Annotated in this window: 62 protein-coding genes and 2 tRNA genes (2 of these 64 cut by a window edge); 33 read left to right on the top strand and 31 right to left on the bottom strand. The window is 48.5% G+C overall.

Going from position 1 to position 55,100, the window contains the following annotated elements:
• Both pepT and ACLJNW_RS05615 read left to right on the top strand, forming a co-directional pair.
• A protein-coding gene (gene pepT / locus ACLJNW_RS05620) for a peptidase T (RefSeq protein ID WP_000359412.1) crosses the window boundary here: on the top strand, positions 1–260 show its 3' end. It extends 970 nt beyond the left edge of the window; 260 of the gene's 1,230 nt are visible here — the last part of the coding sequence; the start codon falls outside the window, past its left edge; its stop codon occupies positions 258–260.
• A gap of 3 nt (positions 261–263) precedes the next feature.
• Positions 264–1,598 (top strand): hypothetical protein, encoded by a 1,335-nt coding sequence (locus tag ACLJNW_RS05615; RefSeq protein ID WP_023204576.1) that lies wholly within the window; start codon positions 264–266, stop codon positions 1,596–1,598.
• A gap of 39 nt (positions 1,599–1,637) precedes the next feature.
• Here ACLJNW_RS05615 and ACLJNW_RS05610 read toward each other — a convergent pair whose 3' ends face one another.
• The 9 genes from ACLJNW_RS05610 to rluE form a co-directional block, all read right to left on the bottom strand.
• A complete protein-coding gene (locus ACLJNW_RS05610) occupies positions 1,638–2,759 on the bottom strand; it encodes a cupin domain-containing protein (RefSeq protein ID WP_024154809.1) in 1,122 nt (373 codons plus the stop codon).
• Positions 2,760–2,839: 80 nt separating this feature from the next.
• The gene (gene phoQ, locus ACLJNW_RS05605; protein ID WP_001031687.1) at positions 2,840–4,303 is read right to left on the bottom strand and encodes a two-component system sensor histidine kinase PhoQ; all 1,464 of its coding nucleotides are present in this window, start codon (positions 4,301–4,303) and stop codon (positions 2,840–2,842) included.
• On the bottom strand, positions 4,303–4,974 hold the full coding sequence (gene phoP / locus ACLJNW_RS05600) for a two-component system response regulator PhoP (protein ID WP_001537766.1): 672 nt from the start codon (positions 4,972–4,974) through the stop codon (positions 4,303–4,305). Before phoP ends, phoQ begins: the two co-directional genes overlap by 1 nt.
• Positions 4,975–5,100: 126 nt before the next feature.
• Complete coding sequence (gene purB / locus ACLJNW_RS05595) at positions 5,101–6,471, bottom strand: adenylosuccinate lyase (protein ID WP_000423763.1); 1,371 nt, start codon at positions 6,469–6,471, stop codon at positions 5,101–5,103.
• Positions 6,472–6,474: 3 nt separating this feature from the next.
• Positions 6,475–7,116 (bottom strand): high frequency lysogenization protein HflD, encoded by a 642-nt coding sequence (hflD, locus tag ACLJNW_RS05590; protein ID WP_001519653.1) that lies wholly within the window; start codon positions 7,114–7,116, stop codon positions 6,475–6,477.
• An 86-nt stretch (positions 7,117–7,202) separates the two neighbouring features.
• Positions 7,203–8,309, bottom strand: a complete 1,107-nt coding sequence (mnmA, locus tag ACLJNW_RS05585; protein WP_000004541.1) for a tRNA 2-thiouridine(34) synthase MnmA — start codon at positions 8,307–8,309, stop codon at positions 7,203–7,205.
• A 53-nt stretch (positions 8,310–8,362) separates the two neighbouring features.
• Complete coding sequence (locus ACLJNW_RS05580) at positions 8,363–8,824, bottom strand: NUDIX hydrolase (protein WP_000476067.1); 462 nt, start codon at positions 8,822–8,824, stop codon at positions 8,363–8,365.
• Positions 8,825–8,835: 11 nt separating this feature from the next.
• On the bottom strand, positions 8,836–9,165 hold the full coding sequence (locus tag ACLJNW_RS05575; protein ID WP_000825956.1) for a lysozyme inhibitor LprI family protein: 330 nt from the start codon (positions 9,163–9,165) through the stop codon (positions 8,836–8,838).
• Entirely contained in the window at positions 9,162–9,827 is a 666-nt protein-coding gene (rluE, locus tag ACLJNW_RS05570) for a 23S rRNA pseudouridine(2457) synthase RluE (RefSeq protein ID WP_001249411.1), read from the bottom strand. Before rluE ends, ACLJNW_RS05575 begins: the two co-directional genes overlap by 4 nt.
• Before the next feature lie 171 nt (positions 9,828–9,998).
• Here rluE and icd point away from each other — a divergent pair, with 171 nt between their 5' ends.
• The gene (icd, locus tag ACLJNW_RS05565) at positions 9,999–11,249 is read left to right on the top strand and encodes an NADP-dependent isocitrate dehydrogenase (protein ID WP_129950266.1); all 1,251 of its coding nucleotides are present in this window, start codon (positions 9,999–10,001) and stop codon (positions 11,247–11,249) included.
• Positions 11,250–11,696: 447 nt separating this feature from the next.
• Positions 11,697–12,821, top strand: coding sequence for a type III secretion system effector SopF (sopF, locus tag ACLJNW_RS05560; protein WP_023204574.1), 1,125 nt, complete (start codon positions 11,697–11,699; stop codon positions 12,819–12,821).
• Between the two features lie 461 nt (positions 12,822–13,282).
• On the opposite strand, the gene ACLJNW_RS05555 is transcribed toward sopF, so the two are convergent.
• The 6 genes from ACLJNW_RS05555 to pagD all read right to left on the bottom strand — a co-directional run bounded on the left by ACLJNW_RS05555 (position 13,283) and on the right by pagD (position 17,062).
• Complete coding sequence (locus ACLJNW_RS05555) at positions 13,283–13,489, bottom strand: hypothetical protein (RefSeq protein ID WP_000787625.1); 207 nt, start codon at positions 13,487–13,489, stop codon at positions 13,283–13,285.
• A gap of 321 nt (positions 13,490–13,810) precedes the next feature.
• Positions 13,811–14,599, bottom strand: coding sequence for a putative envelope lipoprotein EnvF (envF, locus tag ACLJNW_RS05550; RefSeq protein WP_023204050.1), 789 nt, complete (start codon positions 14,597–14,599; stop codon positions 13,811–13,813).
• A gap of 489 nt (positions 14,600–15,088) precedes the next feature.
• Complete coding sequence (gene msgA / locus ACLJNW_RS05545) at positions 15,089–15,328, bottom strand: virulence protein MsgA (protein WP_000497451.1); 240 nt, start codon at positions 15,326–15,328, stop codon at positions 15,089–15,091.
• A gap of 190 nt (positions 15,329–15,518) precedes the next feature.
• A complete protein-coding gene (locus ACLJNW_RS05540; protein ID WP_001520581.1) occupies positions 15,519–16,040 on the bottom strand; it encodes an RICIN domain-containing protein in 522 nt (173 codons plus the stop codon).
• Between the two features lie 414 nt (positions 16,041–16,454).
• Positions 16,455–16,667 (bottom strand): cold shock-like protein CspF, encoded by a 213-nt coding sequence (gene cspF / locus ACLJNW_RS05535; RefSeq protein WP_001537306.1) that lies wholly within the window; start codon positions 16,665–16,667, stop codon positions 16,455–16,457.
• 131 nt (positions 16,668–16,798) lie between these two features.
• Complete coding sequence (pagD, locus tag ACLJNW_RS05530) at positions 16,799–17,062, bottom strand: virulence protein PagD (RefSeq protein ID WP_012664625.1); 264 nt, start codon at positions 17,060–17,062, stop codon at positions 16,799–16,801.
• Positions 17,063–17,873: 811 nt separating this feature from the next.
• Between pagD and pagC the strand changes: the two genes are divergently transcribed.
• Together pagC and ACLJNW_RS05520 are read left to right on the top strand one after the other, a co-directional pair.
• Positions 17,874–18,431 carry a virulence membrane protein PagC gene (gene pagC / locus ACLJNW_RS05525; protein WP_000789471.1) on the top strand — a complete coding sequence of 186 codons (558 nt, stop codon included), beginning with the start codon at positions 17,874–17,876 and terminating at the stop codon, positions 18,429–18,431.
• 390 nt (positions 18,432–18,821) lie between these two features.
• Positions 18,822–18,898: transfer RNA gene (locus tag ACLJNW_RS05520), tRNA-Arg, on the top strand.
• A gap of 754 nt (positions 18,899–19,652) precedes the next feature.
• On the opposite strand, the gene ACLJNW_RS05515 is transcribed toward ACLJNW_RS05520, so the two are convergent.
• Positions 19,653–19,997: a c-type lysozyme inhibitor gene (locus ACLJNW_RS05515; RefSeq protein ID WP_000977725.1), complete on the bottom strand. Its 345-nt coding sequence runs from the start codon at positions 19,995–19,997 to the stop codon at positions 19,653–19,655.
• A 702-nt stretch (positions 19,998–20,699) separates the two neighbouring features.
• On the opposite strand from ACLJNW_RS05515, the gene ACLJNW_RS05510 reads away from it, so the two are divergent.
• From ACLJNW_RS05510 to ACLJNW_RS05500, 3 genes are all read left to right on the top strand, one after another.
• Entirely contained in the window at positions 20,700–20,972 is a 273-nt protein-coding gene (locus tag ACLJNW_RS05510) for a hypothetical protein (protein ID WP_038803906.1), read from the top strand.
• Positions 20,973–21,123: 151 nt separating this feature from the next.
• Positions 21,124–21,591 (top strand): Hsp20 family protein, encoded by a 468-nt coding sequence (locus ACLJNW_RS05505; protein ID WP_001218120.1) that lies wholly within the window; start codon positions 21,124–21,126, stop codon positions 21,589–21,591.
• Positions 21,592–21,929: 338 nt separating this feature from the next.
• Complete coding sequence (locus ACLJNW_RS05500; RefSeq protein WP_000780158.1) at positions 21,930–22,973, top strand: sialidase family protein; 1,044 nt, start codon at positions 21,930–21,932, stop codon at positions 22,971–22,973.
• A gap of 82 nt (positions 22,974–23,055) precedes the next feature.
• Here ACLJNW_RS05500 and ACLJNW_RS05495 read toward each other — a convergent pair whose 3' ends face one another.
• Both ACLJNW_RS05495 and ACLJNW_RS05490 read right to left on the bottom strand, forming a co-directional pair.
• On the bottom strand, positions 23,056–23,586 hold the full coding sequence (locus ACLJNW_RS05495; RefSeq protein WP_000929974.1) for a cytochrome b: 531 nt from the start codon (positions 23,584–23,586) through the stop codon (positions 23,056–23,058).
• Between the two features lie 148 nt (positions 23,587–23,734).
• Positions 23,735–24,049, bottom strand: coding sequence for a TRL-like family protein (locus ACLJNW_RS05490; RefSeq protein WP_000182479.1), 315 nt, complete (start codon positions 24,047–24,049; stop codon positions 23,735–23,737).
• 681 nt (positions 24,050–24,730) lie between these two features.
• Here ACLJNW_RS05490 and ACLJNW_RS05485 point away from each other — a divergent pair.
• From ACLJNW_RS05485 to ACLJNW_RS05465, 5 genes are read left to right on the top strand one after another with little or no spacing between them, the layout of a single operon-like run.
• Positions 24,731–26,365, top strand: a complete 1,635-nt coding sequence (locus ACLJNW_RS05485; RefSeq protein ID WP_024154531.1) for an ABC transporter substrate-binding protein — start codon at positions 24,731–24,733, stop codon at positions 26,363–26,365.
• Positions 26,365–27,339: an ABC transporter permease gene (locus tag ACLJNW_RS05480; RefSeq protein WP_001520270.1), complete on the top strand. Its 975-nt coding sequence runs from the start codon at positions 26,365–26,367 to the stop codon at positions 27,337–27,339. Before ACLJNW_RS05485 ends, ACLJNW_RS05480 begins: the two co-directional genes overlap by 1 nt.
• Positions 27,329–28,141, top strand: coding sequence for an ABC transporter permease (locus ACLJNW_RS05475; RefSeq protein WP_000966637.1), 813 nt, complete (start codon positions 27,329–27,331; stop codon positions 28,139–28,141). Before ACLJNW_RS05480 ends, ACLJNW_RS05475 begins: the two co-directional genes overlap by 11 nt.
• On the top strand, positions 28,135–28,932 hold the full coding sequence (locus ACLJNW_RS05470; protein ID WP_000950207.1) for an ATP-binding cassette domain-containing protein: 798 nt from the start codon (positions 28,135–28,137) through the stop codon (positions 28,930–28,932). The genes ACLJNW_RS05475 and ACLJNW_RS05470 overlap by 7 nt, the downstream gene beginning before the upstream one ends.
• The gene (locus ACLJNW_RS05465; RefSeq protein WP_001660244.1) at positions 28,926–29,516 is read left to right on the top strand and encodes an ATP-binding cassette domain-containing protein; all 591 of its coding nucleotides are present in this window, start codon (positions 28,926–28,928) and stop codon (positions 29,514–29,516) included. Before ACLJNW_RS05470 ends, ACLJNW_RS05465 begins: the two co-directional genes overlap by 7 nt.
• An 81-nt stretch (positions 29,517–29,597) precedes the next feature.
• On the opposite strand, the gene ACLJNW_RS05460 is transcribed toward ACLJNW_RS05465, so the two are convergent.
• Positions 29,598–30,731 (bottom strand): mechanosensitive ion channel family protein, encoded by a 1,134-nt coding sequence (locus ACLJNW_RS05460; protein ID WP_000456065.1) that lies wholly within the window; start codon positions 30,729–30,731, stop codon positions 29,598–29,600.
• A 193-nt stretch (positions 30,732–30,924) separates the two neighbouring features.
• On the opposite strand from ACLJNW_RS05460, the gene ACLJNW_RS05455 reads away from it, so the two are divergent.
• The 6 genes from ACLJNW_RS05455 (at position 30,925) to ACLJNW_RS05430 (ending at position 34,646) form a co-directional block, all read left to right on the top strand.
• On the top strand, positions 30,925–31,251 hold the full coding sequence (locus ACLJNW_RS05455; RefSeq protein WP_001183699.1) for a four-helix bundle copper-binding protein: 327 nt from the start codon (positions 30,925–30,927) through the stop codon (positions 31,249–31,251).
• 8 nt (positions 31,252–31,259) lie between these two features.
• Positions 31,260–31,336, top strand: a tRNA-Arg gene (locus ACLJNW_RS05450).
• Positions 31,337–31,447: 111 nt separating this feature from the next.
• Entirely contained in the window at positions 31,448–32,095 is a 648-nt protein-coding gene (zinT, locus tag ACLJNW_RS05445) for a metal-binding protein ZinT (protein WP_001537483.1), read from the top strand.
• Between the two features lie 107 nt (positions 32,096–32,202).
• On the top strand, positions 32,203–32,991 hold the full coding sequence (aadA, locus tag ACLJNW_RS05440) for a cryptic aminoglycoside nucleotidyltransferase ANT(3'')/ANT(9) (protein ID WP_023204046.1): 789 nt from the start codon (positions 32,203–32,205) through the stop codon (positions 32,989–32,991).
• A gap of 144 nt (positions 32,992–33,135) precedes the next feature.
• Positions 33,136–33,729 (top strand): helix-turn-helix domain-containing protein, encoded by a 594-nt coding sequence (locus ACLJNW_RS05435; RefSeq protein WP_001562706.1) that lies wholly within the window; start codon positions 33,136–33,138, stop codon positions 33,727–33,729.
• Between the two features lie 68 nt (positions 33,730–33,797).
• Positions 33,798–34,646: a MerR family transcriptional regulator gene (locus ACLJNW_RS05430; protein ID WP_000190263.1), complete on the top strand. Its 849-nt coding sequence runs from the start codon at positions 33,798–33,800 to the stop codon at positions 34,644–34,646.
• A gap of 254 nt (positions 34,647–34,900) precedes the next feature.
• Here the strand turns inward: ACLJNW_RS05430 and ACLJNW_RS05425 are convergent, their stop codons facing one another.
• Entirely contained in the window at positions 34,901–35,149 is a 249-nt protein-coding gene (locus ACLJNW_RS05425) for a biofilm/acid-resistance regulator YmgB/AriR (RefSeq protein WP_000208086.1), read from the bottom strand.
• Positions 35,150–35,227: 78 nt separating this feature from the next.
• The gene (locus tag ACLJNW_RS05420) at positions 35,228–35,383 is read right to left on the bottom strand and encodes a hypothetical protein (protein ID WP_000908466.1); all 156 of its coding nucleotides are present in this window, start codon (positions 35,381–35,383) and stop codon (positions 35,228–35,230) included.
• Positions 35,384–35,465: 82 nt separating this feature from the next.
• Here ACLJNW_RS05420 and ACLJNW_RS05415 point away from each other — a divergent pair, with 82 nt between their 5' ends.
• The 6 genes from ACLJNW_RS05415 to ACLJNW_RS05390 all read left to right on the top strand — a co-directional run bounded on the left by ACLJNW_RS05415 (position 35,466) and on the right by ACLJNW_RS05390 (position 38,998).
• Complete coding sequence (locus ACLJNW_RS05415) at positions 35,466–36,011, top strand: chorismate mutase (protein WP_000617990.1); 546 nt, start codon at positions 35,466–35,468, stop codon at positions 36,009–36,011.
• 195 nt (positions 36,012–36,206) lie between these two features.
• Positions 36,207–36,845, top strand: coding sequence for a leucine efflux protein LeuE (gene leuE / locus ACLJNW_RS05410; protein WP_000457190.1), 639 nt, complete (start codon positions 36,207–36,209; stop codon positions 36,843–36,845).
• 172 nt (positions 36,846–37,017) lie between these two features.
• Positions 37,018–37,380 carry a DUF1971 domain-containing protein YeaR gene (gene yeaR, locus ACLJNW_RS05405; protein ID WP_001248993.1) on the top strand — a complete coding sequence of 121 codons (363 nt, stop codon included), beginning with the start codon at positions 37,018–37,020 and terminating at the stop codon, positions 37,378–37,380.
• A 2-nt stretch (positions 37,381–37,382) separates the two neighbouring features.
• Positions 37,383–37,565, top strand: coding sequence for a DUF1869 domain-containing protein (locus ACLJNW_RS05400; protein ID WP_000513733.1), 183 nt, complete (start codon positions 37,383–37,385; stop codon positions 37,563–37,565).
• A gap of 229 nt (positions 37,566–37,794) precedes the next feature.
• Positions 37,795–38,436 carry a hypothetical protein gene (locus ACLJNW_RS05395; protein ID WP_001576139.1) on the top strand — a complete coding sequence of 214 codons (642 nt, stop codon included), beginning with the start codon at positions 37,795–37,797 and terminating at the stop codon, positions 38,434–38,436.
• Positions 38,437–38,749: 313 nt separating this feature from the next.
• On the top strand, positions 38,750–38,998 hold the full coding sequence (locus tag ACLJNW_RS05390) for a GlsB/YeaQ/YmgE family stress response membrane protein (RefSeq protein ID WP_000512149.1): 249 nt from the start codon (positions 38,750–38,752) through the stop codon (positions 38,996–38,998).
• Positions 38,999–39,136: 138 nt separating this feature from the next.
• Here the strand turns inward: ACLJNW_RS05390 and ACLJNW_RS05385 are convergent, their stop codons facing one another.
• Complete coding sequence (locus ACLJNW_RS05385; protein ID WP_001589065.1) at positions 39,137–39,235, bottom strand: YoaK family small membrane protein; 99 nt, start codon at positions 39,233–39,235, stop codon at positions 39,137–39,139.
• Between the two features lie 195 nt (positions 39,236–39,430).
• Here ACLJNW_RS05385 and ACLJNW_RS05380 point away from each other — a divergent pair, with 195 nt between their 5' ends.
• Both ACLJNW_RS05380 and ACLJNW_RS05375 read left to right on the top strand, forming a co-directional pair.
• Positions 39,431–39,682 (top strand): DUF333 domain-containing protein, encoded by a 252-nt coding sequence (locus tag ACLJNW_RS05380; RefSeq protein ID WP_000673492.1) that lies wholly within the window; start codon positions 39,431–39,433, stop codon positions 39,680–39,682.
• A gap of 68 nt (positions 39,683–39,750) precedes the next feature.
• Complete coding sequence (locus ACLJNW_RS05375; RefSeq protein ID WP_000487135.1) at positions 39,751–40,062, top strand: hypothetical protein; 312 nt, start codon at positions 39,751–39,753, stop codon at positions 40,060–40,062.
• On the opposite strand, the gene ACLJNW_RS05370 is transcribed toward ACLJNW_RS05375, so the two are convergent.
• Positions 40,048–40,395, bottom strand: coding sequence for a DUF488 domain-containing protein (locus tag ACLJNW_RS05370; RefSeq protein WP_001222530.1), 348 nt, complete (start codon positions 40,393–40,395; stop codon positions 40,048–40,050). The genes ACLJNW_RS05375 and ACLJNW_RS05370 overlap by 15 nt on opposite strands.
• Positions 40,396–40,513: 118 nt before the next feature.
• A complete protein-coding gene (locus tag ACLJNW_RS05365; RefSeq protein ID WP_000205343.1) occupies positions 40,514–41,698 on the bottom strand; it encodes a CynX/NimT family MFS transporter in 1,185 nt (394 codons plus the stop codon).
• Between the two features lie 100 nt (positions 41,699–41,798).
• Here ACLJNW_RS05365 and ACLJNW_RS05360 point away from each other — a divergent pair, with 100 nt between their 5' ends.
• Positions 41,799–42,593 carry an AraC family transcriptional regulator gene (locus tag ACLJNW_RS05360; RefSeq protein WP_000579798.1) on the top strand — a complete coding sequence of 265 codons (795 nt, stop codon included), beginning with the start codon at positions 41,799–41,801 and terminating at the stop codon, positions 42,591–42,593.
• Here the strand turns inward: ACLJNW_RS05360 and ACLJNW_RS05355 are convergent.
• Positions 42,573–43,019 carry a DUF441 domain-containing protein gene (locus ACLJNW_RS05355; RefSeq protein WP_000460698.1) on the bottom strand — a complete coding sequence of 149 codons (447 nt, stop codon included), beginning with the start codon at positions 43,017–43,019 and terminating at the stop codon, positions 42,573–42,575. The genes ACLJNW_RS05360 and ACLJNW_RS05355 overlap by 21 nt on opposite strands.
• Positions 43,020–43,224: 205 nt before the next feature.
• Here ACLJNW_RS05355 and yoaI point away from each other — a divergent pair, with 205 nt between their 5' ends.
• On the top strand, positions 43,225–43,332 hold the full coding sequence (gene yoaI / locus ACLJNW_RS05350) for a small membrane protein YoaI (RefSeq protein WP_000272239.1): 108 nt from the start codon (positions 43,225–43,227) through the stop codon (positions 43,330–43,332).
• Here the strand turns inward: yoaI and ACLJNW_RS05345 are convergent.
• The 4 genes from ACLJNW_RS05345 to yeaG all read right to left on the bottom strand — a co-directional run bounded on the left by ACLJNW_RS05345 (position 43,329) and on the right by yeaG (position 49,189).
• On the bottom strand, positions 43,329–43,847 hold the full coding sequence (locus ACLJNW_RS05345; RefSeq protein ID WP_010989016.1) for a YbaK/prolyl-tRNA synthetase associated domain-containing protein: 519 nt from the start codon (positions 43,845–43,847) through the stop codon (positions 43,329–43,331). The genes yoaI and ACLJNW_RS05345 overlap by 4 nt on opposite strands.
• A gap of 49 nt (positions 43,848–43,896) precedes the next feature.
• A complete protein-coding gene (gene dgcJ, locus ACLJNW_RS05340) occupies positions 43,897–45,390 on the bottom strand; it encodes a diguanylate cyclase DgcJ (RefSeq protein ID WP_017440988.1) in 1,494 nt (497 codons plus the stop codon).
• A 455-nt stretch (positions 45,391–45,845) separates the two neighbouring features.
• A complete protein-coding gene (locus ACLJNW_RS05335; protein WP_000219714.1) occupies positions 45,846–47,132 on the bottom strand; it encodes a YeaH/YhbH family protein in 1,287 nt (428 codons plus the stop codon).
• Positions 47,133–47,254: 122 nt separating this feature from the next.
• Entirely contained in the window at positions 47,255–49,189 is a 1,935-nt protein-coding gene (gene yeaG, locus ACLJNW_RS05330) for a protein kinase YeaG (protein WP_001518010.1), read from the bottom strand.
• Positions 49,190–49,615: 426 nt separating this feature from the next.
• On the opposite strand from yeaG, the gene ACLJNW_RS05325 reads away from it, so the two are divergent.
• From ACLJNW_RS05325 to ACLJNW_RS05315, 3 genes are all read left to right on the top strand, one after another.
• Positions 49,616–50,362, top strand: coding sequence for a MipA/OmpV family protein (locus ACLJNW_RS05325; RefSeq protein WP_023204095.1), 747 nt, complete (start codon positions 49,616–49,618; stop codon positions 50,360–50,362).
• A gap of 289 nt (positions 50,363–50,651) precedes the next feature.
• Entirely contained in the window at positions 50,652–51,848 is a 1,197-nt protein-coding gene (locus ACLJNW_RS05320) for an anaerobic sulfatase maturase (RefSeq protein WP_001624394.1), read from the top strand.
• A 96-nt stretch (positions 51,849–51,944) separates the two neighbouring features.
• Positions 51,945–52,802, top strand: coding sequence for an aldo/keto reductase (locus ACLJNW_RS05315; protein ID WP_021294184.1), 858 nt, complete (start codon positions 51,945–51,947; stop codon positions 52,800–52,802).
• Between the two features lie 98 nt (positions 52,803–52,900).
• Here ACLJNW_RS05315 and ACLJNW_RS05310 read toward each other — a convergent pair whose 3' ends face one another.
• Both ACLJNW_RS05310 and gapA read right to left on the bottom strand, forming a co-directional pair.
• Positions 52,901–53,785, bottom strand: coding sequence for a D-hexose-6-phosphate mutarotase (locus tag ACLJNW_RS05310; RefSeq protein WP_023204094.1), 885 nt, complete (start codon positions 53,783–53,785; stop codon positions 52,901–52,903).
• Between the two features lie 333 nt (positions 53,786–54,118).
• Positions 54,119–55,100: the 3' portion of a glyceraldehyde-3-phosphate dehydrogenase gene (gapA, locus tag ACLJNW_RS05305; protein ID WP_000153505.1), read on the bottom strand. It continues 14 nt past the right edge of the window; only the last 982 of its 996 coding nucleotides appear in the window; its start codon lies beyond the right edge, outside the window; it ends in the stop codon at positions 54,119–54,121.

Here is a 55,100-nt window from a genome sequence, read left to right as displayed (position 1 = left end):
AAAAAGTAGTTGAACATCCGCATATTCTCGATATCGCCCAGCAGGCCATGCGCGACTGTCATATTACGCCGGAGATGAAACCGATTCGCGGCGGTACAGACGGGGCGCAACTGTCGTTTATGGGCCTGCCGTGTCCTAATCTCTTTACCGGCGGATATAACTATCATGGTAAACATGAGTTTGTGACGCTGGAGGGGATGGAAAAAGCGGTACAGGTGATTGTGCGTATCGCGGAGCTGACGGCTAAGCGCGGCCAGTAGCGAATGTTACGCATTGTGGTGAAGCGTTTTATTATTTATGGCGGGATATTTTCCGCCATCAATTTTTCTGCCTGGAGCGCCGAATATACGCCTTCCTGGTCCCAGCGCCAGCAACAATCTGCAGCATGTTTTATGACCGGCGATGAAACCTGCATGACGTTTATTGATGATGCGGTGAGGCTGGCCTCGCGGCAATATGGCAAACGCTCAATACAGCTTGTTCGTAGCCTGCTATTACAAAGTGATATTTATCAATGGCTGGGTAAACCTGAATTAACGCCGCAAATGCTGCTGCGAGCGCGGGCAATCATGAAAACATTTCCGGCGGGCACTTATCCGGGCGATCGGGCCGATATGTTTGAACACCTGGCGGCCTTTTATGTTTACAGTGACGATCGCCATATAGAGTATTCATCTACAGAGCAGTGGCGATACGAGATTAAGGTTGATTACCGTCAGCGAATAGCCTGGCAAGAGCAGGCATTAACGTGGCGTCTTAAAGACAAAAAGGCATCGACGGAGGCATTGGTTTATACCTTAAACAGGATGCGCGACGCTTATTCTGATGCGCTGGAAGAGCGGGATGTCGAATGTGATAGTGCGCGTAAAGCCTATTATTTGGCGAAGATAGACGCAACGGAGCGGCAGTGGCTGAACGTTATTTTACGGGATAAAACCTGGGATAATCGTGAGCGCGTCGCCTCTTTTTTGCAGCAGAAAGCGGATATTGCTTATAATGCAGGGCATATTAGCGAGGCGATTAATGCGCTAAGTCAGGCGCTAAAAATTGAGCAAACGCTTTATGGCGCCGAATTCGGCGAAATGACGGTTGACAGCAATAATCTTGCTGGCTTTTATGCACAGGGCCATCATTATAAGGAAGCGAAAGATCTCTACCTTAAACTTATCGCGTATTACCAGAGCCGTTTAACGCCAATGGCGACGGTAATATCACGATTACGCTTTTATTTGCCCGAAAACATCGACCTGGACAGTACCTCCCCCTATCTCCCATTGCTGGAAGAATATAAACGTCGGCAGTCCGACGTATCCATGGTGTTGTATGGTATTTCGCTGCTTTATAAGAATAATCAACAGCTTGAACAAGCAAAAGACTTTGCGGAACGCGCCTTTGCGCTTGATGCCGTAGCTTATCCAGCAAAGATGCAGTATGAACGATTACAGCAACTGGCTAATATTGCCGAAGGTCTTGGAGATAACGTACTGGCGCGACGCTATCGGCAAATGTCATTTCGCCATCGAATGGCCCACTCGATTTATCCGGGCGATCCGCAATATAACGATGTCGCCAAACCTGGCGGCGATCGTTGTGGATAGTTTGCGTCAGCCCGGCGGTCGCCGGGCATTGCGATGTTCTTATCCTTCGAAGAACCAGTACCCGCTATTCACCAGTGCCGCCAGCATCGCGAGGAAGGACGGGTCTTCCAGCGCATCGCCGAAGTTTTCAGCGGTCAGTGCAATATGACTGGCGAGCGCCTCCAGAGCGGGGCGATGCGGAGAGTCTATTTTTTCGCCATTCGCATAGACCTCATCGCCGATACGCAATACGCGAAGCCCGCCGAGACGTACTAATACCTCGCCTTGCTTTAAGGCATCGTAAATTTCATCAGGCTGATACGGCGGCTCCGGCGGCGCAATATCCAGTTCGTGGCGTGACTGAGAGAGAAACTCGCCAAGCCACTGTTGGAAATGCGCGGGTTGATTGATCAAATCGAGCATCATATTACGCAGTTTATCCATCTCCTGCGGCAGGATATCCGCCGGATGCTTGCGGGACGGCATATCCGGATCGCTGTAGTATGTATTGCCCAACTCCCGTTGCAGGACGTAATCGGCAAAACCGCTGATCAGCTCACGGCTATTGGGCGCACGAAAACCGACCGAATAGTTCATGGCGTTTTCCAGCGCATAGCCTTCATGCGGGAATCCTGGCGGAATATACAGAATGTCGCCCGGCTCCAGCTCTTCATCAATAATGGCCTCGAACGGATCGACTTGTAACAGGCCGGGATGCGGGCAGTGCTGACGCATTTGCAGCTTTTCGCCCACGCGCCAGCGACGGCGACCGGTTCCCTGGATAATAAACACATCATACTGATCCAGATGCGGGCCAACGCCGCCGCCGGGGACGGAAAAGGAGATCATCAGATCGTCGATACGCCAGTCCGGCAGAGCGCGGAACGGGCGCATCAAGGCGGCGGTGGGTTCGTGCCAGTGGTTTACCGCCTGTACCAGCAGCGACCAGTTGCTCTCACCCAGATGATCGTAGCTTTCGAAAGGGCCATGGCTGACCTGCCATTTGCCATCCTGATGGCTAACGAGACGGCTGTCGATTTCGCTTTCCATCGCCAGCCCCGCCAGCTCATCCGGCGAGAGCGGATCGATAAAGTTGCTAAACCCACGTTTTAAGACCACCGGGCGTTTTTGCCAGTGGCGTTCAAGAAAGTCGGGCCAGTTAAGAGTTAATTGGTATTCCATGTTAAGTATCCGCAGGCTGGTATCTGACACCGATTATAACGGATGCTTAACGAGATGCGTGGAAGAACGCACAGAAATGTTTATTCCTCTTTCTGTGTGGGATGCTGTCGGCCAAAAACGACCTCCATACGGGCACCGCCGAGCAGACTGTCGCTGGCAATGATCTGCCCGGCGTATTGTTCCGTAATCTCGCGCGCGACAGCCAGCCCCACGCCTTGTCCTGGTCGTAGGGTATCGGCGCGCTGACCGCGATCAAACACCAGGGAACGTTTGCTGTGGGGAATGCCTGGGCCGTCATCTTCGACGAAAATATGCAAATGATCGTCGGTCTGGCGAGCCGAAATCTCGACAAACTCCAGGCAATATTTACAAGCGTTGTCCAGTACGTTGCCCATTACTTCGACAAAGTCGTTTTGTTCGCCGACAAAACTGATCTCTGGTGAAATATCCATACTGATATTCACCCCTTTACGCTGATAAACTTTATTTAGCGCGGAGATCAGGTTATCTAACAACGGCGCGACGGGATGCAGTTCGCGGCTTAACAACACGCCACTACCGCGCATACTGGCGCGATGCAGATAATAGCCAATCTGCTGGGAAATCCGGCTGATCTGTTCCAGCATCACCGGTTCAGCTTTGCTGACGCTCATCTTTTCGTTGCGTAAAGAGCGTAACGTACTCTGCAAAACCGCGAGCGGCGTTTTTAAACTGTGCGTCAGGTCGGTCAGGGTCGTGCGGTATTTGTTATAACGTTCACGCTCGCTTTTGAGCAGTTGATTAAGGTTGCGCACAAGGCTGGTCAGCTCACGCGTCGTCTCCGGATTGAGCATTTCGCGGTGATGATCTTCAAGCTCGCGGACTTCCCGCGCCAGCGCCTCGATAGGGCGTAAGCTCCACCAGGCGGCGATCCACAGTAAAGGAATGACTAACAGTAAATTGGCGGCCAGCACGTATACGAACCAGCTCCACACCATATATGAGCGTTTTAGTTCTATCGGAATGGTATCGACCACCACGATGGTTAACTGCGGCATCCGCGCCGTGGCAGGATAAATATTTACCGCTACCGAGTGGGTCATCTCCGCATCATCGTCATCTTCACGTACTTCTTTGAGTTTTTCCTGCGCGGAATGGTCCTCGCTCAATAGCGTGCTGGTAGCGTCTACGTTGGTTTCAATTTCATGGAAGCCGTTCGTTTTTAACCATTCCGGTTGAATGCTTTTAATCAGCCAGGGGATATTGCGCTGCGTCCATAATAATTTGCCCGTTTCATCGTAAATCAGCGTCATGGTCGGACTTTGCATGTCCAGATTTTCAGGCAGCTCAACGCTGATTTTATTATTTTCCCATTTGGCGAGGGTATAAAACAGGTTGCTTTCGCCGCGCAGCAAACGAAAGGTGGTTTTATCAAAACTTACGCTATAGCCGACCAGCGCCACTATGCCATATGCCAGAGAAAGCACCAGCACGACGCCGGCTGTCGCCAGCAAAAAACGAACCCGCAGCGACAGCGGCAGAAAATGGCGAGCAAATTTATTCATTAGCGCAATTCAAAAAGATATCCTTGTCCGCGTACGGTGGTAATGACATCGTGCGGATACTGGGCCTGTATTTTTTTCCGCAGACGCCCCATGAGAACATCAATGGTATGACTTTCCCGCAGTTCCGCATCCGGATACAGTTGAAGCATCAGCGAATCCTTGCTGACCACTTTACCGTTGTTACGGATAAGCGTTTCCATAATGGTGTATTCGAACGCCGTGAGTTTGATGACCTCTTCATTGACGGATAATTCCCGGCGTGAGAGATCCACCTGGAACGGCGGGATGTTGATCACTTGGGAGGCCAGACCGCTATTACGGCGCATTAACGCCTGCATACGCGCCATTACCTCTTCGATGTGGAATGGCTTCGTCACGTAGTCATCGGCCCCGGAGCTGAGAACCTCGACTTTATCCTGCCAGCCTTCGCGCGCGGTTAACACCAGAACCGGCAGTGAAACATCACTGCTGCGCCAGCGGCGTATTAAGGAAAGGCCGTCTTCATCCGGCAGACCTAAATCGACAATAGCGATATCCGGAAGGTGTTCATTAAGGTAGTAATCAGCTTCCCTGGCATCTTCTGCGGCATCGACCTGGTGACCTGAATCCTGGAGCTGAACCTTCAGGTGGTGGCGTAATAATGCATTATCCTCTACAACCAGTACGCGCATCATCTCTTCTCCCTTGTGTTAACAATAAGAACAGTCTAGCGTTGATTATGGTGCTTTGGGGATAAACAGTTAATAAACCAGACAAATAGTCACCCTCTTTCTGAAGAAAAGAGGGTGAGGCAGGCATTATTTAAGTTCGTCGACCAGAGTCACAGCGCGACCGATATAATTTGCCGGCGTCATGGCTTTAAGGCGCGTTTTTTCTGCTTCCGGCAGGGCCAGACTATCAATAAACTGTTTCATTCCTTCGGCATCAACACGCTTGCCACGGGTCAACTCTTTCAGTTTTTCATATGGTTTTTCAATACCATAGCGGCGCATGACGGTCTGGATCGGTTCGGCTAATACTTCCCAGTTGTGATCCAGTTCGTCAAGCAGATGATCGCGGTTTACTTCCAGCTTGCTGACGCCCTTCAGGGTGGACTGATAAGCGATAAGCGCATAGCCGATGCCGACACCCAGGTTACGCAGGACGGTTGAGTCGGTCAGATCGCGCTGCCAGCGGGAAACCGGCAGTTTGTTTGCCAGATGGTGCAACACTGCGTTAGACAGACCGAGGTTGCCTTCTGAGTTTTCAAAGTCAATGGGGTTAACTTTATGCGGCATGGTAGAAGAACCGATCTCCCCGGCGATGGTTTTCTGTTTGAAATGGTTCAACGCAATATAGCCCCAGACATCGCGATCGAAATCGATCAGGATGGTGTTAAAGCGCGCGATACAGTCAAACAGTTCCGCAATATAATCATGCGGTTCAATCTGGGTGGTGTAAGGATTCCACTGGATGCCCAGCGAGGTGACGAACTCTTCGCTGAACTGATGCCAGTCAACTTCCGGATAGGCGGCGATATGCGCGTTATAGTTGCCTACGGCGCCGTTAATTTTACCGAGGATCTCCACCTGGTTGAGCTGGCGGAACTGACGCTCCATCCGATACGCCACGTTCGCCATCTCTTTACCCAGAGTGGAAGGCGTTGCCGGCTGGCCGTGGGTGCGGGAGAGCAGAGGAATGTCGCGATACTGCGTGGCGAGATCTTTAACCGCGTTAATCACCTGACGCCAGTAAGGCAGGATCACTTCATCGCGCGCGGTTTTGAGCATTAACGCGTGCGACAGGTTGTTAATGTCCTCAGAAGTGCAGGCAAAGTGGATAAATTCGGAAACGTCATGTAGCGCCGGGATCGCGGCGACTTTTTCTTTCAGGAAATACTCAACTGCCTTCACATCATGGTTAGTCGTACGCTCAATGGTTTTAATGCGCGCGGCATCTTCTTCATTGAAGTTTGCAACAAGCGTATCCAGGTAACCGTTTGCGTCGGCAGCAAAAGCAGGAACTTCCTTGATCGCTGCGTGCGCGGCTAATTTCTGCAGCCAACGTACTTCGACTTGTACACGAAATTTCAGCAAACCGTATTCGCTAAAAATTCCGCGCAGCGCGCTGACTTTATCGCCGTAGCGTCCATCGACAGGGGAAACGGCGGTCAGTGAGGATAATTCCATAGATCATAACTCCGGGGTTAAATGAGCAAGAATTTGTTTTGCCTGAGTCGTCAGGCGATGACGAGAAAACATAAGTTGTAGGCGACCACCGCCTACCTGATGCCAGAGCACGGCTGCACGGATGCCTGCCAGTAGCGAGGCGCGGACTTTGGCCTGCACCTGCGGACTTTGCAGAACGGCCGGGGAGCCCGTCACCTGAATGCGCGGGCCCAATGGGCTAATCACATCCACGTAGATGCCCGCCATGGCGCTCATTAACGTGTCTGACTGTAAATCAAAATGGTCAAGCTGGCGCTGCAGGCCGTTAATGCGATCGCCTAACGTATTCAACGCGCCTTTGGCGGATGACAGCTTGCGCTCCAGCACCATCAGGCTAAGCGTATAACGCGTCAGTTCGGCGTTAAGTCCTTGTCGGCTACTGGCATTCAGCACGCCGAGCAGTGTTTCCAGACCAAGACGCAGGTTGGCTTCGCTGCCGCCGAACACGCCCAGAGTAGAACTGGGATTCATATCAATGACACTGTTGAGTGAAACGTGCAACGCGTCGGCATCACAGTGCCCCTGGTGCGCCAGTTGTTGCACCAGGCGTGCCGACTGGCAAATGCCAGACAGCGCGAGGGTGATGTCATAATAATTCTTTGCCACAATCACTGCTTCCTTGTATCAAATAAAATACACTTCATCTTTTAAGCCGCTTTGAGGCGACTTGAATGATGTTGTGTATTGAATAATCAGACCGTCAGCGGCAGTCGCTGCTCGATAATGCCGCCGCCCAGGCAGACTTCGCCGCTGTAAAAGACAGCGGACTGGCCCGGCGTAACGGCGGCAACCGGCTCGTCAAAAATGACCTCGATACGATCGTCATTCAGCGCGTTAATCGTGCACGGAATATCGGTCTGGCGGTAGCGGGTTTTTACCGTACAGCGCAGGGTGCCGGTGAACGGTTCGCGATCGACCCAATGTAGCTGCTGGGCGATGAGGCCTACCGACATCAGGCGTGGGTGCTCATGCCCCTGGGCGACAATTAACACATTGTTTTCAACGTCTTTATCCACCACATACCAGGGGTCTTCGCTACCGTCTTTGGTGCCGCCGATTCCCAGCCCTTTACGCTGACCGAGCGTATGATACATCAGACCCTGATGCTCGCCGATTTCATCGCCGTCAACGGTAATGATTTTCCCCGGCTGCGCAGGCAGATAGCGCCCTAAAAAGTCGCGGAATTTGCGCTCGCCGATAAAGCAGATACCGGTAGAATCTTTTTTCTTTGCGGTTACCAGCCCCAGATCTTCGGCGATTTTACGCACCTGCGGTTTTTCCAGCTCGCCAACCGGGAACAGACTTTGCGCAATCTGCTCATGGCCAAGCGTATAGAGGAAGTAGCTCTGATCTTTGTTACCGTCGAGCCCGCGCAACAACCGGCTTTTGCCGTTTACATCCGCGCGACGGACGTAGTGACCGGTGGCGATATAGTCGGCGCCTAAATCTTCTGCGGCAAATTCAAGGAAGGCTTTAAATTTGATCTCTTTATTGCACAGAATATCCGGATTCGGCGTACGGCCCGCTTTGTACTCTTCAAGGAACAGTTCAAAGACGTTATCCCAATATTCTGCGGCAAAATTAACGGTATGCAGTTCAATGCCAAGCTTGTCGCACACGGCCTGCGCGTCAGCCAGATCGGCTGCCGCGGTACAGTATTCCTCACCATCGTCCTCTTCCCAGTTCTTCATGAACAGGCCTTCTACCTGATAACCCTGTTGTTGCAACAGCCAGGCGGAAACGGAGGAATCGACACCGCCGGACATGCCGACGATCACTTTTTTTGGGCTTTCTGACATTGGAATACTCGCGACATTGAACTTCAAGGCGGCGTATTCTATCACGCAGCCCTTTACTTGACACCCTCTGTAAACGGCCAGTTAAATTCGCCCACTATAGATAAGGGGTAACGTTGTCCCGTTTGATAACTGCGAACGCTTTCAGCCACCAGCGGAGAACGTAAATTCGGCGCGTTCAGAATCTCGTCGGCGCTCACCCAACGGCAGCAATCGATGTCATTGTCATGGGGGTCGGTCGCGCAAATATGATCAAGCTTGATAGCGAATAAAAAGCGCAGGAACGGGGTTTTATCCGGCGCAATCCACTGATGCATACGGATAAAATACTGTGGTTGTGCCGTGATGCCAGTCTCTTCCCACAGTTCTCGCGCGGCGGCCTGCGCCAGCGTTTCATCTGCCTCCAGGTGTCCGGCAGGTTGATTCCATAACGATTTACCGTTGATGGTCTCTTCCACCACCAGAAATTTATCTTCGGCATGTACGATGCAGGCAACGGTCACGTGCGGCTTGAACATAGGCATCCTTATTAAAGCGGTTTATCAATGTGGTCATAGATCGCGTCAAGCTGTTTCAGACGCTCGTTATAAGCTTTTGTCAGGCAGGTGACATCGGCCTTGCACTGCTGACGCTGTTTAAGCCAGCTCTGCTGGGCGTCCTGCAGCGCGCCGCGACTGCCCATCGCGAACAACCCTTTTAGAAACTGATATTTGGTGTGCATTTCCACGTCTTTATCATTCAGCGTCAGGTGCGCGCAGATAGCCTTTTCATCCGCAGCCTGCGCTTTCTGGCAGTCGAAGCTGGCCGCATTAACGGATAACGGTGTTAATAAAGCAAAAGCAATGAGAAGCCGTTTCATCTGTCTTTCTCCTGTGCGATCTCGCACCACTGTCCATTATCGAGGCCGTTGAGCGTGTAGTCGCCCATGCTGTAACGAATTAATCGTAGAGTGGGATGACCGACATGCGCTGTCATGCGTCTTACCTGGCGGTTGCGGCCTTCATATAAGGTGACTTTTAGCCAACTGGTGGGAATATTCTTCCGTTCGCGAATCGGCGGGGTGCGCGGCCACAGCCAGTCAGGCTCCGCGACAATCTCAATACCGGCGGGCAGGGTAGGGCCATCGTTGAGCGTGACGCCAGTACGAAGCGCCTGCAGCGCTGCATTATCCGGGATGCCTTCTACCTGAACATAGTAAATCTTGCCGGTGCGTTTGCCCGGTTGCGTGAGGCGCGCCTGCAGCGCGCCGTCATTAGTCAGCACCAAAAGCCCTTCGCTGTCGCGGTCCAGGCGGCCTGCGGCATAAACGCCTTGCACAGGAATAAAATCTTTTAACGTGCGGCGACCTGCTTCATCCGTGAACTGCGGCAACACATCGTAAGGTTTATTGAACAAAACCACGCGTTTTGGCTGGTTTTCTTTCCGTGATTTAGATGCTTGTCGTGAGCTGAATCGCTTAACGTAGTGATTTCTAAAAGAAGTTTTTTGCATGGTGTTTTCAGAACTTATTAATTGCCGCATTATAGCGCAATAATGAGTGTCTTTCATGGCGGCAAACAATAGGGTAGTATTGACATGCTCATTACAAAACATTAACAAAAAATTGCTCTAACGCAGTCGTGCAGCAGGACGCCATTGCACATGCAGCGCGATGACAGACGAGCAAACCAGAAGCGCTCGAAGGAGAGGTGAATGGAAAGCAAAGTAGTTGTTCCGGTGGAAGGTAAGAAGATCACCCTGCAAAACGGCAAACTCAACGTTCCTGAGAATCCGATTATCCCGTTTATTGAAGGCGATGGTATCGGTGTTGATGTCACTCCAGCCATGCTTAAAGTAGTCGATGCCGCCGTCGAGAAAGCCTATAAAGGCGAGCGTAAAATTTCCTGGATGGAAATTTACACCGGAGAAAAATCCACACAGGTTTACGGCCAGGATGTCTGGCTTCCCGCTGAAACCCTTGATTTAATTCGTGACTACCGCGTAGCGATTAAAGGTCCATTGACCACGCCGGTTGGCGGCGGTATCCGCTCTCTGAACGTTGCCCTGCGTCAGGAGCTTGACCTGTACGTTTGTCTGCGTCCCGTTCGTTACTATCAGGGCACGCCAAGTCCGGTGAAACATCCGGAGCTGACCGATATGGTCATCTTCCGTGAAAACTCTGAAGACATCTACGCCGGAATTGAATGGAAAGCTGACTCTGCAGACGCTGAGAAAGTGATCAAGTTCCTGCGCGAAGAGATGGGCGTGAAGAAAATTCGCTTCCCGGAGCACTGCGGTATCGGTATCAAACCGTGTTCTGAAGAAGGCACTAAACGTCTGGTTCGCGCGGCGATTGAATACGCTATTACCAACGATCGCGATTCCGTCACGCTGGTACATAAAGGCAATATCATGAAGTTCACCGAAGGCGCGTTTAAAGACTGGGGCTACCAGTTGGCGCGCGACGAGTTCGGCGGTGAGCTTATTGACGGCGGTCCGTGGCTGAAAATTAAGAACCCGAACACGGGTAAAGAGATCGTGGTTAAAGACGTTATCGCCGATGCGTTCCTGCAACAAATCCTGTTGCGTCCGGCGGAATACGACGTTATCGCCTGTATGAACCTGAACGGTGACTATATTTCCGATGCCCTGGCGGCTCAGGTTGGCGGTATCGGTATTGCACCAGGTGCGAATATCGGCGACGAATGCGCGTTGTTTGAAGCGACTCACGGGACTGCGCCGAAATATGCGGGCCAGGATAAAGTCAACCCAGGCTCCATTATTCTGTCTGCGGAGATGATGCTGCGCCACATGCAGTGGTTCGAAGCCGCAGACCTGATTGTTAAAGGTATGGAAGGCGCGATTGCCGCGAAGACCGTGACCTATGACTTCGAACGTCTGATGGCCGGCGCTAAGTTGCTGAAATGTAGTGAGTTTGGTGACGCGATTATCGCGAATATGTAATAACGATAATTGTTAAAAACAAAAACGGGGACTTAACGTCCCCGTTTTTATTATTAGTATTCGAACGGTTATCAAAACTTTATCAAAACTCCCTCAATTCAGACCGCAATAGTAGTTCATCCTTTACCCCGATCGTCATGATAACCTGAGACCCCCCTGAAAGCTGATAGTTACCGATTTTGATTGTAGTGGTTTTCTTAATAATGTGTGATTTGGCTATTTTTTGAAAGTGCCTTACCAGATTTATTGTTATTATCAGGATAATTTTTTAATAAAAAGTGATGGTTTATTGACTACAATAGTGGGTAGGTTAAGTATTTTATAAAATTATTAGCATGCTTTATTTGCTCTTCTACAAGGCTGCTAAGAAGTGTTGAAATATCAGCCCGATAAAGAATACGTCAGCGAAAGTGAATGCTATATTAGTCATAAAAATTAAGGAGACATATGCTCAAACCTATCTGCCATAGTGGAAGTATAAAGGTTCCGGAATATCTGGAAACAGATAAGGAAAAAAATGCCGGACGTACTCCACTGTCTTCAGACATTCAGCAAGTTAGAAATGTTGTTGAAGATGTTCCGCCATTTCCAGAAAGCAGAACGGCGAGAGGTTCTGTAAGCGCAGCGTACAGGCTTTCTTTTGACGAAGTGTTTTGCGGTCTCAGCAATGAAGAGCGTAAAAAGGTGTATGGTCGCCTTTTTGGAAAACAAGTACTTGCGCATATTCATTCCAGGTGTCAGCGCGACGCTGACATAATAAGAGAAAAAGCGCTCAGGCGGATAAGCCGTGAGTGTGGTGCCGAAATAGATTGCGCTCTCTTACTAAATAAGATGGTGGATATTTTACAAAATGCCCGGCTGACAATAAATTTTAATGCAGCAAAAATTGACTTTGTCTCTCTCTTAAAAAATAAAGAATATCTGAACTCTTATGCATTAGGTTGCAGACCGGGAGATTTACCTGCTTATAATGTCGGGCGTGATTCAGTTGAAACTAAAGCATTTGAACTGGAGAAGCTTGCAGATTCACCTTATGCCCCATATGGTCAGACAGGCGGTTTTTCCGTAGCATATACTCCAAACAGTAGAACTTTTAGCCCTACAAGCAGACCAATTTATGCTGCACTGGACTTTCTGAACGGTGAAAATGGAGGTGCCAGCGCCTATGGGAAATCATTTTTTGAATTAAATGATAATGTAAAAACAAATTGTACATTATCACCTTTTGATATCTACGGCCACAGATTTGGTCTGGATACTAGTAAATTATCTACATTTTGGCATATGGAGAACCTGATTGCATCCTGTCAAAATGATTTTTTTGGTTATAATTGCTTTAAGAGTTTGGTTAAAATGGCTAAGGGCGAAAAATTTTTAGCTCATTCTAATTATGGTACAGGCTATGAAGGGAATTATATAGAGGCTCATATTCATGGTGATGTATGTTTATTCAGAGATATAAAACACGTTTATTTGTCTTTGCAAGAAAACTCTTACTCGAAAAGTCAACTATATGATTATGCAAAACAAATAAACCAGGCGCTTAATAGAGACTGCATAATATTATATTGACAAGCTTATTATCAGTCTCTTTAAAAGAGCTTTAAATGATCATGAGCGCATACTTCTTGAGGTAGGCAGTAACTGCTTTTATATTTATTATCTCAGGACCGTTCTGGCAGATACCTGTGTGGCACTTTAGTGTGGTCTGGCAAAATAGAGGAATATGGACCAGCAGAAGCGCCTGCTGGCTGCTTTTCACTTAAAATGCTGGACTTCACCGGTGCTTCAGATGAAGCGACCTTCACAGTCATCAAGTGGCCTGTATTACCACAGGAGTGATTTACTGGCTATCGATATTCCTGCTCATATCAATGACAGTATTTCGCTCTTTCCCGTACATTGCTCTCCCGACCAGCTCACGGTCCAGTACATGACAGTTCTTTTCCGCTTCGCTACGCCTAATTTTTTGTTTTTTAGTTGCTCTGTTTTATTGCGCTGAATTTGTACCTCAAAACAATAATTTTAAATACTTATTTGAATATTTTTTTTATGATTTTTTCACGAAATGAGTAAAAAACAAAATGAAGAATGATATAAATAATTAATGCAATAAAAAATGATATCACACCAATTGATGGTCCTGTTTTGTATACGAATAACATGCATAAAAATATAGCAAATAGATCAAGGGAAATATCCGCGATGAAATCAGTAATTATTTTGAAAAAATTCTTCATATTACCTCTTTAAAATATCTATTTTATTCGTCATTTTTAGGCTGGGCAGTGCTCGAAATTCTCACGTACAACGTGTACGCTCCGGTTTCTGCGCGCTGCCCGGCTTCACACTGGCTCCAACAAGTACGCCTGCTGGAATAGATTCCTGGCGTCACATAACTTCACCTGGTTATCCACAAAAGACTCAATAAATAAACATCTTGAGTACGAAAAATGACAGTGTCAGAGAATGAAATAGCGATTCGCTGTCTTCAAGCAGTGCCTTAGTACCTGGCACGCGCTCTTTCGCGCTATAATTTTTATCAATGTTTGTATCGCCTGCTATTTTTTTAATGTCTGCTGTATTTCGTTCATCTTTTCAGCTGCTTTTTTACGCTGACTTTCAATGTCTTTTCTCGATTGTTCAACAAGTTGCTGTGCTTTTTCGGCTTCTTTTTTTGGGTCGAAAGGTTCTTTGATCTCATATCCGGCAATAGAACCATCCTTATTTAAGGTCATTACCGCACGTGCTGTATTTTTAGCAGTGATGGTAATGTCATAGACGAATTCGCCATTATGAGCTATCTCTGCTCGTACAACGATATCGCTATCTTCCGTAACGGAAATGATGCCACTGGCGTTAGCGCGTTTAATTGTTTCCTGAATACGCTCTGGTATAATGCTGAAATTGATCGAGTCGAATTTGAATAAAGCCTCTTTTAGTGCTTCTTGTTTTTGCTCCTCTGTTATAGTGCCAAAGATGGTTAAGTTGACAGGCGAAGGTCCCCCCCAGTAGCCGTTGTTAAATTTAAACATCTCTACTTTAGCAGGGGTGTTAACGCTTTGTCGAATGAATGAATACCCGCCATTGAAGAAACGGACTTCAATAATCGCAAGATTGGCTCCACCTTTTGCGTTGATATTGGCAATAGCTTTTTGCATTTCGGCTTTGTCGTAAAAGAACATTGATTGCTGGTGCTCTTTTTGCTGGATTTTTTGCATGTATTTCTCTTGATTTTTTTCAGCTTCCGCCATGGCATCTTTATCGTTATCACAGGCGCTAATTAGAGTTGCCGCGATGAAGGTAATCGGAAGTAAGAGATTTTTATATGTAACATGTATTTTATTCATGTGAAGTATTTCCCTTTTTTATATAAAATAGATAGTCTTGACTGGTCGAGACTATCCTGGAAACATAGTAATAATGCGTGTGCATATCTGCAGTAAGTTTTAGTTATGCTGGTTTTATTTCGGATTTTTACCTGTTACTTTTTGTTCGTAAATAGGTATTTTACGTATTGATGATAAGTTTAGAACCTATCCCAGTAGGCGTAATCGTTAAAGCCAGTTTGGCGAATAAAAGAGTCTAATGGGATAGGCTCTTAATAAACAACAAAACCAAACGTACTTTCAGATTTCAGGCTGGAATGCGCACAGCTGATTGTTGATAAGGGCTACTCATACCGACAGGCCAGTGAAGCGATGAATGTCGGTTCCACATACCGGTCTGAGGTATCAACAACAACATGTTCTGAGTGGTAGCGTTTGCGTTATATCGTCACAGACAGCGCCTCAGGGCGCTGTTTTCGATCGGACATGTCGCTTTCGCAGGAGGGGACGTTATTCGGCGACCAGCCACATATCAGCCTCTTCAAACATCTCTTCCAGCATACGGTGCAGCCGTTCTTTCTCGGTTTTTGTACAGTCACTGTTTAATGCGTTCGCCTGCATTGGCTTAACTTTCACTTGCGCATCGGGAAAAAGTTGATGTACGCGTTTTGTGAGTTCATTGAGGATGATTTCGCGTGCGCCTGGCAAACCTTCAACATTTCGCTTGTCATAAACGAGTTCGACGAACATCGCCATTTCCTTTTTACTGGTTGGATGACCAGTATTTAAGCTGGGTATATAACTGGTGTCAAGGTTTAGCCGCCGTTTTGTCATCCTGACGTTGCGGACGTAAAGTAAATTGATCGCACGTGGAAGTAAAGGTCGCTAACCTGTTGTCGTGTCAAGAGGTTAGCGGCACTCTCTTCACAGCGGTGTCCTGCTACCTGATGGTAAATTCCAGGGCGCGACTAAAATCGCAATCGGCCAACACAACAGGGTCGCCTTTTCTGACAATAATGCTATTTGTGCCCAGGCATTTTCGGCTCTGTTTCCCCTTAATTTTGTTATCATCAGTGAGCCAGCGCTGGTTATCATTACCCGTGCATGAATAAAGAATGATTGGTGTGCCTTCTTTTGTACCTTGTCCTGCGGCATCCAGACATTTCTCACCCTGCGTGATTCTGTCTCGGTGAAATGAGAAAAGCTGAGATTGCACATGCTTACACTCCCGCAGCGTCAAACGATTCTGTTGATCTGGGCCTGCATCAAGGCACAGACCATCAGTTGTCCGAATTTGTTCCGCGTCATTTATGTAATAACCACCGGAATTAATCTGGTTTTGTGTAATGACCGGGAACGACAAATTAATACTATAAGGTGTGGGTAAGCCGTTCGTCGTACATCCACATAAAATAGAGGAGAGGCAGAGAACCAGTGTGGTTTTTCCTGAAAGCAAAGTCATTCAATTATTACCCTAAAAATAAATAGCGTTACAACTATATTGGCGATTTATACCCACTGAATATGACGTAGCATTGAGCGGCAATAGAGATAATTCCGATAGAATCACATAAATGCTTCGGTTAAATGCGCGCAGCCAGCCACTCCTGTGACGATGGGTATATAGCGTTAAATACTTTTGCAATATTAGATGCTATCACAGTGAAAAACGGCTGTACATTTCTTCACGTTAAACAAAGTGAGAAGGGGGGGCACCCGATATATGATAAAAGAGGTCACAGGAGTCATTAGCAAAATAAATCTTTTAGATTTTCGCCACTGAAAACATTCTGCAGCCTTTCAGGCAAAGCCTCATAGCAGGCTGCGGAGGTAGACGTACTCGCTAAATTTTTCTGAAAAAATGCCGGGTGACGAATTATGAAAGATAAACGTTGGCGGCGGTAGGTCCGCGGAGGCCATTAATACGACAAAACTCAACGCGTATACCGGGGATAAGCGCTTCTGTTTCGTGTTGGCGACATGCTGAAATGTGGACCTGAACATCTTTGCGTCCATCGGAGGGGGTGATGAGACCTTTACCGCTCTTACAATCAAAGGTTTTGACAATTCCTGTCATTTTACGAGACAAACAAATTCCTTAATGGGGATAACGAGGCGCACTATACACGTCAGGAAAAATAATGCCAGCTATATTTGATGACAATCAAGATTTCCGGGTGGCTAAAAGTAGTCGTTCGGCATCATTGTAGATAAATAACATTATGTTCTGGAGAGAGTATTCCCTTTCCTGGCGTCATTGACTGGGGCGGACATCATGGGTTTTGTCGTCGGGCAGGACGGTGAACTAATCTGCCTGGCTTGCTTTTTATCAGTATTTGTAGGTGGTTGCGGGGTTTTACTACCAAAATCGTAGATAAAAATATCCCATGATGCCTGTTGTAAACCAGAACAATGGCCTGAACTGGCCAAAACATGGAATGAAAAAATAAGTAATGACCAAAGCATAAAAGCATGATGTTTCATAGCACCTCCTGTTATATATAATGACTTGTGAAGTTCATCTCCTGAATTATGGAACGTCATTGACATTTTTTATTCAACGAAGAGTTAACCACTCTTAATAATAATGGGTTTTATAGCGAAATAGACTTTTTTATCGCGTATTCAATATTTGCGTTAGTTATTATTTTTTTGGAATGTAAATTCTCTCTAAACACAGGTGATATTTATGTTGGAATTGTGGTGTTGATTCTATTCTTATAATATAACAAGAAATGTTGTAACTGATAGATATATTAAAAGATTAAATCGGAGCGGGAATAAAGCGTGCTAAGCATCATCGTGAATATGATTACAGCGCCTGCGATGGCATATAACCGTATTGCGGCTGGAGCGTCACGTGAGGACTGTGAAGCACAATGCGATATGTTCTGATTATATGGCGAGTTTGCTTAATGACATGTTTTTAGCCGAACGGTGTCAAGTTTCTTAATGTGGTTGTGAGATTTTCTCTTTAAATATCAAAATGTTGCATGGGTGATTTGTTGTTCTATAGTGGCTAAACACTTTATGGTTTCTGTTAAATATATATGCGTGAGAAAAATTAGCATTCAAATCTATAAAAGTTAGATGACATTGTAGAACCGGTTACCTAAATGAGCGATAGAGTGCTTCGGTAGTAAAAATATCTTTCAGGAAGTAAACACATCAGGAGCGATAGCGGTGAATTATTCGTGGTTTTGTCGATTCGGCATAGTGGCGATAACTGAATGCCGGATCGGTACTGCAGGTGTTTAAACACACCGTAAATAATAAGTAGTATTAAGGAGTTGTTATGAAAAATATTATTTTATCCACTTTAGTTATTACTACAAGCGTTTTGGTTGTAAATGTTGCACAGGCCGATACTAACGCCTTTTCCGTGGGGTATGCACAAAGTAAAGTTCAGGATTTCAAAAATATCCGAGGGGTAAATGTGAAATACCGTTATGAGGATGACTCTCCGGTAAGTTTTATTTCCTCGCTAAGTTACTTATATGGAGACAGACAGGCTTCCGGGTCTGTTGAGCCTGAAGGTATTCATTACCATGACAAGTTTGAGGTGAAGTACGGTTCTTTAATGGTTGGGCCAGCCTATCGATTGTCTGACAATTTTTCGTTATACGCGCTGGCGGGTGTCGGCACGGTAAAGGCGACATTTAAAGAACATTCCACTCAGGATGGCGATTCTTTTTCTAACAAAATTTCCTCAAGGAAAACGGGATTTGCCTGGGGCGCGGGTGTACAGATGAATCCGCTGGAGAATATCGTCGTCGATGTTGGGTATGAAGGAAGCAACATCTCCTCTACAAAAATAAACGGCTTCAACGTCGGGGTTGGATACCGTTTCTGAAAAGCATAAGCTATGCGGAAGGTTCGCCTTCCGCACCGCCAGTCACAAAACAGGGCTTCTTTACCAGTAACACGTACCTGCCTGTCTTTTCTCTCTTCGTCATAGTGACGCTGTACATAACATCTCACCAGCATAAGCACAGATAAGGGGTTGTGGTAAGCAATCAAGGTTGCTCAGGTAGGTGATAAGCAGGAAGGAAAATCTGGTGTAAATAACGCCAGATCTCACAAGATTCACTCTGAAAAATTTTCCTGGAATTAATCACAATGTCATCAAGATTTTGTGACCGCCTTCGCATATTGTACCTGCCGTTGAACGACTACTGAAAAGTAGCAAGGTATGTATTTTATCCAGGAGAGCACCTTTTTTGCGCCTGGCAGAAGTCCCCAGCCGCCACTAGCTCAGCTGGATAGAGCATCAACCTCCTAAGTTGATGGTGCGAGGTTCGAGGCCTCGGTGGCGGTCCAATGTGGTTATCGTATAATGTTATTACCTCAGTGTCAGGCTGATGATGTGGGTTCGACTCCCACTGACCACTTCAGTTTTGAATAAGTATTGTCTTGCAATCCTGTTACAGAATAATTTCATTTATTACGTGACAAGATAGTCATTTATAAAAAATGCACAAAAATGTTATTGTCTTTTATTACTTGTGAGTTGTAGATTTTTCTTATGCGGTGAATCCCCCTTTGCGGCGGGGCGTCCAGTCAAATAGTTAATGTTCCTCGCGAACCATATTGACTGTGGTATGGTTCACCGGGAGGCACCCGGCACCGCAATTTTTTATAAAATAAAATTCACACCCTATGGTTCAGAGCGGTGTCTTTTTACATCAGGTGGGCAAGCATAATGCAGGTTAACTTGAAAGATACGATCAATAGCAGAAACCAGTGATTTCGTTTATGGCCTGGGGATTTAACCGCGCCAGAGCGTATGCAAGACCCTGGCGCGGTTGGCCGGTGATCGTTCAATAGTGCGAATATGAATGGTTACCAGCCGCTGCGAATTCTACCTGGGTCACTTAATAAAGCAAAACATTTAAACGCTCAACAACGACAATTCAGATAGTTCGAACTTTTCTTTAAAAATAGGATTAACCATGCTTAAAAGTGGTTACTAATTAGCCATTATACTACGGTAGTGATTCACATATTCTTTAACGTTACGTTACAGGAAGGTTGAAGTGGAAATGCCTGATGAGTCTTCAGGCATTTCTTAAGGTTAGTTAGCTAAGGAACAGTTACTGAGAACAGGTTTATCATCACCTTCCACCAGTTCAGCCGTTTTGCCTTTGGTATAAAGTTTATAAGTATAATTTTTGTCTATGGCTTCGTAATTTGCTCCGGAGGCCATTTTCATTAACCGCATCGGGATCATCTCGTTTACCTGACTGATAATCGCATAGGCGTTTCCAGCCTCGGTGTTGACGTAAATCACCTCCATAACCTGGTTATCATTACAGGTGTATATAGATTTAGAAATCTCCTGCGAAGCTGCTATAGAGGTGGTACTGGCGCTAAGCGCAGCGAGAAAGAGGGTAAATGGGATCAATTTACGTTTCATCATTAGTATCCTTTGTGCATAAAATTGTCGTTAATTCCCTGAAGAACGGGAGATAAAGCGGCATCAATACGATGAATGCTGTAGTATTCCTGTTTACTGACGAAAAGTGCGCCAGAAAAGCGTATTATAATTTATCCATCACTGACATATGTGATGAGTAGACAAATCTTAAAATCATAAACTATAGGCTGCAAATCATTATGGTGCGATAGAAAATGATTGTCACCACAGCTCAATACTATGGCATAAAAACCGAAGAAAACGGTACTGTTCACTGTCTCGTTTCATACGGTATCTGTCAGTGAAACTATTTCTTCAAATGATGGTCTTTTTATTATCGATCAGATAATGGCATCAACAGGGGTTATTCAGGAGTATATGTGAAAAAGTGGCTTATAGGAGGGATATTGATCGCAAGTTTTCTGACCGGTTGTCTGATGTGGCACAACATTGATAAATGGTTTAATAAAGATATCGAATTTTTCTACGTCGGAGACGATAGCTAAAATTCCAGACAGTTGGCAACGGGTGTCATATCTTCAGGTATGGCGCCCGGAGCCGCCGGGCGCAAATTGTAGGTGTATAAAAGTCATTTCATTAAAATTTTAGCGACAACATGGACAGTCACTACCGCGTGCTAACGGCCCTCTGAAGTCACAAGATGAATAAGCCAGTTTTTTGTTTCAGCGGTGACTGAAACATATTTTGTTCCTGGTGGTCTTACCGCCAGTTGCTGAAAAAGACAACGATAATGTAACTGTTGCAGAGACTGACGAATACGACGACCGTGAATTTTATTTTTGGCGACCATATTTCCTCCCAAAAGGCCGCCCGAAGGCGGCGCTGGGTTTGATAATGGAGAAGGGCGTTGGTCACTGCCATAACCAACCTGTATACATTAATGCAATTGATAATCATTATCAATTGGGCTTGTGGAGAAAAATTGTAAAGATGAAGGGACAGCGGAAATGGCAATGAACGGGATGAGACTTTCGTTAACCACTTAAATTCGTGACTAAAAAAAGGCTTTTATAGACTTGAAAATGTTTTTCCCGTCCCTATGTAGTCAGTGGACAAGCAATGCTTGCCTTGATGTTGAACTTTTGAATAGTGATTCAGGAGGTTAATGATGGCACTCAGAACCTTGTCAGCACTTCCCGTGTTTGCTGATTCTCTTTTCTCTGACCGTTTCAACCGTATTGATAGACTTTTCAGTCAATTAACAGGAGATACGCCAGTCACTGCGACGCCAGCTTACGATCTGCAAAAGCGCGATGCGAATAACTATCTGCTTACCGTGAGCGTTCCTGGCTGGAAAGAGGAAGAGCTTGAAATTGAAACGGTTGGCGGCAACCTGAATATTACGGGTAAACACACTGAAGAGACGGTAGAGGATCAGACGCACTGGATTTATCGTGGTATTCGTAAGGCGGATTTCCAGTTGAGTTTTTCTTTGCCTGAACATGCTAAGGTGAATAATGCGAAACTGGAACAGGGTCTCTTGTTGGTCGAGATTTACCAGGAGATCCCTGAAAGCGAGAAACCGAAAAAAATTGCCATAGAAAGCAAACCAAAGGCGATTGAACACAAATCATAATCGCGTTAATGAAGGCCCGTTTAGACGGGCCTTCATTGCCTGTAGCGAAAAGTATCCCGTCATGCTTGTAGGCACAGATCGCTAAATATTATAGCCCTGACCTCTATATTATCCCGTGCCACTGACCTCGTCGCCATTGGACGGCGGTAAGTTGGAATTATCCGCGAGGTCAGTCCAATTTTTGTCCACTCTCGACATTCTGCCTGTTATGGGCGCGATACCTGAATATAAATTCGTATAGCGGTTGATCGTTTTCACCGCGTTGATGCCATTTCTGCTAACACTACTTTCATACGTAAAAAAGCTGATGCTTTTTACCTTATTTAATAGAGGCAGGTATGAAATTAGTGCTCGTCAATCGGCAGGTCATTTTACCGGAAAGCGGAACCGAGTCCTTCCAGTGCCATGCCTCTACGCTTGTTCGCTTACCGTGCGGTACGCTCGTGGCCGCATGGTTCGCGGGGTTGCGCGAAGGAAGCGAAGATACAGCCATCTGGCTATCTCGCTATGAACATAATATCTGGACAACACCGCAGCGAGTGGCGGCACGCGAGGGGGAAGCGCACTGGAATCCGGTGTTATTTTACCCGTCGGATAAATTGTGGTTATTTTATAAAGTAGGCAGCGACGTACACGTGTGGAAAACCTGGTTTATCACCTCCAGCGATCGAGGATTTACCTGGAGTACGCCAGCTCCGTTGGTTAACGATGATATTTTGCCGCGCGGTCCCGTAAAAAATAAACTCCTGCTGGCATCAAATGGCGCCTGGATTGCGCCAGGGTCGATTGAAAGTCCTGAACGGTGGAGGGCATTTGTGGATCGATCCTCTGACGAAGGAAAACACTGGAATATCTCTTTTGTTCCGCTGGAGCCTGATAACGCTATTTCCGGGACAAACGTAGCGTTGTGGGATGGTGTAAAAAAGGGGATGTTGTGGGAATGTTGTCTGGAAAACCTCCTGCGCTGGGATGGCGTTATTCAGCCTACGCTGTGGGAGTCTTCTCCGGGGCATATCCATATGTTGTTACGAAGCACACGCGGGGCAATTTTTCGCAGTGATTCAATCGACTATGGCGCTACCTGGTCTGTTGCCCGCGCGACATCTTTACCGAATAATAATAGTGGTATCGATCTGGTTAGTATGCAGGACGGTACGCTGATTCTTGCGTTAAATCCGGTCAACGGCAACTGGGGAAAGCGCTATCCGCTTTCACTGATTGCTTCCCAGGATAATGGCGAATCATGGCTACCGCTACTGGACCTGGAAAGTGACCACGGTGAGTATTCTTATCCTGCTATTATTAGCGAGGGCGGCGTCGTACATATCACCTACACGTGGAACCGGAAAAATATCGTATATTGTCGATTACAAACGGTATAAGGCGCTATCAGTCGAAACCGATAGCGCTGGAATAATAATGCCTTGCCCGGCGTGCTCTCTCACGTCGGGATGGCCGAAATAGTCATGATTTACCGGGTAACATCCTTGAAAATGTATCGTCTTTTTGTATGTAATGGTGAAACAACGCCGCTGCTGCATGCATGGCAATCAGGAAATAGCCGATATTGGCCAGCATTTCATGAATACGCTTTATATCCGATTTTAGGGTGCTATCTGGCGTCAAAAATACCGGTACAGTAAAACCAAAAAAGCTCCAGCTTTTCCCGCCTGATGCCATCATCGCGACGCCCAGCAGCGGTAAGGCGAGAAAAGTGAGATAAAGCGCGATATGCATTAATTTAGCGGCTACGTGCTGCCAGTGAGGAGGGGGAGGCGTAATGACCGGATCCGGGTATTTGTGTTTAAGATATAACCGTAAAAACATCAGCGCCCAGACCAGAACGCCCATGTCATAGTGCATGTCTTTCATAAACAGGTAAACGCTGGAGCCTTTTGGCGCCCACCCCCGTAACTCAATAGCCGCATATGCGATGCCTGTCAGGAGCAGTGTTAACCAGTGAAGCGTTATTTGCAGTCTTGAGAAATGTGCCATTATTATTATCCTTTATTAACAACTGCTTGTAGGGTATGCGTAAAATCTTAACAGAACCTTAAAGCGGGGGCTGAGTCGCAAGGAACAGACAGAGATAGCGGCACGTAAAATGGGATAAAAAGCCGGCGGCATCGCCGGCTTACTGTTGTTATTGTCCTCTTACGACAACACAGGTTTTACCATAAAACGGATATGAGCCTGTAGTTTCATAATCAACACTCGACACTAAAGAAATATCGCCCGCTTTTTTCGCTGAATCAATAGATGCGTCGCCGGTATTTACAATACCCAATACCGTTTGCGCACACGCTTTACCGGTTTTGGTTGCCGGGAGACTCGTGGCAGTAATTGGCCCTTTAACATCCGTATATAAGCCAATCCCTGTCGGTGATGGTCCTGTAGCACACCCCGTTAAAAGAGAACCAATAAAGATAATTGAAAAAATGTGTTTTTTATTTGTCATGGGATTAGTCCATTATAAATTAATAGAAAACTTACCGTCCGAAAATGTCCGGACAGTCATTTAAAAAGTGGTGTATATTAAATATGCGATATTACTCTTTGCACCCTCCTGTTGATGTCGTACCTGATGGACAAATATCCGTTGAAGCCGGATATATTCCCCATGCCGTGTTTTTATAACTTGCGCATCCTGTCAGCAATGAGAACAGTACGGCTAAAAAAATCATCACGAGCCCTGGCGGCGTTAACATTTTTCGGTTGGACTCCATAGCATGTCATTTCATCGGGTTGCCATATGACTGGCGTTCTGCTGGTAAGTTTCATTAACGCCCGGTTCGTTTAATATTGGTTTAGGTTTAAAGCCAGGAGGCGCTAATTACGATACCTTCTTACGTTTCAGTACTGACTAATAACGTTGAGAAAATGAACAGCGTCGGATGGGAAGACGTAATACAGAATAGAAAGGAAATAAGAGAATAAGATGGCGTTAATTAACCCGGTATTCCTGGCGTCATTTCCCTTGCGTTTTATCCCCGTCAAAAGCGGCCTTTAGCCCACGTTGGCGCTCCCGACGTTTGTGCGTATGATGTTTTTAAAAGATCGTCATACTTTCTGTTCTGCGTCAATTTTTTCATTACAAATGCTCGCCATAATGCCGTCCTCAGGAGGTCTCCCGACGTTTATGCTGCGCCGGGAGAAACAAAAACAACGCATAATCTGGGACAAATTGATGATTAAAGGCAAACTGGCGCTCGTGACGTGCGCGCTGACTCTGGTATTCACTTCGTCGCTTTTCGCCGCGTCGGACACGGCAGACGGTCGTACCCTGAAGCTGGCCATTGGCCCTGAGCCAACGGAAGGCTTTGATCCTATGCTGGGCTGGAGCCACGGCAGCTACTTATTGCTTCATGCGCCGTTGCTTAAGCAAAACGCCAACATGAGTTGGGGTAATTTACTGACGGAAAAAGTGGATACCAGCCCCGACGGTAAAATCTGGACGCTAACCTTAAAGCCCGGGCTGAAATTCTCCGATGGCTCGCCATTAACTGCCGAAGATGTCGTTTTTACATACAATAAAGCGGCGAAGAGCGGCGGTAAAATTGACATGGGCAATTTTAGCCATGCGCGAGCGCTGGACGCACGCCGAATTGAGATGACGCTGAGCCATCCGCAGAGCACCTTTGTGAATGTATTAGGATCGTTAGGGATTGTTCCGGCCAGCCGTTATGATGAAAAAACGTTCGCCCGCGAACCGATAGGCGCCGGCCCATACCGACTGGTCAGCTTTCAGCCGGGTCAGCAACTGATCGTTGAAGCTAATCCCTGGTATGCGGGTAAAAAGAATGACTTTAACCGGCTGGTTTTTGTCTTTCTGGATGAAGATAATGCTTATGCCGCCGCGCGCAGCGGACAGTTAGGTCTGGTGCGCATTGCCCCTTCTATGGCGGTGGCCCCGCAGCAGGATAATCTTAAACTCTGGGTACGCGATAGCGTTGAAAACCGGGGCATTGTCTTCCCGATGGTGCCTGCCGGTAAAAAGGATGCTAACGGTTATCCTGTCGGCAACGATGTGACCGCTGATGTCGCTATCAGACGCGCAATTAACTATGCCATTAATCGTAAGCAACTGGCGGAACAGGTGATGGAAGGCCATGCGATACCCGCCTATAGCGCGGTGCAGGGATTGCCGTGGCAAAATCCTTCAGTGATATTCAGCGATGGCGATATTGCAAAAGCGCGCGCCATCCTGGAAGAGGCTGGCTGGAAGATAAACAGTGCGGGCGTGCGTGAAAAAGCAGGTAAAGAAGCGCGTCTGACCTTATGGTATGCCAGTGGCGACAGCACCCGACGGGATCTGGCCGAGGCGGTGCGCGCCATGTTGCAGCCTTTAGGCATTGTCGTCTCGTTGCAGTCGGGAAGCTGGGAAACCGTAGAGCGCCATATGCACGCTAACCCTACGCTGTTTGGCTGGGGAAGTCTGGACCCGATGGAACTCTTCCATCACTACAGCGGGAAAGCCGCTGGTGTGGAATATTATAACCCGGGCTATTACAGCAACCCTGCGGTAGAAGCACATCTGAAACAGGCTATAGATGCGCCTGACTGGCAAAAGGCGATTCCTTTCTGGCAGCAGGTTGAGTGGGATGGGAAGCAGGGCGCGGGCGTCCAGGGCGATGCGGCATGGGCATGGCTGCTTAATATTCAGCATACCTATCTGGCCAACCCCTGTATTGATCTGGGAAAAGGCGCGCCAGAAATCCACGGTAGCTGGTCGGTGTTAAACAATCTTGATGACTGGACCTGGACCTGTCGGTGATGAAATTGTTCTTCAGTCATTTTTTGCGGCTGATTATTCTGTTGGTGCTGGTGGCTGCCGGCACCTTCATTTTGCTTAGCTTTTCGCCCGTTGATCCTATCCGCGCTTATATTGGCAACGATCTGCTCCATGTTCCACCAGAACAATATGCGCGGATTGCGGCGCGCTGGGGGCTTGACCAGCCGCTGTGGGAGCGTTTCGGTCACTGGTTTTGGCGTCTGCTCCAGGGTGACATGGGGTATTCCATGCTGTTCAACATGCCTGTCGCCAGCGTGATCCGGGAACGTTTTGCGACGTCATTCGCGCTGTTGGCAGGCGCCTGGCTATTGTCTGGTGTGCTGGGCGTGACATTGGGTTTTCTGGCCGGACGTTTTCTCCACCGCTGGCCGGATAAGATGATTTGCCGTATCAGCTACTTATTGTCATCGTTGCCCACTTTCTGGATAGCAATGCTGTTGCTGGCGCTGTTTGCCGTCCGCTGGCCGGTATTACCTGTTTGTTGCGCCTGGGACCCCGGAAATAATGCAGGAACAGCTCTTTTATCGGAACGTTTACGCCATCTTGTGTTGCCGGTATGTGCGTTAAGTCTGTTGGGCATGGGACAAATTGCGCTGCATACGCGAGAGAAAATAGCCAGCGTAATGAAGAGCGAATTTATTCGTTTTGCGCGCGCTCAGGGGGATAAAGGATGGTCGCTGTTACGTCACCAGGTGTTACGTCATGCGATTACCCCAGCACTCTGTTTACAGTTTGCTTCTCTGGGCGAACTGATGGGGGGGGCGTTACTGGCAGAAAAAGTCTTTGCGTATCCGGGGCTGGGACAGGCCACTATCGATGCCGGCCTGCGTGGCGATGTCCCGCTACTCATGGGAATCGTTTTATTCTGTACGCTATTAGTGTTTGCCGGAAATACGATTTCAGCCTGGCTTGTGGTGGTGCTTAATCGATCGCTGGAGCGTCCCGATGCTCTATAATCCTGCCCCGACGTTGTTTCGTCTGATCCTCTCCGTTACCTGTCTGCTGTTTATTGCCGGATACGGTTATGCCACGTTGAGCCAGCCGCCAGAGGTTAATCTGCTTGCCCGGCATCTGTCGCCTGATATCCAGCACTGGTTTGGCACCGATAATCTGGGGCGTGATGTATGGCTTCGTTGCTTTCAGGGGGCCTTCACCAGTTTACAAATTGGCGTTGGCGCCGCGCTGTGCAGCGGCGTTATCGCGCTAGTGATGGCGGCAGTGGCGCGCATTCATCCCCGGCTGGACCTCCTGATGCGGCTGATAACCGATGCTATGCTTGCCATGCCGCATTTACTTTTGCTGATCCTTATCTGTTTTACGCTCGGCGGCGGTAAAAGCGGCGTCATTGCGGCCGTGGCGTTAACGCACTGGCCCCGTCTGGCGCTGATTCTGCGCGCCGACGCGGAGCGGGTAGCGCAGAGTGACTACCTGACATTGACCTATCGTCTGGGGCATGGACACCTTTATTGCTGGCGATATCACTATTTTCCGGCGCTATTGCCGCAATGGTTGACGGGAACGTTATTGATGTTTCCTCATGCGGTATTGCACAGCGCGGCGTTAAGTTTTCTGGGGTTTGGGCTGGCGCCGCATGAGCCTTCGCTGGGGCTGTTGCTGGCGGATGCGTTACGGTTTATTAGCCATGGAAACTGGTGGCTGGTGCTGTTTCCCGGCCTAATGTTATTCACGCTGGTGATGCTCTTCGATCAGTTTGCGCGCGCCATTCAGCGGCTGTGGCTAAGGAGTGACGTATGCTGAGTTTACAACAGGTTACGCTGGAAAGCGCGCGTTATCGCTGGTATGGCGCGAGACGCTGGTCGCCGTTATTACAGAATGTCTCTTTTGATATCGCGCCCGGCGAAATGGTGGCATTGGTTGGCGGCAGCGGGGAGGGCAAAAGTCTGCTGCTGCAATGTCTGCTCGATCTGCTGCCGGAAAATTTACGCTTTCGGGGGGAGATTACGCTTGATGGCAACCGGCTGGACAGACATACCATCAGGCAGCTTAGGGGCAATACGTTTAGCTACGTGCCGCAGGGGGTACAGGCGCTTAATCCCATGCTGAATATCAGAAAACATTTGAACAGAGCATGTCATCTGACCGGACGCGCCTGGGATGAGACGCAAATGGTACAGCTATTACAGCAAAGCGATCTTGAACCGACAGTCCTGGAACGCTTTCCCCGCCAGCTCTCCGGTGGGATGGCTAAACGAATTCTGGCGTGCCACGCCTCGCTTAGCCAGGCACGTTATATTCTCGCGGATGAGATCACCGCCTGGCTTGATACGGCACTGGCAAACCAGTTGCTCGAGCACTTGCGAGGTCTCTGCGAGCGGGGATGCGGCGTGCTGTGGGTGACTCATGACCTGCTGCTGGCGGCGCGGTATGCCGATCGCATTGTGGCGCTGCATCAGGGTTATATCACGGACAATATCCGCTGCGAGCAGTTACAGCCGGAAGAGATGAGTGAGCCGTTAAAACGGCAATGGCAAGCATTGCCTGAACTAAACCCGTTATTTATGCCGACCGGAGAGGGAATAGAATGCTAAGCTGCCGCGACCTCGTTATTCGTCAGGGCGGGAAAGTCTTATGGCAGAACCTGACGTTTACGATTTCTGCCGGTGAACGGGTAGGAATTCATGCGCCAAGCGGAACGGGGAAAACAACGTTGGGGCGCGTCCTGGCCGGATGGCAAAAGCCGACGGCGGGCGACGTTCTGCTGGACGGCAGCCCGTTACCCCTGCATCAGTATTGTCCGGTACAGCTTGTTCCCCAGCATCCTGAACTGACGTTTAATCCCTGGCGAAGCGCCGGAGACGCTGTGCGTGATGCCAGGCAGCCTGACCTGGAAACGATGAGGCGTTTGCATGTGCAGCCCGAGTGGCTGACGCGTCGGCCAATGCAGCTCTCAGGCGGGGAGTTGGCGCGTATTGCGATACTGCGCGCGCTTGACCCGCGAACGCGTTTTCTGATTGCCGACGAAATGACGGCGCAACTCGATCCGTCTATTCAAAAAGCGATATGGGGATACGTGCTTGAGGTGTGCCGCAGCCGTTCATTAGGGATGTTGGTGATTAGTCATCAGTCTGCGCTACTTGATCAAGTCTGTACCCGCCATTTACAGGTGGAATAGCCGCAAGTCGTTTCTCCGCATTGCCGTGTCGCCGTTAACGCACCGGGAACCCATGGGTTCCCGGTATTGTCGGCAGAGATTTTACTGCATGACGCGTTTATCTGCGTTTTTTGCATCAGCGGTATTACTGTAGTCCCTGGTCTCTTCAACCTGTACAGGGGCTCTAACGACCAGACTTGGCAGCGCCAGTTCGATATCATTCTCAATGAGTTTTTCAATAATACGGATATTTATCTCTTGCTGAATATCCATGTATTTATTGTAATCCGCGGTATTGACGATATGCACCACCTCATAGGTCAGCCGATCCTGACCAAAGGCCAGTAGATGGGCGCGGTCGAATTGTGTTTCGCCGACATCGGTAATAATCTTTTTCACCATATCGCCGATGAGGCGTAACTTTTCCGGCGGTGTCGCAGTGGCGACGCCAAAAGTAAACACGATACGACGCGTTTGCATCCGCTTATAGTTGTGTATGGTTTGCTGCAACAACTGCGCGTTCGCACAAACGATCTGTTCGCCGCTGAGGCTACGGATGCGAGTGGTTTTCAAACCGATATGTTCAATCGTACCGGCTACATCATTAAAGACGACGAAATCGCCGATCTCGAAGGGCTTATCGAAACCAATCGACAGCGAAGCGAAGACATCGCTCAGAACGGTTTGTACCGCCAGGGCAATAGCAATACCGCCCACGCCGAGGCTGGCTACCAGTGCGGTAATATCCACGCCGACGTTCGCCAGGATGGAGAGCAACATCATAGACCAGACGAGCACGCGCAAAATCATACCAAGAATGACTAACGTCACCGGGTTTTTATTGGAGCCTGGGGCATACAGTAAATGACGCATCCATGACTGTACGCCCTGATCAAGCCAAATCGCCATTTGAATCGCAACCACTAAAAACCAGGCGTGAGAGAGGGTAGAGAATAACCGGTCGGGCAGGGCGACAAAGCGCAGGCTAAAGAGAAATGCGGCAAAAAAGATGAGCATCTTACTGGTCTTTTTCAGCATCTCGAAAACAATAGGCCGCAGCCGCCCATGAGCATCATCCTTTTTATCCGGGCGTTGTAGCGCTTTATAGACCACATTAAGTAGCCAGTTGATGAGCCAGTAAGTAATGAGGGTGACGAAAAAAACGACCGCCAGATTGATCCAGAACGTCGTTGACATCAGCATCGCAACGATATTTAGTCGTGCTAAATACTCCATTTTACCTCCGATGAAAAGCAGATGAACATTACAGTATAGACGTCACATCACGGAGGCCGATTTCCGGCTTTACTATTGCTGTTTTATTCAGCACTTTTGTTCAAAAAGTATGAAAAAGAGGGGTAGCCGTTTGGCTATCCCGGCGTTTCTGTGCAGACTTATCTACTCCTCTTAATAAAATAAGGAGTCATTTATGCAACAAGAACATCGTGAGTGTATTGAGCAGTGTTATGAATGCGCGGCGGCGTGTGATATCTGCGCCTCTTCTTGTCTGCGTGAAGATAACGTCGAAATGATGAAGCACTGCATCCAGTTAGATATGCAATGTGCGGCCATTTGTCGCCTGGCGGCGCAATTTATGGCATTGGAAAGCGAGTACTCACAAAAATTATGCCGCCTGTGCGCGGATATCTGCAAAGCCTGCGCCGAAGAGTGTGCAAGGCACGATCACGACCATTGCCAGAATTGCGCGCGGGCATGCAGCCAATGCGCAGACGCCTGCCTTAAAATGGCCGCGTAATTTTTCTTCCGCCATTAGCTCAACCGGATAGAGCATAGAGCTTCTACCTCTAAGGTTCGGGGTTCAATTCCTCGATGGCGGACCAGTTGATATCAAAAAAGGCCACCTGCGCGGTGGCCGCTGAGTTTCTGTTGAAATAAATGCAATGTTATAATATAACAATCATCTTTCTAAGAAAGATGAGGGTAACGTTTTGGTGATTCATTTAAAAAAACTGACAATGCTTCTGGGAATGCTGTTGGTAAATAGTCCTGCCTTCGCGCATGGTCATCATGCTCATGGCGCGCCGATGACGGAGGTTGAGCAAAAAGCGGCAGCGGGCGTGTTTGATGACGCTAATGTACGCGATCGCGCGCTCACCGACTGGGATGGTATGTGGCAATCCGTCTATCCTTATCTGGTCAGCGGCGAGCTGGACCCTGTCTTCAGGCAAAAGGCGAAGAAAGACCCGGAGAAAACGTTTGAGGATATTAAAGCGTATTATCGCAAAGGATACGCGACGAATGTTGAGACTATCGGCATTGAAAATGGCGTTATAGAATTCCATCGCGACAATAACGTTGCATCCTGTAAATACAATTATGCCGGCTATAAAATTCTGACTTACGCATCGGGTAAAAAAGGGGTGCGCTATCTGTTCGAATGTAAAGATGCGAATAGCAAAGCGCCTAAATATGTTCAGTTTAGTGATCATATCATTGCCCCGCGCAAATCGGCGCACTTCCATATCTTTATGGGAAATACCTCGCAGCAGGCATTGTTGCAAGAGATGGAAAACTGGCCTACCTATTATCCTTATCAGTTAAAGGCGAATGAGGTCGTTGACGAAATGCTACATCATTAAGTCTGATTGCAATGTTAAAAGCTCGCTATTCATAGCGAGCTTTTTTTCTGCCGTTATGCCATATTTCTGGCAATCAATATAAAAAATACCTGCGCCCCGGAGCAATGATGACGCTGTCCATACCGCCCTCGATTCAATGCCAAACGGATGCGGCGTGTCGCCTGATTACTCGTGTCACAGGCGATACGTTGCGTGCTATTCATTTATATGGTTCCGCTGTCGCGGGCGGTCTGAAGCCAAACAGCGATATTGATCTGCTGGTGACAATATGCCAGCCGCTGACGGAGACCCAACGCGCAACGCTGATGCAGGAATTGCTGGTGCTTTCATCGCCGCCGGGGGCGTCGGCAGAAAAACGCGCTCTGGAGGTCACTGTCGTGCTTTATTCGCAGCTGGTTCCCTGGTGTTTTCCACCTTCCAGGGAAATGCAATTTGGCGAGTGGCTAAGAGAGGACATTTGTCAGGGGATTTATGAACCAGCGCAGCAGGACTGGGACATTGTGTTACTGATAACCCAAATTCTGGAAACCAGTATACCGCTAAAGGGCGAACGCGCGGAACGGCTGTTCACGCCAGCCCCTGTGGCGCAGTTGCTGAAGGCCTTGCGTTATCCCCTCGACCTTTGGCAATCCACGGCAGATGTGCAGGGAGATGAGTATCATATCGTTTTAACCCTGGCACGTATCTGGTACACCCTTTCTACCGGGAGATTTACCTCTAAGGATGCGGCGGCTGACTGGCTGTTACCTCAGTTGCCGGAAGATTATGCTGCCCCGTTGCGTGCGGCGCAGCGTGAATATTTAGGTCTGGAGCAGCAGGACTGGCATATTTTGCTGCCTGCGGTCGTACGCTTTGTGGATTTTGCGAAAACGCACATCCCCACGCAGTTCACATAAGATGCCCCAGGACGTCTGTCAGGTTGCGCAAACGGCGTTCCTCAACTACTACTTAATAGGTTCTCATCGCTGAAGTAAGCAGATGATCTTATGCGGGCCATCGAATGGATATTCCCACATGGCTCTCGTTTTGTTGAGGTGGATATGACTGGTTCCGCATCATCTGTTTTAAAGACAGATACAAGACTATTGAGCGAAAACCTGTTTCTTAATTATGGTCTGGAGTCCTTATTTAAGGACGTCGCAATAATAGCTGGCAACGTAAATTATATTATTTTTGATATCGACGATTACTACACCGTACAGCAGTATATTACTTCCACATTTAAAACGGTACTCATTGGAATTGTTACCCATAATGAATATAACTTTATTGATGAACATCATGCTATATATCGAATAAAGGTCGATGCCTCTATTGCTGAGTGGCGTGAGTTACTGATTTTGGCCGCTGCTGGTCAATTTTTTCCCAGGTCAGAGAAAGTCAGATTAACGGCGAATGAAAGAAATGTTTTGGCGATGCTTGTTAAAGGAATGGATATCCGACAAATAAGCTGTGAGCTGAATGTACATTTAAAAACTATTTACTCAGTACGCTACCATGTTCTGACTAAATTAGGTTGTAGAACAGTTCTGGACTATCAAATACTGTCCGTTTCTAAAGCCTTTACGCACTGGCTTACAATAAATAATGTTGATAATGTAATTTCCCGTGTAAATAGTAAGGTCATTGCTTAATAATGATTTGCTTCTGATGGCGTTTAGGTTCACTATGCTTTCTTACATCATCATGAGGCCAGACAGGCATGGCTACTTTTAGTATTAGCGCAATGGCGGCGCAGTGTGGTGTCACAACAGCAAATATCAGGTCCTGGGAACGCTATGGCCTGCTTCAACCTACCAAAGATGAAGCTGGCAATCGTTTTTATTGCATAGAAGATGCTATCAGAATACAGCATATTATCGACGCGTTAAGCAAAGGCTTTTCATTAAAAGAGATTAAACCTGCCCTCTATGGTGAAGAAACGCATTGCCGCTCGGGATGGTTATTCTACCAGGAAGAGATTTTAGCGCAGTGTAGAAAATTCGAACCCGCCAAATTGCGAAAATTACTCTGGCGTTATGGTCGGGAAATTCCGCCGTGTATCGTCATTGAGTCAATACTGCGTCCTTTACGGCTGTGGTTGTCCGCAGGCGATGATGATGCACGCCGATTTGAAAAGGCATTACTGGATACTGCGATTATTGAATACGCCACGTTCCAGCTAAGTAGCGTACGAAAGGCGCCAGCAGGCACAATGCTTATTGCTGCGTTTTCGCTGAACGACCCCATTGAGCTATGGCTGGAAACGATTAAATATTGTAGTGAAGGTATGCGAGTTGAAGTCATCCCCTGGCAGGCGCCGATGCCCGATCTTTTATCAACGTCTTTCGAGCATATTGTTCTGTGGCATGATGAGACATTAACTCCCGCGCAGGAAAATCTTATTCAGGCTTTAAAAGAATCGGGTAAATTTAGTCTTCATGTGAAAAATGGCTCAGGCTTAACATTACTGCCAGCCGTATATCGGCAGCATGAGATGCCAGAAAGCATGCAGCATGTTGCACCGCAAATCCATGCAAACGGCTACGAAAAATCAGGCACCGCACGTTGAGGCATCTGCATTATTAACGAACAGGGGAGGAGTAAACCCCTCCCTTGTTTATACTCTTCATACTTCAAGTTGCTTATGTGTTGGCTACGGATTACTCGGCCCATCCATGGGCCTCGCCCTGACGGGCCGTCGCACGCGACGTTCAAATCTGCTCCCGGCAGATTTGTCGTTCACCCCAGTCATATAGTTATCTATGCTCCTGGGGACTCACTCCCTTGCCGCCTTTAAGCAACTCGAATTATTTTGGGTATATATTAGATGTCGTCAGGTGTCTGAAACAAAACGGCTTCTAAGGCATTACGGTAAATATCAAGCTGCACTACGTCTTTTTCTGTTTCCAGTTTTTCAATAAGTTTGGCGATGATATCCTTATTTGAGACATGCTGCTGCGATTGCAATAGTTCGTAAGTAATTTCCTGAATAGCTCGCTGTTCACATAACATATGTGCAGAAAAAGGATTGCCAGTACTATTTTGTTCGTTGACTAGTGTAATGGTAGTCATATTTCACCATATTCGATGTAAATTGAAGCCGATCTCCCTGAGCGGGGGAGAGAAATTAGTGACCTATTAAAGTTAGACCTATATCATAAAACTGTAATAAAAAATCATAAAAACGTGATGCGCATCACATTTGTGTGATTTGTTGTATATTTTATACACTTTAAATGAAGGTGAAGATTCCGCAGAATCAACGGCCTGTTCTTTTTTCTCACTCCAGTTTAAACGAATAAGCATTAATACCCATCTGTAATAATTACTTAATGTTATCTTAATAAAGGTAAATTACTGTCAGGCCTCCGTAAAAGGAGGTTGATTAATGATTCGTCATATCGCCATTTTTCTTTGTTCTTTATTGATGTGCAGCACCACTTTTGCCGATTCGGTAACGTCGGTATCGCTTGGCGCGCTCTTAACCGCGCTCAATGAACGCATGTTATTAATGAAAGATGTGGCTGCTTATAAAATGAAGCACCATCTGCCGATAGAGGATTTCACACGTGAACAAAATGTTTTTGCCGAGGCTGAAGAAGAAGCGAAAAATAACGGTCTGGACCCGCATTCGATAACCCCTTTTATTCGTTCGCTAATGGATGCCAGTAAAGCGATACAGTACCGCTATTTAGCGCAGTGGCGAACCGGCTCAGAACCCTCCTTTCCGATACAAACCTTGTCGGTCACCCGGCAACGTATTCGACAACTTGATAATCAAATGTTGATCATTATCAGCCAGCGCCTGATGGTCGGCGCTTTCAGCCATGAGGATATGGTGTGGCTGAGAACGCACTTTAATGCGCCGAATCTGAATGAGAGCGATATCAGTGATGTGTTGGCAGCCCTATCTTTGGTGCGACGCGCGCGTTAATCCCCCATGAGGAAACGTGGGCCAATACCTGGTGATTGCCTGCGGGGGCGCGATAAAAGAACGTTTTTGGGTGATGGGGATATAAGCGTGGCGGAATAGCGGCTGGAGAGACGTGGTTTCGCTTCCCATCTTCCGGTGCATTCGTTAGCATACTGTTTCGCAGCTAAGCGTAAATGTTTTCAGGAAGAGGTTAATGTGTTCGCGGAGTATGGTGTTCTGAATTATTGGACGTACCTGGTCGGGGCGATTTTTATCGTTCTGGTACCGGGGCCGAATACGCTTTTTGTGCTTAAAAATAGCGTGGGACGCGGGGTTAAAGGAGGATATCTTGCCGCATGCGGCGTGTTTATCGGCGATGCGATATTAATGTTTCTGGCGTATGCGGGCGTGGCGACGCTGATCAAAACAACGCCGGTTCTGTTTAACATTGTTCGCTATCTCGGCGCGTTTTATCTGCTCTACCTTGGCGCAAAAATCCTTTACGCCACTCTGACCTCAAAAGGGCGTGCGGCGACGGAAACGGTAGTTCCTTTTGGCGCTATTTTTAAGCGTGCTTTAATTCTTAGCCTGACGAATCCTAAAGCCATACTTTTTTATGTTTCCTTTTTTGTGCAATTTATTGATGTTACTGCGCCGCATACTGGGGTGTCATTTTTTATTTTGGCCACCACCCTTGAAATCGTCAGTTTTTGCTATCTGAGCTTTTTAATTCTTTCTGGCGCTTTTGTAACCCACTATATTGGTACCAAAAAGAAACTGGCAAAAGTGGGCAATTCTTTGATTGGCCTTCTTTTCGTCGGATTTGCCGCCCGGCTGGCAACGCTCCAGTCTTAACCACCTGGACCCGTCGTCAACGGCGGGTCATTGCTCTCCTTTCGGTTTTATTGCGTGGAAAACAGCAAAATAGTAACCAATAAATGGTATTTAAAATGCTGTTTTTGGAGCGTAACCTTTTTACGACAGCGATGAGATTATCGCTGAGTAACCTGCGGGAAGAGGGAAGCAAATGCGGCAAATTCCACAAAATCATATCCATACACGTTCCACGCCCTTCTGGAACAAAGAGACGGCGCCTGCCGGAATTTTCGAACGCCACCTTGATAAGGGAACGCGACCCGGCGTTTATCCTCGTCTCTCGGTGATGCAGGGGGCGGTCAAATATCTCGGATACGCTGATGAACATTGCTCTGAGCCGGAAGAGATCATGGTGATCAATGCCGGCGAGTTTGGCGTGTTTCCTCCGGAAAAGTGGCACAATATTGAGGTCATGACGGATGATACCTATTTTAACATCGACTTTTTTGTCGCGCCGGAAGTACTGATGGAAGGGGCGACCTCACGAAAAGTCATTCATGCCGGGAGAGAATAATAATGGGAAAAGCTACTTATACCGTCACGGTCACGAATAATAGCAACGGCGTCTCTGTGGACTATGAAACGGAAGCACCGATGACGTTGCTGGTACCTGAAGTTGCAGCAGAAGTTGTGAAGGATTTGGTCAATACCGTGCGTTCCTACGATACCGAAAACGAACACGACGTTTGCGGTTGGTAAGGATCTTGTAGTATCTATTTGATATAAAGTGATTTTTTAAATCAGAAGCCGCATCGCGCGTCGCCAGCGTGATGCGGTTTTTGCGTATTGAAAAGCGCTGTTTATTTACATCAGACATGGGTTGAAAAGAAACATTAAGAAAACATTAAGAATATCGCATTGTTTGCTAATGAGAGCGTATTCATAAAACTTATGATTGGGTATTAAAAACCAGAAGAGTCTTATAATCATGAAACTCGATACCCGATTAACTTCGTCAGCACTTACTCTTGCGCTTGCCGCTGTGGTCATCCCGTTTACGGCGGACTGGCAATTGCCTTTGCTTAACGGCGTGGTGGTCCGATGGATTGAAAACGGACAAGCGTTATGGTTACTGTTTGGGGCGCTATTTACCGCCTGGTATATACGGCCACTTTCCCGTCCCGAAGGGGCAAAGCAGTTTTGGCTATGGGCTGTTGTCTGGTGGGTGGTGCTATTGGGTAGAAGCACCAGTTGGGGGCGTGACTATTTCCCTGACGAGCCGCGTATGCTGTTCAGAACGATTTCAGTGCTATTAATTGCTGCGTTAGTCTTGCCAGTCCTGTTTTCTGCCGGGCTCCGTAAGGAGATTGTTCGTCGCCTACGGGACGCTCCTCTGCCATTGTGGCTGTTTACCGTGACGGCATGTTCATATCTGATTTCCGACACTGTCGAGCATCATCGGTGGTTGTCGCCGATATTCCTGCATAACGCTCGTTACACAGATTTGATTGAAGAGCTTTATGAAGTGCCATTTATGATCGGTTTGTTTATGGTGACCGTGGTGTTTATGCAGCAGGACAAGCAGGATGAATGTACGGCGCTGGAGATGACCCCGTATCACGCAAAATAGCGCGGCTGAAAAAGACCATGAATTCGACATGGGATAGATAGCGGTTAGCAAAAAAAGCCCGCACTCGGTGAGGCGGGCAAATAATACTGGAAGCAATGTGAGCAATGTCGTACCGAACAGGTGGGTTATAAACTCAACCACTCGGTATTGATAAAGATAATCGTTATCATTAATGATTGCAACCCTGATATTTATGCGCTTTTATCCACGACGCTAAAAGGTGATGGACATCACAAACTTCACTTTCCTGACGATGTGCTATTCTTTTTAACGGCAAATAAACCGCTAACGTTAAGACATAAGTGAGGAAAAAATGGGCATTCTTTCATGGATTATTTTTGGACTTATTGCGGGTATTTTGGCTAAGTGGATCATGCCAGGTAAAGATGGCGGCGGATTCTTTATGACGATCATTCTGGGGATCGTTGGTGCGGTAGTCGGAGGATGGATCAGTACGTTCTTTGGCTTTGGCAAAGTGGATGGTTTCAACTTCGGCAGCTTTGCAGTCGCGGTGATCGGCGCGATTGTCGTGCTGTTAATCTACAGAAAAATCAAAAGCTAAACGCAGAACTTTCAGAGATAATAAAGGCTACGACAGGTAGCCTTTATTATTCAAAATGAATTTACCACCAGCCCAGTTCGGTACCCGCCACCGCAATTAGCGCGATGCCCATCAACACCATCGTTGTTTTCCTCATGGTTATGCTCCCGGCGCGGCGTAACCGCCAATAAAAAACCATGCCAAAAATAATATTGCCGTAATGAAAATGACGACAGGGAAGAGGATACCCACTCTCATGCTATTACCTTCACTGTTCAGGGGGCGCCAGAATAGCAGGGTTTTCTCAGCGACAAAAGGTCGGTTGCTTTGTGACAGGGCGTGGTTATTACTGACTTAACCCGGGATAAACACCCACTAAAGCGCTGACAGAAAGTATGGAAATAGCGTACCCGCCAGGTTATCCTGGACAAAATATCGCTTTAAGGAGTCGTTATGAAATTTACGTGGATTGCGTTGCCAGGCGTATTGCTGCTGAGCGCTTGTTCATCGTCGCAACCCAACGCCCCCAGGCCGCCGCGTATTGGGATGCCTAATCCGGCAGCCGTCTACTGTGAGCAACAGGGCGGTACGCTGATGCCAGTGCAGACCCCACAAGGCGTGCGTTCCGATTGCAAATTGCCCAATGGCGAAATCATTGATGAGTGGACATTATGGCGCAGAGAGCACCCTGATACGAAAAAGTGACAACCTGCGGTCCGACGGGATATGATTAAGAACAATCTGATAATGAGTTTCATGCGGCGCAAGAAAATATGTTTCAGTTAAAGCCGGGCGCGTTGGCAATAGTTATTGGCGCTAAGACAACCGCCGGACGGCGGAATATTGGTAAATCGGTTGAGCTATTTTGCCTGTGCCAACCCGGAGATGAATTCATTAATCCGGTAAATGGACACGTCACCTTACTGCCGAAAGAAGCGCCTCGGGCGCTGTGGCTGGTTACGGGCGACGTAGCCTCCGCCGATGGTCAGCACGGTTTTGCCTGGGTGCGAGCAGAACATTTGATGCCGTTGTCCCCGGACAGACAACCAGGCCAGGCGGCGGCACGACAATCACAGCTCTCGTAGCCACTCTGCCAGCACAATGGCATGGTTCTGGCGAGTATCTTTAGCGGCGTATAGCAACGTTAGCGGCTGGTGTCGGGCAATATCCGCCAGCCGTTTGCCTTCGTGATGCTGTTGCGCAAGTTCTGCCCGGTATTGCTGCGCGAAGTGGTTAAAATCAATCAGTTCGCTATGAAAGGCTTTGCGCAATTCGGTGGAGGGCGTAATGGCCTTATTCCATTCATCATAGACCAGCGCCGATTTTTTAATGCCGCGTGGCCATAGCCTGTCAACCAATACCCGATAACCATCGTCTTTTTCCGCCGGGAAATAGACGCGCTTACACTGGATTCGCATTTTTCCCTCCTGTGATGGTGTCGCTTACGGTACTTTTGTCGGATAGCGGTAATGATTTTAATGGATCAGGCCTGATAAACGAAGCGTCATCAGGCATTCAAGTGGGTATCAGGTTTATTTATGACGCTATCTCTCGATCGCGTCCGGCGTAGAGGCCGAAAATCGCCATGATGATAGCCAGAACCGTTACGCCCGATAGCGGCAGATACCAGCTACCGCTGGCATCATGAAGTTTTCCCATGACGGGCGGCCCACATGCCGCCAGTAAATACCCGACCGACTGCGCCATGCCGGAAAGCGCCGCCGCCTGATGCGCCGAACTGGCGCGCAGGCCGATAAACGTCAGGCCGAGGATCATCGTCGCGCCTGAACCGAAGCCGAACAGTAGCGTCCAGATGATCGCCTGGCCCGGCACAAACCAAAGCCCCGCCGCGCCCACTGCGCACAAGAGTGAGACCAGCGCGGCAATCCAGCGTTGATCGTTAAAGCGAGGCAAAATAAGCGGAATGGCTAACCCAGGCGCCGCGGTCGCCAGTTGCAGCAGGCCATGTAGCGATCCTGCCTGTGCTTCGCTGTAACCGTGGCTGATGAGTATTGTTGGTAACCAGCCGATAATTACATAATAAATCAGTGAGTTAAGTCCCAAAAACAACGTAACTTGCCAGGCTAAAGGCGAACGCCAGATACCGCGTTCATGTAATGCCCGGGAGCTACTCAGGTTAGCTGAGCGGGTAGTGCGCCACTGCGGCAACCAGATAAGAAACGCCAACAGCGGAAACAGCATCAGCATTAACAGCGCGCCGCGCCAGCCAAAACCGTGCAACGCCAGCGGAACCACCAGCGCGGACCCCAACGCGGCGGCGGCGCCCATCGTCAATGAATACGCGCCCGTCAGCCTGGCGACATGTTGTGAAAAATCGCGCTTAATCAATCCTGGTAGCAGCACATTACCCAGCGCTATCCCGCACCCAATAATGGCAGTTCCGGCAAACAACAATGCAGCGGAGGGCAGGGAGCGGAGAGCAATACCCGCGCAAATCAGCAGCATTGCGGCAAACAGACTGCGTTCCATCCCAAACCGGCGGGCAATACCGGCCGCCAGCGGCGAAACCAGTGCAAACGCCAGAAGCGGCAAGGTTGTTAGCAGGCCCGTCTGGGCGGTGGAAAGACCGTAATCCGAACGGATTGTCTCCAGCAACGGCGCAGCGCCGGTAAATGTTACGCGCAGCGTAGTGGCTATCATCAAAATACCGGCAATCAGTAAAGCGCCCTGTTTGCCGCGTGGTGAAAGGGCTGTCGTCATCGTTTTCTCATCTCGTCAGGCGAGGCGATACCTTAACAGTTTTTACTGTTTGGATGAATCAAGCTAAAATGACAATTTATCGCTAAAATCGGACAATATAATGATTGGTCTGAGACTGGACGGTTACGATCCCGACCTTCACCACGATGCCGCTGTGGCCTTTTGTATTCGCGCCAGGGATGATGAACTGTTTAGCCCTCGCCATCAGCATCGCAAGGGACAGTTGATTCTCGCTCTGCACGGCGCGATTACCTGCGAGGTGGAAAATGCGATGTGGATGGTTCCGCCCCAGTATGCCGTCTGGCTCCCCGGCTCGCTGCCGCACAGTAATCATGTGACCGCAGGGGCGGAACTGTGCTTTTTATTTATTGAACCTGCAGCGGTCGTCATGCCGGAGCGTTGCTGCACGCTGAAAATTTCGCCGTTATGCCGGGAGTTGATTTTGTCGCTGGCGCGCAGAACCGATTCCGAAAGAGCGCAAATGCCAACGCAGCGCCTTATTCAGGTGTTGTTTGATGAACTGCCGCAGCAGCCGCAGGAACAATTGCAATTACCGGTATCGGGGCATCCTAAAATTCGCCAAATGGTTGAGACAATGGCGCAGGAGCCCGCGCGATGGAATACGTTAGGGCAGTGGGCCAGCGTATTCGCGATGAGCGAGCGTAACCTTGCCCGGCTGGTCGTCAAAGAGACGGGACTAAGCTTTCGTCGCTGGCGTCATCAGTTGCAATTAATTCTGGCGCTACAAGCGCTGATCGCGGGGCGTAATGTACAACAGACGGCGCAAATGCTGGGTTATGATTCCACCACGGCATTCATTACCATGTTTAAAAAAGGCCTGGGGCAGACGCCAGGCCAGTATCTGACGGGCGAGTTACTGCTTCCCCACAATTAAAGAGACCAGCCCCGCCGCAATCAGTGGGCCGACCGGCACGCCGCGAAACAGCGCGACGCCAAGTACCGTACCGACCAGCAGCCCGGCGACGAGCTGCGGTTGGTTTCCCATCAGCGTAATGCCGCGACCGCCCAGCCAGGAGACGAAAACGCCGACAGCAATCGCGACCAGCGATTTCCAGTTCACAAAAGAGTGGATCAATGTGGAGGGCGGTAGGGTTCCGCTGGCGATGGGAGCCATTACGCCGATGGTCAGAATGATAATCCCGACGGTGAGTCCCTGTTTTTCAATCCAGGGAAAAAAGGTATTCAACGGGGTTACGCGGACAATAATCAGCACCAGAATTGAGACGGCGACAGTGGTGTTGTGGCTGATAAATCCCAGAGCTGCCAGTCCGAGCAGGATCAGCAGAGTGACATCAAACATTATGGTTTCCTTGCCAAAAAGTAAGCCTGACTACTTTACGCCCAAACGGGAAAGCGCACAGGCCTTTTTAACGATTGATGCGGATTTCAGGCAACTGCCTGAAAGACAATCTCTACGTGAAAAACGGCGTTATCATTAAATTGTCATCAACGCCGCGTATTGCTAACAGGTGAACCGTCATTGTTGTCTTCCTGAGGATACAATTATGTACGATCCACCGTTTCTTGAAGCGCTGATGATTACGGCGTCGTTTTTCGCCATTTTTATCATTATCGTTGTGTCGGTATTGCTCCTTGAAGGGGAAGGGGACTAAGCCGTTGGCGATGACTGAAAGCGGCGGAAGACTGCCAGTTCTGGTCGGGCGATGCGCAGATAGTCCTGTGTATTCATAATGACTGATTTTTCCAGCAGGCCGGCATTAAAGGCAATTTCATCGAAACGCTCAAACAGAAGCGGATCGGCGACCAGTTTCAGATTAGGGTGAAAACTGAAAGGCGGGATCGCGCCAAAAACGCAGCCGGTCAGCATATCGACTTCCGCCGGGCTGGCAAGGGAAGCGCGTAAGCCGCCCAGATGTGAAGCAAGCTGAGAGAGGTCGGCTTGCTGATCGGCCGCCAGAATAGCAAGAACGTGCTGGTTGACGCCGTTGCCTTTGACTTTACAGACCAGCGCTTTTGCGCCCTGGCCCAGCGCAGTACCGCGTATTTCAGATACCGCTTCGCATTTCCCTACCGCTTCATGGTTCACCACACGATAGCGCGCGTTCTCCTGGGTTAATAAAGCCACTAAACGTTGGTGTGTAGCGACACCCTTTGCGACTTCAGTCATTTCGGCCATTTCTTACTCCTGGTGCAATATGAACATTTACTGCGAAGCACTATGATGAACGATGTTGTTTTTGTTGTTTGTTCAGATAGAGCTGCGCATCGGAAGCCTGGTAGGCATCATTAATCGTATCATTGGGCTGCATATTATAAATCCCGGCAGAAAAATGGACTGTCTTATCCGGTGCGATAATTTGCAGGTTACGAATAATACGCTCCGGCAGATGGATAGCCAAATCCGCCGCGTAATCAACAAGAATAATACAGAACTCATCGCCGCCGAGGCGAATGGCGTAATCGCTTTTACGAATCGATGTTTTAATCGCTTTCGCCAACAGGGTAATAATTCGGTCGCCTTCCTGGTGCCCCTGGGTATCGTTGATCAGTTTTAACCTATCGCAATCAATAGCGACAAATGTCACCGGCGTCCCGGCATTGACCAGGCGTTGCAGTCGCTGTTCCAGCTCCGGTGTTAATATTTTACGGTTGTAAAGCCCGGTCATGGCATCGCTAATATTTTCGCGTGTGACGTTGCGATAAAGCCGAAAGTGCATCCGTACCATATTAAGCAGGAGCGCCGTTGCCAGTAAGTAAAAGGCCAGCGCTTTCCAGGACGAGACAAGGAAATAGGTTAAATCAAGGGACAACGAAACGCGCAGTCCACCAGGGATATCATGGCTATAATTCACATATTGAAACAGATTATTTTTGCTTTGATTAATAATAATTTCTTTTCCGGAGTCCATATCCTTTAGTGTTACGTTAAGATAACGCCAAACCAGCGGACGGTCCTGGGTATAAAAAATATTTTTTAAATTATCCTGGTTAACATCCACCATCACGATACCTTTTAACGTTCCCGCCAGATAGACTGGCGTTAAAAAGCTCATGACGTTTTCCTGGGTAATATCATCCATGTAAATACTTGAAATAACCGTACGGCCGGTAAAAAGTTTATCTATATCTTTTCTGTTAATACCCATTGTGCCTTTTTGTAAAAAAGTCCAACGATGCATGGCGAAGCGCCGTGAGTTGATTAAATCATAGAAATAGACATAATGTTTATTTAAATCAACGTAATAACGGAATTTAAGCTCCAGTGTGCCCAGCCCGTGACTGTGGTCGTCCTGCGAACGGTTGATGCTTACCGCCTGATCAAATGCAGGCAGTAAAAGGGCGTCATCAAGATTATCGGTACATTGTGTAGCGGCAGTTTGCAGGGTGCCATGTAGCGCCGGGTAATTATGCCGGGTCAGGTTGACACCGTGCGTACCGTTAATAGCCTCAAAGGCGTCGCAAAACGCGCGGCGTTTTTCTGCGGTGACGGGGTCTCCCGGCGCTTCAAAAGTTCGCATCAAATGTGCGGCGATGCTCTGATTCTGATACTTATCGTACAAAAACGACGAATCGGCTCTCTCCATGATATAACGCATATAGGCATTCATTGCCCTGTCGCTAGCAATAAGTTCGTAAATCAGGAAGGACGATGTCAAAACGATGACGCTTGCCGAGATAAAGTGCCTGAGCGCTTTATGATGCAAATTCATGATGAACTACAGCCCTGAAAGTCGGATGCGTTAGTTTACCATAGCGATGAGAATTCCTCTAATAGACTGTTTAAAAATAAAACGTGTTGATGTTATGAAATAAAAATCATTCTCGATTTAATAAATTCAATAATATGTGATGTTGATATTTTCAGTCGTAACTATTGTCGCAAAAAGTAAATTGTTAATTAACGGCATCGATTTAACACTAACGAAAATCAAATGGTTTTTATGACTTTTTTGTAAGCTGCAAAACCTGATTCTCTGCAATTCCCGCCACCTTCTGGTGAGCATTGCTGGCATTAATAAATCCATAGGCTTTCAGTGGTAAGTAAGAGCATGTAGGGTAAATCCAGTCAGTTGATATACAGGTTTACGGCTATTGTAATGGCAATATGTATAATCGCCTTGTTAGTGATAAATCAGCCCGTGACGCATTACGGGCTGATTTAGGTTTATGCACTTTGATTGGCGCTCTGTTTCTGAAACAATTCGCGGAATACCGGATAAATATCCTCCTGATCGCGAATATGCTGCATGGCGAAGTTATCGAACGTCGCCTGCAGATGTTCATACTCGCGCCATAAGGTCTGGTGGGCGCGGCGGGTAATCTCGATATAGCTGTAATAGCGCACTACCGGCAGCAGCTTTTTCGCCAGAATCTCATGGCACAGCGGTGAATCGTCGGCCCAGTTATCACCGTCTGACGCTTGCGCCGCATAGATGTTCCACTGACCGGGGTCGTAGCGCTCTTTAACTACTTCATCCATGAGTTTAAGCGCGCTGGAGACAATCGTCCCCCCGGTCTCTTGCGAATAAAAGAACTCATGTTCGTCCACTTCCTTCGCCTGGGTATGGTGGCGGATATAAACCACTTCTACGTTCTTATATGTTCGGCTCAAAAACAGATAGAGCAGAATGTAAAAACGCTTGGCCATATCTTTGGTTGCCTGGTCCATCGAACCCGAGACGTCCATCAGACAGAACATCACCGCCTGGCTGGAGGGCTCAGGCCGTTTTTCATAATTTTTATAGCGTAAATCAAAGGTGTCGATAAACGGCACTCGCTCGATTTTAGCCCGTAGTTCGGCAATCTCCCGACGTAATCGCTCCTCTTCAAGCAGTTGCGCTGGTTCGCTGTGGCTGATGGTCTCCAGTTCCGTTTCCAGCGCGTGCAGTTCGCGGCGTTTTCCTGCCGTCATTGCTGTACGGCGCGCCAGAGAGTTTTGTAGCGAACGTACCACGCTGATATTGGCCGGTACGCCGTTTGAGGTGAAACCGGCGCGGTGAGTTTTATACTCGTTAAGCTGGCGATGCTGGTTTTTCTTCAGATTAGGCAGCGCTAAATCTTCAAAGAGCAGATCCAGATATTCATCTTTTGAAATCTGAAAAACAAACTCATCCTGGCCTTCGCCGTCCTGGCTGGCCTGACCTTGACCGCTGCCGGAACCGCCGCCGCCACCGCCTTGCGGACGCTCAATGCGATCATTCTGGATAAAGTGATCGTTACCCGGATGGACGCGATGGCGCAGACCGCCGCGCCCCTGATGAAACATCGGTTCGCTAATATCATCGGTTGGAATAGAGACGGACTCTCCGCTGTCGACATCGGTCACAGAGCGTTTATTAATCGCTTCGGAAATTGACTGCTTAATTTGTGCTTTATAACGGCGCAAAAAGCGCTGGCGATTCACCGTGCTTTTATTTTTGCCGTTAAGACGTCGGTCTATGAACCAGGTCATATGCCCCCCGTACTGCCAACTGAGCGCCTGTTCTGTCAGTGCCGGATAGCGCTAATGCTTAGCCAGTCTACAGAACATTACTTTGTAGGCCCGGTAAGCGCAAGCGCCACCGGGCATTAACATCACGACGATTTACGCACGCGCAGGTACCACTCGCACAGCAAACGAACCTGCTTACGGGTATACCCTTTCTCCATCATCCGATCGACAAAGTCGTCATGCTTTTTCTGCTCGTCAGTCGACGTTTTGGCGTTAAAAGAAATGACCGGCAACAGCTCTTCAGTATTGGAGAACATTTTTTTCTCAATCACCGTGCGCAGCTTCTCGTAACTGGTCCAGTTTGGATTACGGCCGCTATTGTTGGCTCTGGCGCGCAGGACAAAGTTTACTATCTCATTACGGAAATCTTTCGGGTTACTGATACCCGCTGGTTTTTCAATTTTTTCCAGTTCGGCGTTCAGCGACTCGCGATCGAACAGTTGACCGGTATCCGGGTCGCGATACTCCTGATCCTGAATCCAGAAATCCGCATAAGTCACGTAACGATCAAAAATGTTCTGCCCGTACTCAGAATAAGATTCGAGATAGGCCGTCTGGATCTCCTTGCCGATAAATTCGGCGTATTTCGGGATCAGGTAGCCTTTCAGGAACTCCAGATAACGCTCAGCTTGCTCCTGCGGGAACTGCTCGCGCTCGATTTGTTGTTCCAGAACGTAGAACAGATGTACCGGGTTTGCCGCCACTTCCGCATGGTCGAAGTTGAATACGCGGGAGAGGATCTTAAAGGCGAATCGGGTGGAGAGACCGTTCATCCCTTCGTCCACACCCGCATAGTCGCGATACTCCTGGTACGATTTAGCTTTGGGGTCGGTATCTTTCAGGCTTTCACCGTCATAAACGCGCATTTTCGAGTAAATACTGGAATTTTCCGGCTCTTTCAGGCGGGAAAGAATCGAGAAGCGCGAAAGCGTTTCCAACGTGCCCGGCGCGCAGGGCGCATGAGCCAGCTCGCTATGATTAAGTAGTTTCTCGTAGATTTTGATCTCTTCGGAGATTCGCAGGCAATAAGGCACCTTCACAATATAGACACGGTCGAGGAACGCTTCGTTATTTTTATTGTTACGGAAAGTCACCCATTCAGATTCGTTTGAGTGGGCAAGTATGATGCCATTAAAGGGCAGGGCGGAAATACCTTCCGTGCCATTGTAGTTACCTTCCTGAGTTGCGGTCAGCAAGGGGTGCAGCACCTTAATAGGCGCTTTAAACATCTCGACGAACTCCATGATCCCCTGGTTAGCGCGGCACAGCGCGCCAGAGTAACCATACGCATCCGGATCGTTCTGGGCGTGATGTTCGAGTTTACGAATATCCACCTTGCCGACCAGCGCCGAAATATCCTGGTTGTTTTCATCGCCGGGTTCCGTTTTGGCGATGGCAATCTGCTCCAGAATGGAGGGCCAGACTTTCACCACGCGGAATTTAGTAATATCGCCGCCAAACTCATGCAGGCGTTTGGCCGCCCACGGGGACATAATCGTACCTAGATAGCGGCGCGGAATACCGTACTCTTTTTCCAGAATCTGCGCGTCTTCCTGCGGATTAAACAGGCATAATGGATGATCGTTGACCGGACTACGCTCGCCGTTGGCGCTTAAAACATAAATTGGCACGCGCTGCATTAGCGATTTCAGCCGTTCAGCGAGCGATGATTTGCCACCCCCCACAGGTCCCAGCAAATAGAGAATTTGCTTCTTCTCTTCCAGCCCTTGCGCCGCATGTTTCAGATAAGAGACAATCTGTTCAATCGCGTCTTCCATGCCGTAAAACTCTTCAAACGCAGGATAGCGAGCAATAACCCGGTTGGAGAAGAGTCGGGAAAGTCGGGGTTCCTGGGCAGTGTCGACCATATTAGGCTCGCCGATAGCCATTAATAGCCGCTCTGCCGCGTTGGCATAAGCACTGCGATCTTGCCGACAAATGGTAAGAAAATCCTGCAGTGTGAACTCTTCGTCCTTGGCAGCTTCGTAACGCTGGCGATAGTGATCGAATATATTCATGATATGCCATCCTTTCGTTTTTTCGCACATGTTAAGAGCCGTTCATATGAATAGTAGAGGCTCCCGGAAGAGGTAGACTGAACGCCGTCTCTGCTAAGGAAAAAAAAGCAACTCTCATGCCATTTTATTGGTCAGAAGATCAACGTGTCCGGTGATACACCTTCTTAACATTAAGCGTAGATGGCATTTGCAAAACTTGCCTGTACGCGTCAGTGGATTTCGATGACATATCAATAACTCATCAGGTAGAAAAGGCTGGTGGATATCAGAAAAAGCGTTCCCGGTCACATAACGATCATCAGCCGATCATCTGAAAATAATCGATGATGGTGATATTAAACGGTTACATTGTGTAAAATAGTTGGGCTTACAGGTATTGGCGGTTACACTTTTGCCGCAGAACATTTGAATAAGGAATTATGGATTGTGACCAAACTTAAACTTCTGGCTCTTGGCGTGTTTATTGCAACATCCGCCAGCGTCGCGCACGCTGAAAGCAACCTGACGTTGGGCGCAGGCGTTGGTGTGGTTGAACACCCTTATAAAGATTACGATAGCGATGTTTATCCGATACCGGTCATCGCTTATGAAAACGAAAACTTCTGGTTCCGTGGTCTGGGCGGCGGGTACTACTTGTGGAATGACAATGCCGATAAGTTGTCAATCATGGCATACTGGTCCCCGATGTACTTCAAACCGGGCGACAGCGATGACCATCAGTTGCGTCGTCTGGACAGGCGTAAAAGTACTATGATGGCGGGCGTTTCTTACGCGCATCACACCCAGTATGGATTCCTGCGTACCTCACTGGCAGGGGATACGTTGGATAACAGTAACGGTATTGTCTGGGATCTGGCCTGGCTGTATCGGTATACCAATGGCGGGCTGACCTTAACGCCAGGTATCGGGGTTGAATGGAATAGCGAGAACCAGAACGATTACTATTACGGCGTATCACGTAAAGAATCTTCGCGTAGCGGCCTGCGCGGCTATAACCCGAACGATAGCTGGAACCCGTATCTTGAACTTAGCGCTAACTATAATTTCGCCGGTAACTGGAGCGTATATGGTACTGCGCGCTACACCCGCCTGTCGGATGAAATTACCGACAGCCCGATGGTGGATAAATCCTGGACCGGTATCCTTTCTACTGGCGTGACCTATAGATTCTGATTGATTGAATTTGCCGGAAAAACCATGACAAAGCCTGCGTTATGCAGGCTTTGTGCTAACTGAAACGCGAACATGGCGGCTTGCATAAATGCGCTGTTGACCGGGGATGGCGCAGCCTTACGTGATTTATACTTTGTTACATCAATTTAAAAAACTAGCCTTTTATATGAAAAATCCAGGTGATTACAACTGCGCTAACAATTAGCGTAATAATTGTTGCAATGCTGGCTGATATCGCCCTGTCACGTCCCGCTTATGCTATACCCATTCTTCACAGCGAGTAAGACGAATGAGCATAGTATTCAATACCGTAGCCAAGCCCAGCGGCAGTCTGTGTAACTTATCCTGCAAGTACTGTTTCTATCTTGATAAACCCCGGGGCCAGCGCGTCATGTCTGACGATGTGCTGGAGACGTATATCCGTCGGGTAATTGATGATACGCCATCCTCAGAGGTCTCGTTTTGTTGGCAGGGGGGAGAGCCAACGCTATGCGGTCTTTCTTTTTATCAAAAAGTGGTGTGCTTGCAGCAACGCTATGCCAACGGCAAAACTATTTACAACAGTCTGCAAACCAATGGCGTATTAATCAATGAAGAGTGGGCGGCTTTCTTTGCGCAGCACCAGTTCCTGATTGGTATATCGATTGATGGGCCGCAAGTCGTTCATGATAATTACCGGAGAACGCCGTCAGGGCGGGCGTCTTTTTCCCGAGTCGTTAATGCTATCCGCCTTCTGCAGGCAAATGATGTCGAGTTCAACACGCTCACTGTCGTGAATGATGCGTCATGCCGTCATGGCAACGCTATTTATCATTTTTTGACGCAGGAACTGGAAAGTAAACACCTGCAATTTATTCCCATTGTTGAGCCGCTCGCGCAAAAAGCGCAGCGTTCTTTGACGTTATCTGACAATGAGGATTCGCCTTCGCTGATGCCCTTTTCCGTTACGCCTGAAGGGTGGGGCGCCTTTATGTGCGATGTTTTTGATCAATGGATACGTCACGATGTCGGACACATATTCGTACAGCTTTTTGACAACTTACTTGGCGTCTGGATGGGGGAGCCCGCCACGCTTTGTACGATGCAGTCGACCTGCGGGCAAAGTTTGCTGGTGGAGCAGAATGGCGACGTGTTTAGCTGTGACCATTTTGTTTTTCCCGCCTATAAACTGGGCAATCTGCAGCAACACTCTTTAGAAGAAATGGCGGCCTCTCCTTTTCAGCAGCAGTTTGGCGCGGCTAAAGCAAACCTTTCCTCACGCTGCCAGAACTGTACGTGGCGCTTTGCCTGTCACGGCGGTTGTCCGAAACATCGAATTTGTATGGACGGCGGCGAACGGCAAAATTATCTCTGTAAAGGATATCTGGAGTTCTTTCAACATGTGACGCCCTATATGAATGTGATGCGTCAATTATTACTGAATCAGCGACCCGCCGCGCATATTACCCGCATCGTCGACATGATTGCGGATGACGTTCGTCAGTGACAAGAAAATCGCCCCCTTGCGCGGTATGATGCCGGACATTACCGTAGGGTCTAAGAGTCCTGTATTGTTTTACCGTCGAGTGACATTGAAAAGGAAATGAAATCAGTGAAAAACGTAACGTTTTGCGGGCAGGTGACGCTTCCTGCCATCGGACAGGGAACATGGTATATGGGCGAGCGCGCGGATCAACGTCAGCGCGAGGTTTCGGCGCTGCGCGCGGGGCTGGATTTGGGGTTACGCCTTATTGATACGGCGGAAATGTATGCCGACGGCGGGGCGGAAAAGGTCGTGGGCGAGGCGCTGGCAGGGCGACGCGATGAGGCATTTCTGGTGTCAAAAGTGTACCCGTGGAACGCTGGCGGCCAGAAGATAGTTGCCGCCTGTGAGGAAAGCCTGCGTCGTCTGAAAACAGATTATCTCGATCTCTATCTATTGCACTGGGCCGGAAACTTTTCATTCGAAGAGACCGTTGAAGGTATGGAGCGGCTAATCGCGCAGGGGAAAATTCGCCGTTGGGGAGTCTCTAATCTTGATTATGACGATATGCAGGCGCTGTGGCGCATCCCCGGGGGACAGCAATGCGCGACAAATCAGGTGCTCTATCATCTGGCGTCACGCGGTATTGAGTATGATTTATTGCCGTGGTGTCAACAACAGCGAATGCCAGTGATGGCCTATAGCCCGCTGGCGCAGGCTGGCCGGTTACGTAGCGGTTTACTGAATCATCCGGTGGTGAATGAAATTGCGCAAGCGCATAACGCAACGGCGGCGCAAATCTTACTGACGTGGGTGATTGCGCATCCGGGCGTGATGGCGATCCCGAAAGCCGGAAGTACAGAACACGTGAAGCAAAATGCGGCGGCGCTTGAGATCGCCTTGTCAGCAAACGAACTTGCCTTACTGGACAACGCCTGGCCTGCGCCAAAGGGGAAAACCGCGTTGGATATGGTGTGACGCCGGATAAAATGTGTAAGCGCCGCCATCCGGCAGGTCATGCCTGATGGCGGCTGACGCCTTTCAGATCCTATAGCAACGCCGTTATCCATTCACTTTTAGCGTTTAGCGACGCAGATAGTCTGCGCCAGACGAGAGTGTTTTTCTTCTGTGGCTTGTTGCGGCGCAGTAGCGTAAACCGTTTCAACGCAGACAAACGTTTTATAGCCGTCATCCGGCATGTCGCCCATGCTGACGGACAACGCCGGGCCAGGGTTCCAGCCTACGACGTTAAGGTGATGGTGGTGGACCACATCAATCGTGCGGTTTAATGTCGCATCGTGGATCACGCTACATGCTTCAGGATTGAGGTAAACGCGATCGGTACGGTCCGGAAAGGTTTGTATACCGTCGGTCAGGACACCTTCTTTAGCGTCGTTAACTTTATCAATAAACCGATCGCCGAGTCCGCTGACCTTAACGTTGGCGATGTCGCCAACGTTAAAATAGCTGTGGAGCGCGGATGTGGTTGCAAACTCGCCATGCGCTTCCAGTTCAATTTCACAGGTTTTGCCCACTTTAAAACGTGCCAGCAGCGTGAAATCGTGCGGCCAGTATTTCCGGGTGGCCTCACTGCTTTGCAGCTCAAATGTCAGCATTACGCCATTATCATCTTCATTATGCGCTTTTAGCGCCCACGGTAGATTACGCGCAAAGCCGTGTGACGGCAGACCCTGTTGAGCCGCAGGTCCAAACCAGGGCCAGCAGATCGGTACGCCGCCGCGTAGCGCCACGCCGGTTTTGAAAGGCGTATTATTACTGAGCCACAATACCTCTTCCTCGCCAATGGGTTTCCAGGAGAGAAGGTGCGCGCCCTGTAATGCAAAAGAGGCTTTAACCTGCGGATGGTCAACGACGATCAGATCCAGGTCATCAAGCTGACGACGGGAAAGGACAGGGGTAAGCTGTTCGATAACCGGGAGGGCAAAAATTTTATTAATCATTACGCAATCCTCTTAACCCTAAATAATTCGAGTTGCATGACAAGGCGCTTGTGCCTTGACCAGTGCTTGCGCTGGCCCGTAGAGGCGAGGCCGCAGGCCGAGTAACGCGGCAAGTGACGACAAATTCATCGGGAACGAATTTGAACAACCGTAGGTAACCTTCGGCCAGGGACATGGACATCCCTGATTCATCCCGATAAGTTCGACTTCCGTCAGTGATTCGGGTGAGAAAGCATAGCCAACACACCTGCAACTTGAAGTATGACGGGTATATCTTTAAGCAAAAAAAAGAGCGACCTGAGTCGCTCTTACCAATGACTGTGTCATCTCAACTTATTTGGAGATGTGAGCAATCAGGTCCAGTACTTTGTTGGAGTAACCGGTTTCGTTATCGTACCAGGAGACCAGTTTCACGAAGTTGTCGTTCAGCGCGATGCCTGCTTTAGCATCGAACACGGAAGTGCATACTTCGCCGTTGAAATCGGTAGATACAACGTCGTCTTCGGTGTAACCCAGAACGCCTTTCATTTCGCCTTCGGCAGCAGCTTTAACAGCAGCTTTGATCTGCTCGTAGGTAGCCGCTTTTTCCAGACGAACGGTCAGGTCAACAACGGATACGTTCGGAGTCGGAACGCGGAACGCCATACCAGTCAGTTTGCCATTCAGTTCCGGCAGTACTTTACCTACCGCTTTAGCAGCGCCAGTAGAGGACGGGATGATGTTCTGAGATGCGCCGCGGCCGCCGCGCCAGTCTTTGTGAGACGGGCCGTCAACGGTTTTCTGGGTTGCGGTAGTCGCGTGAACAGTAGTCATCAGACCTTCGATGATGCCGAAGTTGTCGTTGATAACTTTAGCCAGCGGCGCCAGGCAGTTGGTGGTGCAGGAAGCGTTGGAAACGATGTCCTGGCCTTCGTATTTGTCAAAGTTAGCGCCTTTAACAAACATTGGGGTGTTGTCTTTAGACGGACCCGTCAGAACCACTTTTTTCGCGCCAGCGGTGATGTGTTTACGCGCGGTTTCGTCAGTCAGGAAGATACCGGTAGCTTCAGCCACTACGTCAACACCAACTTCGTCCCATTTCAGGTTAGCCGGATCGCGTTCAGCGGTAACACGGATTTTTTTACCGTTAACGATCAGATGACCGTCTTTCACTTCAACAGTACCGTCGAAACGGCCGTGAGTGGAGTCATATTTCAGCATGTATGCCATGTACTCTGCGTCTAACAGGTCGTTGATTGCAACGATCTCGATGTCAGAACGTTTCTGAGCAGCACGGAAAACAATGCGACCGATACGGCCAAAACCGTTGATACCT

The sequence above is a fragment of the Salmonella sp. SAL4457 genome, assembly GCF_046548235.1.
Taxonomy (GTDB): domain Bacteria; phylum Pseudomonadota; class Gammaproteobacteria; order Enterobacterales; family Enterobacteriaceae; genus Salmonella; species Salmonella enterica.
Note: the sequence above shows the minus strand (reverse complement) of the source record. Positions and strands in the feature narration are given on the sequence as shown.

What these genes read in the sequence shown, in the direction of transcription:
- ACLJNW_RS05615 (WP_023204576.1), top strand. Translation starts at nt 264, where the DNA reads ATGTTACGCATTGTGGTGAAGCGTTTTATTATTTATGGCGGGATATTT.
- ACLJNW_RS05610 (WP_024154809.1), bottom strand. Translation starts at nt 2,759, where the DNA reads ATGGAATACCAATTAACTCTTAACTGGCCCGACTTTCTTGAACGCCAC.
- phoQ (WP_001031687.1), bottom strand. Translation starts at nt 4,303, where the DNA reads ATGAATAAATTTGCTCGCCATTTTCTGCCGCTGTCGCTGCGGGTTCGT.
- phoP (WP_001537766.1), bottom strand. Translation starts at nt 4,974, where the DNA reads ATGCGCGTACTGGTTGTAGAGGATAATGCATTATTACGCCACCACCTG.
- purB (WP_000423763.1), bottom strand. Translation starts at nt 6,471, where the DNA reads ATGGAATTATCCTCACTGACCGCCGTTTCCCCTGTCGATGGACGCTAC.
- mnmA (WP_000004541.1), bottom strand. Translation starts at nt 8,309, where the DNA reads ATGTCAGAAAGCCCAAAAAAAGTGATCGTCGGCATGTCCGGCGGTGTC.
- ACLJNW_RS05580 (WP_000476067.1), bottom strand. Translation starts at nt 8,824, where the DNA reads ATGTTCAAGCCGCACGTGACCGTTGCCTGCATCGTACATGCCGAAGAT.
- ACLJNW_RS05575 (WP_000825956.1), bottom strand. Translation starts at nt 9,165, where the DNA reads ATGAAACGGCTTCTCATTGCTTTTGCTTTATTAACACCGTTATCCGTT.
- rluE (WP_001249411.1), bottom strand. Translation starts at nt 9,827, where the DNA reads ATGCGGCAATTAATAAGTTCTGAAAACACCATGCAAAAAACTTCTTTT.
- icd (WP_129950266.1), top strand. Translation starts at nt 9,999, where the DNA reads ATGGAAAGCAAAGTAGTTGTTCCGGTGGAAGGTAAGAAGATCACCCTG.
- sopF (WP_023204574.1), top strand. Translation starts at nt 11,697, where the DNA reads ATGCTCAAACCTATCTGCCATAGTGGAAGTATAAAGGTTCCGGAATAT.
- ACLJNW_RS05555 (WP_000787625.1), bottom strand. Translation starts at nt 13,489, where the DNA reads ATGAAGAATTTTTTCAAAATAATTACTGATTTCATCGCGGATATTTCC.
- envF (WP_023204050.1), bottom strand. Translation starts at nt 14,599, where the DNA reads ATGAATAAAATACATGTTACATATAAAAATCTCTTACTTCCGATTACC.
- msgA (WP_000497451.1), bottom strand. Translation starts at nt 15,328, where the DNA reads ATGTTCGTCGAACTCGTTTATGACAAGCGAAATGTTGAAGGTTTGCCA.
- ACLJNW_RS05540 (WP_001520581.1), bottom strand. Translation starts at nt 16,040, where the DNA reads ATGACTTTGCTTTCAGGAAAAACCACACTGGTTCTCTGCCTCTCCTCT.
- pagD (WP_012664625.1), bottom strand. Translation starts at nt 17,062, where the DNA reads ATGAAACATCATGCTTTTATGCTTTGGTCATTACTTATTTTTTCATTC.
- pagC (WP_000789471.1), top strand. Translation starts at nt 17,874, where the DNA reads ATGAAAAATATTATTTTATCCACTTTAGTTATTACTACAAGCGTTTTG.
- ACLJNW_RS05515 (WP_000977725.1), bottom strand. Translation starts at nt 19,997, where the DNA reads ATGATGAAACGTAAATTGATCCCATTTACCCTCTTTCTCGCTGCGCTT.
- ACLJNW_RS05505 (WP_001218120.1), top strand. Translation starts at nt 21,124, where the DNA reads ATGGCACTCAGAACCTTGTCAGCACTTCCCGTGTTTGCTGATTCTCTT.
- ACLJNW_RS05500 (WP_000780158.1), top strand. Translation starts at nt 21,930, where the DNA reads ATGAAATTAGTGCTCGTCAATCGGCAGGTCATTTTACCGGAAAGCGGA.
- ACLJNW_RS05495 (WP_000929974.1), bottom strand. Translation starts at nt 23,586, where the DNA reads ATGGCACATTTCTCAAGACTGCAAATAACGCTTCACTGGTTAACACTG.
- ACLJNW_RS05490 (WP_000182479.1), bottom strand. Translation starts at nt 24,049, where the DNA reads ATGACAAATAAAAAACACATTTTTTCAATTATCTTTATTGGTTCTCTT.
- ACLJNW_RS05485 (WP_024154531.1), top strand. Translation starts at nt 24,731, where the DNA reads ATGCTGCGCCGGGAGAAACAAAAACAACGCATAATCTGGGACAAATTG.
- ACLJNW_RS05480 (WP_001520270.1), top strand. Translation starts at nt 26,365, where the DNA reads ATGAAATTGTTCTTCAGTCATTTTTTGCGGCTGATTATTCTGTTGGTG.
- ACLJNW_RS05475 (WP_000966637.1), top strand. Translation starts at nt 27,329, where the DNA reads ATGCTCTATAATCCTGCCCCGACGTTGTTTCGTCTGATCCTCTCCGTT.
- ACLJNW_RS05470 (WP_000950207.1), top strand. Translation starts at nt 28,135, where the DNA reads ATGCTGAGTTTACAACAGGTTACGCTGGAAAGCGCGCGTTATCGCTGG.
- ACLJNW_RS05465 (WP_001660244.1), top strand. Translation starts at nt 28,926, where the DNA reads ATGCTAAGCTGCCGCGACCTCGTTATTCGTCAGGGCGGGAAAGTCTTA.
- ACLJNW_RS05460 (WP_000456065.1), bottom strand. Translation starts at nt 30,731, where the DNA reads ATGGAGTATTTAGCACGACTAAATATCGTTGCGATGCTGATGTCAACG.
- ACLJNW_RS05455 (WP_001183699.1), top strand. Translation starts at nt 30,925, where the DNA reads ATGCAACAAGAACATCGTGAGTGTATTGAGCAGTGTTATGAATGCGCG.
- aadA (WP_023204046.1), top strand. Translation starts at nt 32,203, where the DNA reads ATGACGCTGTCCATACCGCCCTCGATTCAATGCCAAACGGATGCGGCG.
- ACLJNW_RS05435 (WP_001562706.1), top strand. Translation starts at nt 33,136, where the DNA reads ATGACTGGTTCCGCATCATCTGTTTTAAAGACAGATACAAGACTATTG.
- ACLJNW_RS05430 (WP_000190263.1), top strand. Translation starts at nt 33,798, where the DNA reads ATGGCTACTTTTAGTATTAGCGCAATGGCGGCGCAGTGTGGTGTCACA.
- ACLJNW_RS05425 (WP_000208086.1), bottom strand. Translation starts at nt 35,149, where the DNA reads ATGACTACCATTACACTAGTCAACGAACAAAATAGTACTGGCAATCCT.
- ACLJNW_RS05420 (WP_000908466.1), bottom strand. Translation starts at nt 35,383, where the DNA reads ATGCTTATTCGTTTAAACTGGAGTGAGAAAAAAGAACAGGCCGTTGAT.
- ACLJNW_RS05415 (WP_000617990.1), top strand. Translation starts at nt 35,466, where the DNA reads ATGATTCGTCATATCGCCATTTTTCTTTGTTCTTTATTGATGTGCAGC.
- yeaR (WP_001248993.1), top strand. Translation starts at nt 37,018, where the DNA reads ATGCGGCAAATTCCACAAAATCATATCCATACACGTTCCACGCCCTTC.
- ACLJNW_RS05400 (WP_000513733.1), top strand. Translation starts at nt 37,383, where the DNA reads ATGGGAAAAGCTACTTATACCGTCACGGTCACGAATAATAGCAACGGC.
- ACLJNW_RS05395 (WP_001576139.1), top strand. Translation starts at nt 37,795, where the DNA reads ATGAAACTCGATACCCGATTAACTTCGTCAGCACTTACTCTTGCGCTT.
- ACLJNW_RS05390 (WP_000512149.1), top strand. Translation starts at nt 38,750, where the DNA reads ATGGGCATTCTTTCATGGATTATTTTTGGACTTATTGCGGGTATTTTG.
- ACLJNW_RS05385 (WP_001589065.1), bottom strand. Translation starts at nt 39,235, where the DNA reads ATGAGAGTGGGTATCCTCTTCCCTGTCGTCATTTTCATTACGGCAATA.
- ACLJNW_RS05380 (WP_000673492.1), top strand. Translation starts at nt 39,431, where the DNA reads ATGAAATTTACGTGGATTGCGTTGCCAGGCGTATTGCTGCTGAGCGCT.
- ACLJNW_RS05375 (WP_000487135.1), top strand. Translation starts at nt 39,751, where the DNA reads ATGTTTCAGTTAAAGCCGGGCGCGTTGGCAATAGTTATTGGCGCTAAG.
- ACLJNW_RS05370 (WP_001222530.1), bottom strand. Translation starts at nt 40,395, where the DNA reads ATGCGAATCCAGTGTAAGCGCGTCTATTTCCCGGCGGAAAAAGACGAT.
- ACLJNW_RS05365 (WP_000205343.1), bottom strand. Translation starts at nt 41,698, where the DNA reads ATGACGACAGCCCTTTCACCACGCGGCAAACAGGGCGCTTTACTGATT.
- ACLJNW_RS05360 (WP_000579798.1), top strand. Translation starts at nt 41,799, where the DNA reads ATGATTGGTCTGAGACTGGACGGTTACGATCCCGACCTTCACCACGAT.
- ACLJNW_RS05355 (WP_000460698.1), bottom strand. Translation starts at nt 43,019, where the DNA reads ATGTTTGATGTCACTCTGCTGATCCTGCTCGGACTGGCAGCTCTGGGA.
- yoaI (WP_000272239.1), top strand. Translation starts at nt 43,225, where the DNA reads ATGTACGATCCACCGTTTCTTGAAGCGCTGATGATTACGGCGTCGTTT.
- ACLJNW_RS05345 (WP_010989016.1), bottom strand. Translation starts at nt 43,847, where the DNA reads ATGACTGAAGTCGCAAAGGGTGTCGCTACACACCAACGTTTAGTGGCT.
- dgcJ (WP_017440988.1), bottom strand. Translation starts at nt 45,390, where the DNA reads ATGAATTTGCATCATAAAGCGCTCAGGCACTTTATCTCGGCAAGCGTC.
- ACLJNW_RS05335 (WP_000219714.1), bottom strand. Translation starts at nt 47,132, where the DNA reads ATGACCTGGTTCATAGACCGACGTCTTAACGGCAAAAATAAAAGCACG.
- yeaG (WP_001518010.1), bottom strand. Translation starts at nt 49,189, where the DNA reads ATGAATATATTCGATCACTATCGCCAGCGTTACGAAGCTGCCAAGGAC.
- ACLJNW_RS05320 (WP_001624394.1), top strand. Translation starts at nt 50,652, where the DNA reads ATGAGCATAGTATTCAATACCGTAGCCAAGCCCAGCGGCAGTCTGTGT.
- ACLJNW_RS05315 (WP_021294184.1), top strand. Translation starts at nt 51,945, where the DNA reads ATGAAATCAGTGAAAAACGTAACGTTTTGCGGGCAGGTGACGCTTCCT.
- ACLJNW_RS05310 (WP_023204094.1), bottom strand. Translation starts at nt 53,785, where the DNA reads ATGATTAATAAAATTTTTGCCCTCCCGGTTATCGAACAGCTTACCCCT.